At 60.3% G+C, this 57671-nt stretch carries 52 protein-coding genes and 3 pseudogenes (2 of these 55 running past the window's edge); 33 read left to right on the top strand and 22 right to left on the bottom strand.

The window, feature by feature from the left end:
* Positions 1–668 carry the start of an arginine-ornithine antiporter gene (gene arcD / locus NF676_RS20810; protein ID WP_016773517.1) on the bottom strand. Its footprint begins 760 nt before the window's first position, so 668 of the gene's 1428 nt are visible here — the first part of the coding sequence; its start codon is at positions 666–668; its stop codon lies off the left edge, out of view.
* Between the two features lie 437 nt (positions 669–1105).
* Between arcD (NF676_RS20810) and arcD (NF676_RS20805) the strand changes: the two genes are divergently transcribed.
* Positions 1106–2533: an arginine-ornithine antiporter gene (gene arcD, locus NF676_RS20805; protein WP_076563934.1), complete on the top strand. Its 1428-nt coding sequence runs from the start codon at positions 1106–1108 to the stop codon at positions 2531–2533.
* A 456-nt stretch (positions 2534–2989) separates the two neighbouring features.
* Here arcD (NF676_RS20805) and NF676_RS20800 read toward each other — a convergent pair whose 3' ends face one another.
* The 9 genes and pseudogenes from NF676_RS20800 to gap all read right to left on the bottom strand — a co-directional run bounded on the left by NF676_RS20800 (position 2990) and on the right by gap (position 13623).
* A complete protein-coding gene (locus NF676_RS20800; protein ID WP_252886699.1) occupies positions 2990–4339 on the bottom strand; it encodes a CoA transferase in 1350 nt (449 codons plus the stop codon).
* 191 nt (positions 4340–4530) lie between these two features.
* Positions 4531–5058, bottom strand: a pseudogene (locus tag NF676_RS27855) (methyl-accepting chemotaxis protein); the annotation flags it as partial.
* A gap of 378 nt (positions 5059–5436) precedes the next feature.
* Positions 5437–6396: pseudogene (locus NF676_RS27850) on the bottom strand (methyl-accepting chemotaxis protein); the annotation flags it as partial.
* A gap of 441 nt (positions 6397–6837) precedes the next feature.
* Positions 6838–7248 (bottom strand): YbaN family protein, encoded by a 411-nt coding sequence (locus NF676_RS20790; RefSeq protein ID WP_252886697.1) that lies wholly within the window; start codon positions 7246–7248, stop codon positions 6838–6840.
* A 162-nt stretch (positions 7249–7410) separates the two neighbouring features.
* Complete coding sequence (locus NF676_RS20785; protein ID WP_252886696.1) at positions 7411–8007, bottom strand: biliverdin-producing heme oxygenase; 597 nt, start codon at positions 8005–8007, stop codon at positions 7411–7413.
* 109 nt (positions 8008–8116) lie between these two features.
* Positions 8117–10705, bottom strand: coding sequence for a TonB-dependent receptor (locus NF676_RS20780; protein WP_252886695.1), 2589 nt, complete (start codon positions 10703–10705; stop codon positions 8117–8119).
* A gap of 122 nt (positions 10706–10827) precedes the next feature.
* A complete protein-coding gene (locus NF676_RS20775; protein WP_150637495.1) occupies positions 10828–11793 on the bottom strand; it encodes a FecR family protein in 966 nt (321 codons plus the stop codon).
* A gap of 101 nt (positions 11794–11894) precedes the next feature.
* Positions 11895–12422 (bottom strand): RNA polymerase sigma factor, encoded by a 528-nt coding sequence (locus NF676_RS20770; protein WP_041479774.1) that lies wholly within the window; start codon positions 12420–12422, stop codon positions 11895–11897.
* Between the two features lie 199 nt (positions 12423–12621).
* The gene (gene gap / locus NF676_RS20765) at positions 12622–13623 is read right to left on the bottom strand and encodes a type I glyceraldehyde-3-phosphate dehydrogenase (protein ID WP_016773526.1); all 1002 of its coding nucleotides are present in this window, start codon (positions 13621–13623) and stop codon (positions 12622–12624) included.
* Positions 13624–13843: 220 nt separating this feature from the next.
* Between gap and edd the strand changes: the two genes are divergently transcribed.
* The 11 genes from edd (at position 13844) to NF676_RS20710 (ending at position 27616) form a co-directional block, all read left to right on the top strand.
* Positions 13844–15670, top strand: a complete 1827-nt coding sequence (gene edd, locus NF676_RS20760) for a phosphogluconate dehydratase (RefSeq protein WP_016773527.1) — start codon at positions 13844–13846, stop codon at positions 15668–15670.
* A complete protein-coding gene (locus NF676_RS20755; protein ID WP_056787957.1) occupies positions 15667–16626 on the top strand; it encodes a glucokinase in 960 nt (319 codons plus the stop codon). The genes edd and NF676_RS20755 overlap by 4 nt, the downstream gene beginning before the upstream one ends.
* Before the next feature lie 179 nt (positions 16627–16805).
* A complete protein-coding gene (locus NF676_RS20750; protein WP_039758123.1) occupies positions 16806–17537 on the top strand; it encodes a response regulator in 732 nt (243 codons plus the stop codon).
* Positions 17527–18996: an ATP-binding protein gene (locus tag NF676_RS20745; RefSeq protein ID WP_056787959.1), complete on the top strand. Its 1470-nt coding sequence runs from the start codon at positions 17527–17529 to the stop codon at positions 18994–18996. The genes NF676_RS20750 and NF676_RS20745 overlap by 11 nt, the downstream gene beginning before the upstream one ends.
* Before the next feature lie 306 nt (positions 18997–19302).
* Complete coding sequence (locus NF676_RS20740; protein ID WP_252886694.1) at positions 19303–20562, top strand: D-mannose isomerase; 1260 nt, start codon at positions 19303–19305, stop codon at positions 20560–20562.
* A 118-nt stretch (positions 20563–20680) separates the two neighbouring features.
* Positions 20681–21982, top strand: a complete 1302-nt coding sequence (locus NF676_RS20735) for an ABC transporter substrate-binding protein (RefSeq protein ID WP_024014061.1) — start codon at positions 20681–20683, stop codon at positions 21980–21982.
* A 214-nt stretch (positions 21983–22196) separates the two neighbouring features.
* Entirely contained in the window at positions 22197–23105 is a 909-nt protein-coding gene (locus tag NF676_RS20730) for a carbohydrate ABC transporter permease (protein WP_016773533.1), read from the top strand.
* Positions 23098–23943, top strand: coding sequence for a carbohydrate ABC transporter permease (locus NF676_RS20725; protein WP_039758116.1), 846 nt, complete (start codon positions 23098–23100; stop codon positions 23941–23943). The genes NF676_RS20730 and NF676_RS20725 overlap by 8 nt, the downstream gene beginning before the upstream one ends.
* A 2-nt stretch (positions 23944–23945) precedes the next feature.
* Positions 23946–25106 carry an ABC transporter ATP-binding protein gene (locus NF676_RS20720; protein ID WP_041479770.1) on the top strand — a complete coding sequence of 387 codons (1161 nt, stop codon included), beginning with the start codon at positions 23946–23948 and terminating at the stop codon, positions 25104–25106.
* Between the two features lie 193 nt (positions 25107–25299).
* Positions 25300–26649, top strand: a complete 1350-nt coding sequence (locus tag NF676_RS20715; RefSeq protein ID WP_252886693.1) for a carbohydrate porin — start codon at positions 25300–25302, stop codon at positions 26647–26649.
* A 112-nt stretch (positions 26650–26761) separates the two neighbouring features.
* On the top strand, positions 26762–27616 hold the full coding sequence (locus NF676_RS20710) for a D-hexose-6-phosphate mutarotase (protein WP_095181488.1): 855 nt from the start codon (positions 26762–26764) through the stop codon (positions 27614–27616).
* Positions 27617–27823: 207 nt separating this feature from the next.
* On the opposite strand, the gene NF676_RS20705 is transcribed toward NF676_RS20710, so the two are convergent.
* Positions 27824–28684, bottom strand: coding sequence for a MurR/RpiR family transcriptional regulator (locus tag NF676_RS20705; RefSeq protein ID WP_169842436.1), 861 nt, complete (start codon positions 28682–28684; stop codon positions 27824–27826).
* Between the two features lie 226 nt (positions 28685–28910).
* Between NF676_RS20705 and zwf the strand changes: the two genes are divergently transcribed.
* From zwf to NF676_RS20685, 4 genes are all read left to right on the top strand, one after another.
* Entirely contained in the window at positions 28911–30377 is a 1467-nt protein-coding gene (gene zwf, locus NF676_RS20700; protein ID WP_016773537.1) for a glucose-6-phosphate dehydrogenase, read from the top strand.
* A complete protein-coding gene (pgl, locus tag NF676_RS20695) occupies positions 30364–31077 on the top strand; it encodes a 6-phosphogluconolactonase (protein WP_150637499.1) in 714 nt (237 codons plus the stop codon). Before zwf ends, pgl begins: the two co-directional genes overlap by 14 nt.
* Positions 31078–31094: 17 nt before the next feature.
* Complete coding sequence (locus NF676_RS20690; RefSeq protein WP_056787965.1) at positions 31095–31760, top strand: bifunctional 4-hydroxy-2-oxoglutarate aldolase/2-dehydro-3-deoxy-phosphogluconate aldolase; 666 nt, start codon at positions 31095–31097, stop codon at positions 31758–31760.
* 171 nt (positions 31761–31931) lie between these two features.
* Positions 31932–32504, top strand: a complete 573-nt coding sequence (locus tag NF676_RS20685; protein WP_150637501.1) for a peptidase associated/transthyretin-like domain-containing protein — start codon at positions 31932–31934, stop codon at positions 32502–32504.
* Here NF676_RS20685 and NF676_RS20680 read toward each other — a convergent pair.
* Together NF676_RS20680 and NF676_RS20675 are read right to left on the bottom strand one after the other, a co-directional pair.
* Entirely contained in the window at positions 32501–33682 is a 1182-nt protein-coding gene (locus tag NF676_RS20680; RefSeq protein WP_150637503.1) for an aminotransferase class V-fold PLP-dependent enzyme, read from the bottom strand. The genes NF676_RS20685 and NF676_RS20680 overlap by 4 nt on opposite strands.
* Before the next feature lie 30 nt (positions 33683–33712).
* Positions 33713–33949, bottom strand: a complete 237-nt coding sequence (locus NF676_RS20675; RefSeq protein WP_003227425.1) for a DUF3820 family protein — start codon at positions 33947–33949, stop codon at positions 33713–33715.
* A 206-nt stretch (positions 33950–34155) separates the two neighbouring features.
* Here NF676_RS20675 and NF676_RS20670 point away from each other — a divergent pair, with 206 nt between their 5' ends.
* The gene (locus NF676_RS20670) at positions 34156–34623 is read left to right on the top strand and encodes a PA2169 family four-helix-bundle protein (RefSeq protein ID WP_252886692.1); all 468 of its coding nucleotides are present in this window, start codon (positions 34156–34158) and stop codon (positions 34621–34623) included.
* 140 nt (positions 34624–34763) lie between these two features.
* Here the strand turns inward: NF676_RS20670 and NF676_RS20665 are convergent, their stop codons facing one another.
* Together NF676_RS20665 and NF676_RS20660 are read right to left on the bottom strand one after the other, a co-directional pair.
* The gene (locus NF676_RS20665) at positions 34764–35234 is read right to left on the bottom strand and encodes a MaoC family dehydratase (protein ID WP_003227420.1); all 471 of its coding nucleotides are present in this window, start codon (positions 35232–35234) and stop codon (positions 34764–34766) included.
* Between the two features lie 43 nt (positions 35235–35277).
* On the bottom strand, positions 35278–36222 hold the full coding sequence (locus tag NF676_RS20660) for an alpha/beta hydrolase (RefSeq protein WP_095181493.1): 945 nt from the start codon (positions 36220–36222) through the stop codon (positions 35278–35280).
* A gap of 225 nt (positions 36223–36447) precedes the next feature.
* Between NF676_RS20660 and fadD2 the strand changes: the two genes are divergently transcribed.
* Together fadD2 and fadD1 are read left to right on the top strand one after the other, a co-directional pair.
* Positions 36448–38136, top strand: coding sequence for a long-chain-fatty-acid--CoA ligase FadD2 (fadD2, locus tag NF676_RS20655; protein ID WP_024014054.1), 1689 nt, complete (start codon positions 36448–36450; stop codon positions 38134–38136).
* Positions 38137–38484: 348 nt separating this feature from the next.
* Positions 38485–40182, top strand: a complete 1698-nt coding sequence (fadD1, locus tag NF676_RS20650) for a long-chain-fatty-acid--CoA ligase FadD1 (RefSeq protein ID WP_024014053.1) — start codon at positions 38485–38487, stop codon at positions 40180–40182.
* A gap of 252 nt (positions 40183–40434) precedes the next feature.
* On the opposite strand, the gene NF676_RS20645 is transcribed toward fadD1, so the two are convergent.
* A complete protein-coding gene (locus NF676_RS20645) occupies positions 40435–40812 on the bottom strand; it encodes a hypothetical protein (RefSeq protein WP_016775519.1) in 378 nt (125 codons plus the stop codon).
* Positions 40813–41006: 194 nt separating this feature from the next.
* Here NF676_RS20645 and NF676_RS20640 point away from each other — a divergent pair, with 194 nt between their 5' ends.
* The 3 genes from NF676_RS20640 (at position 41007) to def (ending at position 42854) form a co-directional block, all read left to right on the top strand.
* A complete protein-coding gene (locus tag NF676_RS20640) occupies positions 41007–41198 on the top strand; it encodes a CsbD family protein (RefSeq protein WP_041479186.1) in 192 nt (63 codons plus the stop codon).
* A 163-nt stretch (positions 41199–41361) separates the two neighbouring features.
* Positions 41362–42318 carry a YihY/virulence factor BrkB family protein gene (locus NF676_RS20635; protein ID WP_150637508.1) on the top strand — a complete coding sequence of 319 codons (957 nt, stop codon included), beginning with the start codon at positions 41362–41364 and terminating at the stop codon, positions 42316–42318.
* Positions 42315–42854, top strand: a complete 540-nt coding sequence (def, locus tag NF676_RS20630; RefSeq protein WP_076563914.1) for a peptide deformylase — start codon at positions 42315–42317, stop codon at positions 42852–42854. The genes NF676_RS20635 and def overlap by 4 nt, the downstream gene beginning before the upstream one ends.
* Before the next feature lie 115 nt (positions 42855–42969).
* Here the strand turns inward: def and NF676_RS20625 are convergent, their stop codons facing one another.
* Positions 42970–43392: a GNAT family N-acetyltransferase gene (locus NF676_RS20625; protein WP_252886691.1), complete on the bottom strand. Its 423-nt coding sequence runs from the start codon at positions 43390–43392 to the stop codon at positions 42970–42972.
* Positions 43393–44112: 720 nt separating this feature from the next.
* On the opposite strand from NF676_RS20625, the pseudogene NF676_RS27845 reads away from it, so the two are divergent.
* Both NF676_RS27845 and NF676_RS27840 read left to right on the top strand, forming a co-directional pair.
* Positions 44113–44838: pseudogene (locus NF676_RS27845) on the top strand (PAS domain-containing protein); the annotation flags it as partial.
* Positions 44839–44892: 54 nt separating this feature from the next.
* Complete coding sequence (locus NF676_RS27840) at positions 44893–45432, top strand: methyl-accepting chemotaxis protein (protein WP_223259141.1); 540 nt, start codon at positions 44893–44895, stop codon at positions 45430–45432.
* Positions 45433–45568: 136 nt separating this feature from the next.
* Here the strand turns inward: NF676_RS27840 and NF676_RS20610 are convergent, their stop codons facing one another.
* Entirely contained in the window at positions 45569–46993 is a 1425-nt protein-coding gene (locus NF676_RS20610) for an MFS transporter (RefSeq protein WP_252886690.1), read from the bottom strand.
* A gap of 125 nt (positions 46994–47118) precedes the next feature.
* Positions 47119–47559 carry a PACE efflux transporter gene (locus NF676_RS20605; protein ID WP_252886689.1) on the bottom strand — a complete coding sequence of 147 codons (441 nt, stop codon included), beginning with the start codon at positions 47557–47559 and terminating at the stop codon, positions 47119–47121.
* Between the two features lie 122 nt (positions 47560–47681).
* Between NF676_RS20605 and NF676_RS20600 the strand changes: the two genes are divergently transcribed.
* Positions 47682–48554 (top strand): LysR family transcriptional regulator, encoded by an 873-nt coding sequence (locus NF676_RS20600; RefSeq protein WP_252886688.1) that lies wholly within the window; start codon positions 47682–47684, stop codon positions 48552–48554.
* 139 nt (positions 48555–48693) lie between these two features.
* Here the strand turns inward: NF676_RS20600 and gntR are convergent, their stop codons facing one another.
* Positions 48694–49725 (bottom strand): HTH-type transcriptional regulator GntR, encoded by a 1032-nt coding sequence (gene gntR / locus NF676_RS20595; protein WP_056787988.1) that lies wholly within the window; start codon positions 49723–49725, stop codon positions 48694–48696.
* A 216-nt stretch (positions 49726–49941) separates the two neighbouring features.
* Here gntR and NF676_RS20590 point away from each other — a divergent pair, with 216 nt between their 5' ends.
* Together NF676_RS20590 and NF676_RS20585 are read left to right on the top strand one after the other, a co-directional pair.
* Positions 49942–50475: a gluconokinase gene (locus NF676_RS20590; protein WP_252884723.1), complete on the top strand. Its 534-nt coding sequence runs from the start codon at positions 49942–49944 to the stop codon at positions 50473–50475.
* Between the two features lie 82 nt (positions 50476–50557).
* Complete coding sequence (locus NF676_RS20585; RefSeq protein WP_016773551.1) at positions 50558–51910, top strand: GntP family permease; 1353 nt, start codon at positions 50558–50560, stop codon at positions 51908–51910.
* Between the two features lie 179 nt (positions 51911–52089).
* Here NF676_RS20585 and alaC read toward each other — a convergent pair whose 3' ends face one another.
* Entirely contained in the window at positions 52090–53307 is a 1218-nt protein-coding gene (alaC, locus tag NF676_RS20580) for an alanine transaminase (RefSeq protein WP_110602462.1), read from the bottom strand.
* A gap of 138 nt (positions 53308–53445) precedes the next feature.
* Between alaC and NF676_RS20575 the strand changes: the two genes are divergently transcribed.
* The 3 genes from NF676_RS20575 (at position 53446) to NF676_RS20565 (ending at position 55240) form a co-directional block, all read left to right on the top strand.
* A complete protein-coding gene (locus NF676_RS20575; protein ID WP_041479200.1) occupies positions 53446–54108 on the top strand; it encodes a LysE family translocator in 663 nt (220 codons plus the stop codon).
* A gap of 69 nt (positions 54109–54177) precedes the next feature.
* Positions 54178–54663, top strand: a complete 486-nt coding sequence (locus NF676_RS20570; RefSeq protein ID WP_236168341.1) for a GyrI-like domain-containing protein — start codon at positions 54178–54180, stop codon at positions 54661–54663.
* 88 nt (positions 54664–54751) lie between these two features.
* Positions 54752–55240 carry a GNAT family N-acetyltransferase gene (locus NF676_RS20565; protein WP_016773555.1) on the top strand — a complete coding sequence of 163 codons (489 nt, stop codon included), beginning with the start codon at positions 54752–54754 and terminating at the stop codon, positions 55238–55240.
* 142 nt (positions 55241–55382) lie between these two features.
* Here NF676_RS20565 and NF676_RS20560 read toward each other — a convergent pair whose 3' ends face one another.
* Positions 55383–55868, bottom strand: coding sequence for a GNAT family N-acetyltransferase (locus NF676_RS20560; protein ID WP_236168343.1), 486 nt, complete (start codon positions 55866–55868; stop codon positions 55383–55385).
* Between the two features lie 142 nt (positions 55869–56010).
* Here NF676_RS20560 and NF676_RS20555 point away from each other — a divergent pair, with 142 nt between their 5' ends.
* The 3 genes in view from NF676_RS20555 to NF676_RS20545 are tightly spaced (at most 40 nt apart) and all read left to right on the top strand, a layout consistent with a single transcriptional unit that may run on beyond the window.
* Positions 56011–56436 carry a YybH family protein gene (locus NF676_RS20555; protein WP_236168344.1) on the top strand — a complete coding sequence of 142 codons (426 nt, stop codon included), beginning with the start codon at positions 56011–56013 and terminating at the stop codon, positions 56434–56436.
* Between the two features lie 40 nt (positions 56437–56476).
* Positions 56477–56821 (top strand): YciI family protein, encoded by a 345-nt coding sequence (locus NF676_RS20550; RefSeq protein WP_024014039.1) that lies wholly within the window; start codon positions 56477–56479, stop codon positions 56819–56821.
* Positions 56814–57671, top strand: partial view of an RNA polymerase sigma factor gene (locus tag NF676_RS20545; protein WP_252886687.1) — the 5' portion only. Its footprint extends 378 nt past the window's final position; the window shows 858 of its 1236 coding nt (coding positions 1–858); it begins with the start codon at positions 56814–56816; its stop codon lies beyond the right edge, outside the window. The genes NF676_RS20550 and NF676_RS20545 overlap by 8 nt, the downstream gene beginning before the upstream one ends.

Raw genomic sequence — 57671 nt, 5'->3', positions numbered from 1 at the left:
CGGGCGGAGAAGATGCTCGCGCCTTCGATGCCGATGAACACCCAGACGGTGACCAGCATCATGTTGCGCACCTGGTTCATCACACTGCCCAGGTCAGGGTTTTTCACGCCCCAGATGTCGGCGGTGAAGATGTCCAGTCTGAACGCGAAGACTGCGATCAACACGAACAGCAGCAGCGGTACGACCTTGGCGACGGTGGTCACCAGGTTGATGAACGCCGCTTCCTTGATCCCGCGCAACACCAGGAAATGCACACCCCACAGCAGCAAGGACGCGCCGATCACCGCCGCCGGGGTATTGCCTTCGCCGAAGATCGGAAAGAAATAGCCGAGGGTGCTGAACAGCAGAACGAAGTAACCGACGTTGCCCAGCCAGGCGCTGATCCAGTAGCCCCAGGCCGATGAGAAACCCATGTAGTCGCCGAATCCGGCCTTGGCGTAGGCGTAGACTCCGCCGTCCAGATCAGGCTTGCGATTGGCGAGGGTCTGAAAGACAAATGCGAGGGTGAGCATGCCGACTGCGGTGATGGCCCAGCCGATCAGCACTGCACCGACGTCGGCGCTGGCGGCCATGTTTTGTGGCAACGAAAATATCCCGCCGCCAATCATTGAACCGACTACCAGTGCAACCAGTGCACCGAGTCTTAGTTTTCCGGGCGCTTCAGACATTTGCATGACTCCATTGCAGGAAAGGAGAGCTCACAGCCTAGTACCGTTGTCTGTTCGAATAGCTGACTTGGATCAGTGCATGGCCACATTCCATTGTTAATGAATGACTTATCCACCCGTTGCGGGCATAACACTGTGCTCTGGAAGGCCCGTCCCAGAGCCGTTTCGCTTACGCAATTGGGAATAGCAATTAATGCTTTCGAACTATGACGCTAGTTGCTTTTCCGCGTTTGGCAAATGTCCGTCATCTGTTTTCAGTACAGAATTGAATAATCAAGATTGGCGCACAAAACTGACTTAACGTGCTAAGCGTTATCGTGGTCGGCTATATATAACGGTGCGAAATTGGCCATTACCTGATAAACGTCATCTACCCTTAGGCTTTTAGTCGGCAGTTGTTACAAATAAACAACAACGGCTCTTTCAAGGAGATCTGCATGTCGCAACCGACGCAAAAGCTGCGCCTTGGTGCGTTGATCGCGCTGGTGGTGGGGTCGATGATCGGCGGGGGGATTTTCTCGTTGCCGCAAAACATGGCGGCGCGCGCCGATGCCGGGGCGATCCTGATCGGCTGGGGCATCACCGCGATCGGCATGCTGACGCTGGCCTTCGTCTTTCAGACCCTGGCCAATCGCAAGCCGGAGCTGGACTCGGGCGTCTACGCCTACGCCAAGGCCGGGTTCGGCGACTACATGGGCTTTTCGTCGGCGTGGGGTTACTGGATCAGCGCCTGGCTGGGCAACGTCGGCTATTTTGTGTTGCTGTTCAGCACCCTCGGTTATTTCTTTCCGGTATTCGGCCAGGGCAACACGCCGATCGCCATCGGCTGCGCTTCGGTGCTGTTGTGGGCGGTGCATTTTCTGGTGATGCGCGGGATCAAGGAGGCAGCGCTGATCAACCAGTTGACCACTGTGGCCAAGGTCGTGCCGTTGATCATGTTCATCGTCATCGCTGCCGTGGCATTCAAGGCTGACATCTTCACCCGCGACATATGGGGCCGCAGCAACCCGAACTTCGGCGGGGTGATGGATCAGGTGCGCAACATGATGCTGGTCACCGTGTTCGTGTTCATCGGCATCGAAGGCGCCAGCGTCTATTCGGCTCGCGCAGAAAAACGCAGCGACGTCGGCCGCGCCACGGTGATCGGTTTTCTCGGCGTGCTGGCGCTGCTGGTGCTGGTCAACGTGCTGTCGCTGGGGATCATGAGTCAACCGGAACTGGCCAATCTGCAAAACCCATCACTGGCAGCGGTGCTCGAGCACATCGTCGGGCCGTGGGGTGCGTTGCTGATCAGCATCGGACTGGCGATTTCGCTGTTGGGCGCGTTGTTGTCATGGGCCTTGCTGTGCGCGGAAATCCTCTTCGCCACGGCCAAAGACAAAACCATGCCGGCGTTCCTGAAGAAGGAAAACAAGAACCACGTGCCGGTCAACGCGCTGTGGCTGACCAATGTGATGATTCAGATTTTCCTGCTGATCACATTGTTCTCGGCGGGTACTTACACCAGTCTGATTTACCTGGCCTCGTCGATGATTCTGGTGCCGTATTTGTGGTCGGCGGCCTACGCGGTGCTGCTCAGCGGGCGCGGCGAAACCTACGAACACGCCTCGGCGGAACGTACAAAGGATCTGCTGATCGGCGGCATCGCACTGGTTTACGCGGTGTGGCTGTTGTATGCCGGTGGGGTGAAGTATCTGCTGCTGTCGGCGCTGCTGTATGCGCCGGGGGTGATTCTGTTTGCCAAGGCCAAGCGTGAACAGGGGCAACCGGTTTTCACTACGGTGGAAAAGGGGATTTTTGCTTGCGTGGTGATCGGGGCGGGGCTGGCGGCGTATGGGTTGTATAGCGGGGTGTTGTCGTTGTGATCTGAAAAGCAGCCCCTCACCCTAGCCCTCTCCCAGAGGGAGAGGGGACCGACCGAGGTGTCTGGCGCTATACGTCGACCTGAGCGATCGAGTTGATTATGGATTCGACGAAAATCTTTCACGTCGGCGTAACTCTCCAATATCCCCCAATCAGTCCCCTCTCCCTCTGGGAGAGGGGACCGACCGAGGTGTCTGGCGCTATACATCGACCTGAGCGATCGAGTCGATTATGGATTCGACGAAAATCTTGCACGTCGGCGTAACTGTCCAATATCCCCCAATCAGTCCCCTCTCCCTCTGGGAGAGGGGACCGACCGAGGTGTCTGGCGCTATACATCGACCTGAGCGATCGAGTCGATTATGGATTCGACGAAAATCTTGCACGTCGGCGTAACTCTCCAATATCCCCCAATCAGTCCCCTCTCCCTCTGGGAGAGGGCTAGGGTGAGGGGCTTCTCATGGCCAACACGGAGGATGCGAGCCCAACTCCGTCGCCGGCCAATTCCACCGCATCGCCGTCCCGCTGATCTGCAGCGGCACGCGCAACCTCCGCGCCGGTCCCCACGCGGTGTGTTCAATCGCCGGATCCTGATCCAGTGCGTCTTCAGCCCGCAGCGGATCAAGCATCCCCGGCCCATGCTCGACCAACAGTTTCGCCGTACGCGCCAGCGACAACCGCGCCGAACCCCCGCGACCGCTGGCCAGTCGTTCAGTCAGCAGCCTTATTGCACTCGCCGCCATCAGATACCCGGTCGCATGATCCAGCGCCTGCACCGGCAGTGGCGTCGGTTTATCACTGTGCTTCCAGCGCTGTCCGGCCTCGGCAATGCCGCTGCTCATCTGCACCAGGCTGTCGAAGCCCCGGCGGTTCTGCCAGGGGCCGCTCCAGCCGTAGGCGTTGAGGCAGACGTCGATCAGCCCCGGTGCCAGTTGCCTTCGGCGTTCAATACCCAACCCCAGATGTTCCAGCGCATCGGCGCGATAGCCGTGGAGCAAGATGTCGGCGTCTTGCAATAAACCTTCGAACACTGCGCGATCCGCTGGCACTTGCAGATCCAGCCGCGCACAGCGCTTGCCGACAGTCATTTCCGGAACGACGCCGGGTTCGTTCCAGCTCGGTGGATCGATGCGCAGCACGTTGGCGCCCAGCCCTGCGAGAAAGCGGCTGGCGCTGGGGCCGGCGAGGACGCGGGTCAGGTCGAGCACCTTGATCCCGGCCAGCGGTCGTGCGAGCGAGCCTTGCCAGGCGGTGCGTTTCTCGTCCGTCTGCTCGATGAATTGCACCAGCGCTTCAGCATTCACCGCCAGCCCCTGCGGATGCTGCTGCCACTGCGTCCAACTGCGCATCTCGGCGGCGCAGCCCTTGGCGTCGACCACTGCTTGTTCCAGATCCGCACTGTCCCATTGCGCGACTTTCGCCGCCATTGCGGCGCGGTCGGCGCAGGCACCGAGGATGCGTTCAGCGGCGGCGCGGTGATGCGGGGCGTTGGTGTGCAGACGGATCCAGCCGTCCCGGGTCGCATAGTCGCCGGCGATTGCATCCCATAAGGGCGGCACCTGCCAGCCGATCGGGCGAAGCGAGGTGGAGAACCAGAACGAGGCAAGGCGCCGGTCGACTGCAACCGCAGGCAAGTGCCCGGTTTGCGGGTGAAGCAATTCGCTGAGCGCTTGCCCGGCAACGGCGATGCTGGCGCAGGCCAGTTCAGTGACTGCGAACGCCGAGGGCAACGCGCCTTCACCGTTGAAGGGGATGGGCGTGCGAGGCAGGCCGAGTGCGGTTTGGATGGACGTGAGCAGATCAGTCATCGAAGGCCCTCCGGAACGAGAGGGCGATGATAGTGCAAAAGAATCGCGGTTTAGATGAAACCAGGATGTGAACCCGTTTCCCCAGTGGGAGCGAGCCTGCTCGCGAAGGCGTCGTGTCAGTCAACACGGATGTTGGATATGACGACCGCTTCGCGAGCAGGCTCGCTCCCACAGGGATTTATGCTGGGCCGTTACACGCGGAACTGATCCATCAATTTCATCTGCTGGCTCGCCAGGCTGTTGAGCTGGCTGCTGATCGCTGCCGATTCGGTGGCCTGCTCGGTCAGGGTTTCGGTGACGGTGCGAATTGCCGAGACGTTGCGGTTGACCTCTTCGGCCACGGCACTCTGTTCTTCGGCGGCACTGGCGATCTGCAGGTTCATGTCGCTGATCACCGTCACCGCGTCGCTGATCTTGCCCAGCGCATCAACGGCCTGACGAATCTGCCCGGCATTGTTGTGCGCCTGGGTCTGGCTCGAATGCATGGTCGCGACCACGCCACGGGTGCCGGTCTGGATGCGCTCGATGACGATGCGGATTTCTTCCACCGAATCCTGCGTGCGCTTGGCGAGGTTGCGCACCTCGTCGGCGACCACGGCAAAACCGCGACCGCTTTCGCCGGCGCGGGCGGCTTCGATGGCGGCGTTGAGGGCCAGCAGGTTGGTTTGTTCGGCGATGCTGCGGATTACTTCCAGCACCGAGCCGATCTGCTCGCTGTTCACTGCCAGCGCTTCGACCTCGGTCACTGCTTTGCTGACCTCATCGGCGAGTTGATTGATGTCGCGGGTGCTGCGCTCGATGATCGCCATACCGTCCTTCGCGGACTGATCGGCACCCTTGGCCGCATTGGCCGCGTTCGAGGCACTGTTGGCGACGTCGTGGGCGGTGGCGCTCATTTCGTTGGACGCGGTGGCGACCTGATCGATTTCGCGGAACTGCACCTGCATGCCTTCGCTGGTCTGGCGGGCAATTTCCGACGACTGATCAGCCGTGCCACGGGCTTCGGTGATGCTCTGTTTGATCTGCGCGATGGTCGGCTGAAGCTTGTCGAGGAAGCGGTTGAACCAGTTCACCAGTTCGCCCAGCTCGTCTTTCTTGCTGTAGTTCAGGCGCTGGGTCAGATCGCCTTCGCCGCTGGCAATGTTCTTCAACATGTCGGCGACGCTGTTGATCGGACGGGTGACGCCGGAGGCGGTGAGCCAGATCAGCAGGAGGCCGACCAGACCGGCCACGCCCGCCACCAGCAGGGCAGTGATGACGCCGGTTTGTTGCGCGTCATCCAGCACCGCTTGCAGTTTCACCGAGTCGGCCAGCAGCACGTGCTCGGGCAGATCGATGACCACGCCCCAGGCGCGCGAATTGCCGATCGGGTCGACCGGGTAAACCGCGCGAATCAGCTCGCCCTGTTGGAGAATTTTTGCCGTACCGCTGCCGACCAGTTGCAATACATCCTTGCCGTCAGCGCCGAGGGTGTCGCTGATTTTTTTGCCCACTCGCGTCGCGTCGGCACTGTCGGCCGCCAGCACACCGCTGCCGGAGACGATCAGCATATGCCCGGCGTTGTTGAACAGGCTGCGCTGCGAGTCGACGGCGGCGGCTTGCAGGGCGTCGAGCGCGATGTCGACACCGACCACACCGATCGCTTTGCCATCCACCAGCAGCGGTACGGAAATGGTCGTCATGAGCATTTCCTTGCCACCGACCGTGTCGGCATACGGGTCAAGCAGGCAGGTGCGTTTGTTGTCGCGAGGGCAGGTGTACCAACTGTTGTACGGCGTGCCGCTGACGCTGAGGGTGGTCTTGGTCAGGTCGTCCTCGACCATTATCGTATTCAGCGCGGCGCCGGCGGCACGGCTCCAGTACGAGGCGAAGCGCCCGGCTTCGTTGGACTGCCGCGCGGCATCGTTGGCGAATTCGCTGTCCTTGCCGTCGAGGCCGTTGGGTTCGAAGGCCAGCCAGATGCCGAGGACTTTATCGTTGCGCTCGAAGGCGGTTTTCAGGCTCTGGTTCAACTCTTCACGAACAGCGCCGGCTTCGAGCGAACGCTTGGCCGCCATCGTCCGCAGATCCTTGATCTGGTCGGCGAGGGCGGTAACCACCAGCAGGCTTTCACCAAAGGTTTTCTGCACCCGCACCGCTTGCTCAGCGGCCTTGGCCTGCAACAGGTTCTGCACGCTGGCGGTGAGCAACTGGTTGCTGGATTGACTGACCAGCGCGTCGTTCTGGTCGGTCTGGTAGATGTTCATGCTGACAATCAGCACCACCACTCCGAGCAGGCACATGCCGGAGAGCAGGACGATTTTCAGGCGAATGGAAAGAGAGTCGAACATGGGGCGATCTCGCGAATGGAATAAACAGGTGGCTGGGCCGGGAGCCCGGTTTGCCAAATCCATTCAGCGCCATTCAATGCTCATCGGCGTCGAGTGAGACGGCATGAGGCACTTGCCGACGGACGGTCGCCGCTAAACGTTTGCGCAGGGGAAAGTGCTGAAAAGGCTTTAATTACAGGGATGTTTCACTAACGCGGCGGGCGTCTCCGGGCGCGACCAGATCCACAGGTTGCCCATGGCCATGCCGGCAATCGCCAGATAGATCGGCCAGCCGTGATCAAGCAGTACCAGCATCAAAGTGGCGCACAGCAGCATGCTGACGGTGGCGCTGATCTTGGCCTTGCGCGCGATCACCCTGCCGTTGCGCCAGTTACTGAGGATCGGCCCGAACAGGCGATGATTCTCCAGCCACGCACTCAAGCGCGGCGAACTGCGGGTCGCGGCCCACGCGGCAAGGAGGATGAACTCGGTGGTCGGCAGACCGGGCACGACGATGGCGACCAGGCCAATGCCGAGGCTGACATAGGCCAGCAGGCCGAACAGCAGACGGGCAAGTTTTGATGGGGCGGGTGCGGGCATGGGCTCAGCGGCGGCTTCTGAAGCGGAACGGGGATCTTACAGATTTGTGGTGAGCTCTGTGGGAGCGAGCCTGCTCGCGAAAGCGGTTGATCAGGCACATTGATGTTGAATGTGCTGCCGTCTTCGCGAGCAGGCTCGCTCCCACAAGTGATAAGAGTTGCGTCAGGCCACTTCGGCTTCTATGGCATAAGCCCGTTCCAGCAGCACGGTGAAGCGGTTGAATGCATCCAGCGCACCTTGCTCAACTTCCGCCTCTTCCTCTGCCGTGAACGGCAACGCATCGAGGGTGCGTACGAAGCTTTTCCAGCCCTCGGCGCGGCCACCTTGCGGTTCAGCCAAATGCCGGGCACCAAAGGTTTCGCTCAGATCGAGCGCCACCGCGCGCTTGATCAGGAACGCCGCGCCGAGCTTGGAACCCTCGGAAACAAAGATCCAGCCCAGCGCCCGCGCCTTGCTCGGGTTTTTCAGCGCGCCGGCCACCGGCGCCGGGACTTCGGTGTCGAGGTCGGCAAGGTCAGCCTTGGCCGCTTCGGCGCGGCAACGGGCCGGCAGGTCGGGGACGATTGCAGTCAGTTCGGCATCGTTGTACAGCTCGACCAGTTCCGCCTGGAACAGGTATTGCGCAACGACGAAACGGGCGAAGCTGGCGCGGGTTTCGAATGGTGCGTGGGCTTTGACCAGCGCATCGAGTTTGCTGTGCGGCTCATGGGTGATCTGGTTCAGGCGTTGCGAACGCAGGGTTTTTTCCGGGGTAGTCATGGGGTGTCCTTGATAGATGAGGCGCTTGATAACAAGACGTACGGGCGGGCGCCGGACAGTAAAAAAACCTCACTGCGCGGCGAGAACTCGCGCAGTGAGGCCGGGCGGATCAGATGTCCCAGATCAGGTTGATCGCGAAGTTGCGCCCCGGTTGGGTCAGGCGATCAAGGTTGGCCGGTTGCGTCACCGACGCTTCGCCGACGCTGTCGTAACCGCGCACGTCATCCCACAGCCAGTACTTCTTGTCGGTCAGGTTGTAGACGCCGCCGCTGACGGTGACGTCGTCGGTCACCTTGTAATAGCCGGCCAGATCGAGAATGCCGAAGCCCGGGGTCTTGAACTGACTGCTGACGCCGTCCGGCGACTTGAAGTTGCTGTCGTCGACGCGGTCCTTTTTCTTCACCACGGTCCAGCTCAGCAAACCGCCATAGTTGTCCTGGTCGTAACCGAGACCGAACACGCCGGTGAGCGGATTGACGCTGTTGATCGGCTCGCCGCTGTCGTTGTTGCGACCGTAGGCGTAGGCGATCGAGCCTTGGGTATACAGGCCTTGCGGCGCGCCGAACGCATCCAGGTTCAAGCGACCTTTGACTTCCGCACCCTTGATGGTGGCGCGCTTGATGTTGTTGCTCTGGAAGGTCAACTGATCGTCGCCCGGCTTGACCGCGTCCTCGTTGATGAAGTCGCGGTACTTGTTATAGAACACCGCGACGTCGAACGAGCCCTGCTCGAAATTCCCGCGCAGGCCGGTTTCGAAGCCTTTGCTCTTTTCCGGCTCGAGGTCGGAGTTGGGCGCTACGGTGTAGCCGGTCGTATTGTTCTCGAAACGCCCGTACAGCGATTTTGCCGTGGGCGTGCGGAAGCCTTCGGCGTACTGGCCGTACCAGGTGTAGTTGTCCGTCAGTGCATAGGTCAGGCCGAATTTCGGCGACACCTTGTGCCAGGTCTTGTTTTTGTCGCTGACCGTGCCCTGGCCGTCGGCGTTCACGGTGTTGAGAAACTCTTCAGTGATGTGCGGCTTGAGCTGGGTGTAGTCGTAGCGCAGGCCCGGCAGGAAGGTCCAGTCGTTCCAGCTGATCTGATCCTGAGCAAACAGGCTGTAGGTGTTGATGGTCGGATCGGGGAAATCAGAGGCCTTGGCCAGTACGTCCGCCGGACTCGTCGCGCCAATCGCCGTGCAGCCGCGACCGACGGCTACACAGGTGCCGTCGCCGCTGCGTGAGCCGGTGACTTTCTGCTGTTTGATCGTGGTGCCGTAAGTCAGCAGGTGATCGGTGTCACCGATGGCGAAAGCCTTGTCCAGTTGCGCGTCGAACACCCACTGTTTTTCTTCGTAGAGCGTGTCGCGGGTACGCTGCACTTTACGGGTGATCGGGTAGTACAACTCTTCGGTGCTCTGGTCGGTCTTGGCGATCTGGTGATTGAGGCTCCACTTGGCGTTATCGGCCAGCAGGCTGTCGAGGGCGAACGCGTGTTCGATGCCGAAACGCTCGCGAGTGATGGTGTCGTTGCCGGTGCGCCATTGGTACATGCCGCCGGGCAGGATGCTGCTCGGGATGGTCGGCGCACCATTGGCATAAGGGCCGCCGTAGGCGCTTTTCTGATCGGTGTCGCGATCATCCTTGTACTTTTCGTAGGTCAGGCCCAGGCGCGAATCGTCGTTGTAGTTCCAGCCGAGCTTGGCCAGAACGTTGGTTGCGCGCACGTCTTCCGGGTTGGCGGCGGTGCGTTCCAGACCGGTGCTGTTGTTGCCGCCGAAGGACTCGGTTTCGTGACCGTCGCGCTGGCTGTAATGCAGCAAGCCGTCGAACTCACCGCTGCGGCCAGCGACGGTGGCGGATTTCAGCCAGCTGTCGTCGGCGGAGCTGTAACCGCTTTTCAGACGCGCGCCGACGTCCTTGCCCGGTTTGATGATGTCGTCGGCGTCCAGCGTGTAATAGCTGACCGCGCCGCCGATTGCGTTGCTGCCGTACAGCACCGAGGCCGGGCCACGGAGGATTTCCACGCGTTTGACGATTTCCGGGTCGACGTAGTTGCGCTGGCTTTTGGCGTAGGGGCCGTTGAAGAAGCCGTTGGGGATCTCCACGCCATCGACTTGAGTCAGGATGCGGTCGCCGTCGATACCGCGAATGTTGTAGCCACTGATGCCGCCGCGCTGGCCGGCACCGCCAACGGAAACGCCCGGTTCGTAGCGCACCAGATCCTTGATGGTGTTGACGTTGTTGCGGTCAAGCTCTTGGCGGTCCTGCACGCTGACGGTCGAGGGCACGCTGTTGACCGACTGTTCCTGGCGAGTGGCGCTGATGGTCACCTGATCGAGATTGAGCGTGCCGCTGCTGTTGCGTTTTTCCAGCACGACATTGTTGTTGCTCAGTTTGCGAAAGCTCAGGTTGGTCCCCACCAACAGGCGCTCGAGGGCTTTCTCCGGGGGCAGCGAACCGCGCACGCCCGGCGACGAGACGTTCTGCCCCAGCTCTGCCGGCAAGCCGACCTGCCAACCGGTCACGGCGGTGAAGGCATTCAGTGCCGAAACCAGCGGTTGCTGGCCGATGGCGAAGGCGTAATCGCCCATGTTGCGTGTCGGTTGCTCGGCGGCGGCGGCGAGCAGCGGTGCGGTGCCAGCCATGAGGATGGCCGCAGTCAGCAGCGACAGCACGCGGGAAGGGGAGGAAGTCTGGCGGGTAAGGCGTGAGGACATCGATAGCGCTCCGTGTCGCACGAATCTTTATAGGTGCTGATCGGCATGGTTAGATGCGAATCAATTGCATTGGCTATAACGAGACGTACTGCCGTTGGCTATCGAGTAAAAATAATTCTCATTCAGTTCAGGATCACCAGTGCAGGGAATTCCTGCAGGCGTGCCGAGGTGATGTGAGCGAGGGAGCGGACCACGTCGAGCGGCTGGTCGAGACGGTAATTGCCGGTGACGGCGACGTCGGCCAGTTGCTCGTTGTTGTTGATGATCCAGCCCGGGTAGTAGCGGCGCAGCTCGGCCAGCACTTGATTCAGCGGGCAGTTCTCGAACACCAGGCGGCCTTCAACCCAGGCCAGATCGGCATTGGCGTCGAGCTTGGCCGGACGATCAAAACCGTTGGGGCCGATGCGAATGCTTTCCCCGGCACGCAGGCGCACCCGGGCATCGTTGTGGGTGGCGCGCAGATCGACATCGCCACGTTGCACATTCACTTGCGCGACCCCGTCGAGGTAGCGCACGGCGAATGCGGTGTCGTGGACGCTGGCCGTTACCGGACCTGCGTCGATCTCCAGCGGCTGATTGCGCCCGCTGGCGATCTCGAAAAACGCCTCGCCCTGAAACAGCCGGGCCACGCGTTGCTGATCGTTGATGGTGCTGGAAAACGCCGAATTGGTATTGAGCAGAACCTTCGAGCCGTCCTCCAGTTGCAGACGCTGACGCTCGCCGACCACGGTCAGGTGATCCGCTTGAATGCGCATCGGCAAGTTACTGAAACTGAACAGCCCAAGGATCAGCACCGCAGCGGTGGCCAGCGGTTTCCAGTGCGGGCGCAAGCGTTTGAGGAAGGTGATTTTTACCGGTTTTGTCGCCAGAGCCTCGGCGCACAGTGCGACTTGCGGGCCGTCCCAGATGGCCTGGGCCTTGGCGAATGCCTCGGCATTTAACGGATCAGCCGCCAGCCAGGCATGAAATTGCCGGGTCTGTTCCTCATCCGGGCTGCCGAGCACGATGAGCCAGTCCAGCGCCTGGTCCATTGCAGCTGCAGCGTCCCGCGCCGAATCGGGCGAAGGCGAGCGGTGGGTGTCCGTCACGGTGGTTCCTCAGGGCTTCTGGCGAAGCAGTTTCTAGCTTCAAGCTGCAAGCTGCAAGCCGGATGCGTTACCGCTTTTTGTTTTTACCTGTAGCTTGCAGCTCAAAGCTTGCCGCTGCCGTTATGTCGTTCGGCGACGCCAATGCAGATCGACATGATCAGTTTCAGTTCTTTCTGCACGGTGCTCAGCGACACGTTCAGTTCATTGGCGATTTCCTGATAACTGTGCCCGTGCAGGCGGCTGAGGATGAAGATCTGTTGCTGGCGCGGGCTGAGTTGGCTGAGGCTCACGTTCAAACGCTCCAGCAGTTGTTCGGCGTGGGCGGCGTCTTCGGCGCTGCTGGCCGGCGCGGCGATGCTCTGCACGACATCTTGCGGCACGTCGTCGACCATGGTCCGCGCATGAATCTTGCGCGCACGCAAATGGTCCAGCGCCAGATTGCGCGCGGTCTGGAAGACAAAGGGTTCAAGGTGATCGATGGCCCGTTCGCTCAACGCCCGGGTGACGCGCAGGTAGGTCTCCTGCAACAGGTCTTCAGCGGTGCTGTGATTGTTGACCATCCGTTCCAGCGTGCGCAGCAGGGAAGTGCGCTGGGCGAGGAAGACGTGGTTGAAGCGCGATTGACTCACGGGAGGACCTGATCCATTTCGAGCGAATGATAATGCTTATCATCTAGCCAGATGGTCAAGTGCTGATTTCGAATTGAAATCGGATCTCCTGTGGGAGCGAGCCTGCTCGCGAAGGCGTCGTGTCAGTCAATTCCATATCGACTGACAGACAGCTTTCGCGAGCAGGCTCGCTCCCACAGGGATTGGGGACCGGCCGGGATTATTCGGCGTTACACAACGCCAGGCAGTTATCCAGCATGCGGTTGGAGAAGCCCCATTCGTTGTCGTACCAGGCCAGCACTTTCAGCAACTTGCCGCTGACCTTGGTGTGGTTGGCGTCGAAGATCGACGACAGCGGGTTGTGGTTGAAGTCGCTGGAAACCAGCGGCAAGGTGTTGTAACCGAGAATCTTCGAATGCTGGCTCGCCGCTTTCAGCAGGGCGTTGACTTCGTCGGCACTGGCTTCTTTCTTCAGTTGCACGGTGAGGTCGACCAGCGACACATTGATCACCGGTACGCGCACAGCCATGCCGGTCAATTTGCCCGCCAGTTCCGGCAGCACCAGGCCTACCGCTTCGGCTGCGCCGGTCTTACTCGGGATCATGTTCTGCGTGGCGGAACGGGCGCGGTACGGGTCGCTGTGATAGACGTCGGTGAGGTTCTGGTCGTTGGTGTAGGCGTGGATGGTGGTCATCAGGCCGCTTTCGATCCCCAGCTCGCGATGCAGCACCTGCGCCACTGGCGCCAGGCAGTTGGTGGTGCACGAAGCGTTGGAAATGATCTGGTGCGACTGACGCAGAATGTCGTGGTTGACGCCATAAACGACGGTGGCGTCGGCGCCTTTGGCCGGGGCAGAAATGATCACCTTGCGGGCGCCGGCGCTGATATGCGCGGCGGCTTTGGCACGGTCGGTGAACAGACCGGTGCATTCGAACACTACGTCGATTTTTTCTGCGGCCCACGGCAGGTCGGCCGGGTTGCGAATGGCGCTGACCGCGATGCGGTCGCCATTGACCGTCAGGCTCTCGTTATCGTGCGCGACTTCGGCGTCGAAAGTGCCGTGGACGGTGTCGTATTTGAGCAGATGGGCATTGATCGAACTGTCACCCAGATCGTTGATCGCGACGATCTGCAGGTCTTGACGATAGCCTTGGGTATACAGTGCGCGCAGGACATTACGGCCGATGCGGCCAAAACCATTGATTGCAATTCGAAGAGTCATGGAACAGCGCCGCCGTCGTTTTGTTGTTGGAATTACAAGATTATTCGCATAAAAATAGAAAACAAGCCTTTTTAGTGGCAATATTTTGTTTTATCTACAACGAGTGACCTGAATCAACTGGTCCGAATGGTCAAAAAAGCCGTCTGTCATTCCAACAACAACGGCGTTTGATCAGCATAGACAATCAGGTCGCCACATCCGTTAGCCTGGAGTTCTACACATGCATCCCCGCGTTCTTGAGGTCACCGAACGGCTTATCGCCCGCAGCCGCGCCACGCGTCAGGCTTACCTTGCATTGATTCGCGGCGCCGCCACCGATGGCCCGATGCGCGGCAAGCTGCAATGCGCCAACTTCGCCCACGGCGTGGCCGGTTGCGGCACTGAAGACAAGCACAGCCTGCGGATGATGAACTCGGCGAACATCGCCATTGTGTCTTCGTATAACGACATGCTTTCGGCGCACCAGCCGTACGAAGTTTTCCCGCAACAGATCAAGAACGCCCTGCGCGAGATCGGCTCGGTCGGCCAGTTCGCCGGCGGCACTCCGGCCATGTGCGATGGCGTGACCCAGGGTGAGCCGGGCATGGAGCTCAGCCTGCCGAGCCGCGAAGTGATCGCCATGTCGACCGCCGTGGCGCTGTCGCACAACATGTTTGACGGCGCGCTGATGCTCGGCATCTGCGACAAGATCGTTCCGGGCCTGATGATGGGTTCGCTGCGTTTCGGTCATCTGCCGACCATTTTCGTACCGGGCGGGCCGATGGTGTCGGGGATTTCCAACAAGGAAAAAGCCGACGTCCGCCAGAAGTACGCCGAAGGCAAGGCGACCCGCGAAGAGCTGCTGGAATCGGAGATGAAGTCCTACCACAGCCCGGGCACCTGCACCTTCTACGGCACCGCCAACACCAATCAGTTGCTGATGGAAGTCATGGGCCTGCACTTGCCGGGCGCGTCTTTCGTCAACCCGAACACGCCGCTGCGCGACGCGCTCACCCGCGAAGCCGCGCATCAGGTCACGCGCCTGACCAAGCAGAACGGCAACTTCATGCCGATCGGCGAAATCGTCGACGAAAAGGCGCTGGTCAACTCCATCGTTGCCCTGCACGCCACCGGCGGCTCGACCAACCACACCCTGCACATGCCGGCCATCGCCATGGCCGCTGGCATTCAGCTGACCTGGCAGGACATGGCCGACCTCTCCGAAGTCGTCCCGACCCTGAGCCACGTCTACCCGAACGGCAAAGCCGACATCAACCACTTCCAGGCAGCGGGCGGCATGTCGTTCCTGATCCGCGAACTGCTCGGCGCAGGCCTGCTGCATGAAGACGTCAACACCGTGCTCGGCCATGGCCTGAGCCAGTACACCAAGGAGCCGTTCCTCGATAACGGTGAGCTGGTCTGGCGCGAAGGCCCGACCGACAGCCTCGACGAAAACATCCTGCGTCCGGTATCCCGTGCGTTCTCGCAAGAGGGCGGCTTGCGGGTGATGGAAGGCAACCTCGGTCGCGGCGTGATGAAGGTTTCCGCCGTTGCGCTGGAGAACCAGATCGTCGAAGCACCGGCGATGGTCTTCCAGGATCAACAGGATCTGGCGGACGCATTCAAGGCCGGTCTGCTGGAGAAGGATTTTGTCGCGGTGATGCGCTTTCAAGGGCCGCGCTCCAACGGCATGCCCGAGCTGCACAAGATGACGCCATTCCTCGGCGTGCTGCAGGATCGCGGCTTCAAAGTGGCGCTGGTGACTGACGGGCGCATGTCCGGCGCGTCGGGGAAAATCCCCGCAGCGATTCACGTCAGCCCGGAAGCTTATGTCGGTGGCGCTTTGGCGCGCGTGCAAGAGGGCGATATCATCCGCGTCGATGGCGTCAAAGGCACCTTGGAACTGAAGGTCGACGCCGCCGAATTTGCAGCGCGCGAACCTGCCAAGGGCCTGTTGGGCAACAACATTGGCAGCGGCCGCGAGCTGTTTGGCTTCATGCGCATGGCCTTCAGCTCGGCGGAGCAGGGCGCCAGCGCCTTCACTTCTGCCTTGGAGACGCTTAATTGAAACTGGCTTTGGTCGGCGACATCGGAGGCACCAACGCGCGGTTCGCGTTGTGGCAAAACCAGCAACTGCAATCGGTTCAGGTGCTGGCCACGGCCGACTTCGCCAGCCCGGAAGAGGCAATCGCTCTGTACCTGAGCGGGCTCGGCCTGGCGCCGGGTTCGATCGGCTCAGTGTGCCTGTCGGTGGCAGGTCCGGTGAGTGGCGATGAATTCAAGTTCACCAACAACCACTGGCGGCTCAGCCGCAGCGCGTTTTGCAAGACCTTGCAGGTCGAGCAGTTGTTGCTGACCAACGACTTCTCGGCGATGGCGCTGGGCATGACCCGCTTGCAGCCGGGCGAATTCCGCGTGGTCTGCGAAGGCACGCCGGAGCCGTTGCGCCCGGCGGTGGTGATCGGCCCCGGCACTGGCCTGGGTGTCGGCACCTTGCTCGATCTCGGCGAAGGGCGCTTTGCCGCGTTGCCGGGCGAGGGCGGCCACGTCGACCTGCCGCTGAGCAGTCCACGCGAAACGCAACTGTGGCAACACATCTACAACGAGATCGGCCATGTCAGCGCGGAAACCGCGTTGAGCGGCGGCGGCCTGCCTCGGCTGTACCGGGCGATCTGCGCGGTGGATGGTCATGAGCCTACGCTTGAAACGCCGGAAGCGATCACCGCCGCTGGCCTTGCCGGTGACCCGATCGCTTTGGAAGTGCTCGAGCAGTTCTGCTGCTGGCTCGGCCGCGTCGCCGGCAACAACGTGCTTACCACTGGCGCGCGCGGCGGGGTGTTTATCGTTGGCGGGGTGATTCCCCGCTTCGCCGATTTCTTCCTCGCCAGCGGCTTCGCCCGCTGCTTCGCCGACAAAGGCTGCATGAGCGATTACTTCAAAGGCATCCCGGTGTGGCTGGTGACGGCGCCGTACTCCGGCCTCGTTGGTGCCGGTGTGGCGCTGGATCAATCAATCCCGACCTGAAATGCAATCCAATTGTGGGAGCGAGCCTGCTCGCGAAAGCGGTGTGTCAGTCAACAGATCTGTTGAATGTTAAAACCGATTCGCGAGCAGGCTCGCTCCCACAAGGGTTTCTGTAGTGTCTGTTAGTTTGATGCTTAAGGCATAATCCGCCCAACTCCAACAACAAGGATGCCTTCGAAGTGAGCTCAGTCAACAAGTCGATATTGTTGGTCGATGACGACCAGGAAATACGCGAGTTGCTGGAAACCTACCTGACCCGCGCCGGGTTCCAGGTGCGGGCCACCGCCGATGGTGCCGGTTTTCGTCAGGCGCTCAACGAGGCGCCGAGCGATCTGGTGATCCTCGATGTCATGCTGCCCGACGAAGACGGCTTCAGCCTGTGCCGTTGGGTACGCCAGCACCCGCGTCAGGCACAGGTGCCAATCATCATGCTGACTGCCAGTTCCGACGAAGCCGACCGCGTGATCGGTCTGGAACTCGGCGCCGACGACTACCTTGGCAAACCGTTCAGCCCGCGCGAACTGCAAGCGCGGATCAAGGCCCTGCTGCGCCGCGCACAGTTCGCCCACGAACGCAGCGGCAGCGAAGTGCTGGCCTTCGACGACTGGCGCCTGGACACGGTCAGCCATCGGCTGTTCCACACTGACGGCGAGGAAGTGATCCTTTCCGGCGCCGATTTCGCTCTGCTGAAACTGTTCCTCGATCATCCGCAGCAGATCCTCGACCGCGACACCATCGGCAACGCCACCCGTGGCCGCGATCTGATGCCGCTCGATCGCATTGTCGACATGGCCGTCAGCCGTTTGCGTCAACGCTTGCGCGACACCGAAAAACCGCCACGGTTGATCCGCACCGTGCGCGGCAGCGGCTATCAGTTGGCAGCCAATGTGGTTGCCGGCAATGCTCACTGAGTCGCTGCGCAAATTCGCCAGTCGCATACCGGTGCCGCGCTCGCTGCTCGGGCGGATGCTGCTGCTGACTCTGCTCGCGGTGTTGTTCGCGCAGACGCTGTCGAGCGTGATCTGGGTCTCGCAGTTGCGCGCCACCCAGCTCGAAGGCCTGGTCACCAGTGCCCGCAGCCTGGCGCATTCGATGACCGCCAGCGTCAGCTATTTCCGTTCCTTGCCAGTGGCCTATCGACCGCTGGTGCTCGATCAATTGCGCAGCATGGGCGGCACCCGGTTTGTCGTGACGCTGAACGACAAGCCGCTGGGCATGGACGTGCTGCCGGTGACGCCGCGCAAGGCTGCGGTGATGCAAGCGGTGGACGAAGTGCTGCGGCAGTCTCTGGGCCATGACACGGATATTTCGGTGACCTTCGTCAGCCCCGAAGACCTGCGCATTTTCAACGCAGGGCTGAAACTTGATGAATTGCCGCGCTCCTGGGCGCACTACGCGTTGACGCTTGAACCGGTGAATCCGCCGGTGCTGGTCACGCAGATTCAAATGGCCCCGGGCGAATGGCTGTACATCGCCTCGTTGCTGCCCGAGCCGTATACCAGTCTCGAAGAACAAGGCCTGCCGGCGCAGCAGGTGTGGTTTATCGTCCTCACCAGCGGCTTTCTGTTGTTGTTCATCGGCCTGCTGGTGCACTGGCAGAGCCGGCCGCTCAAGCGTCTGGCGCGGGCGGCGCGGGATCTGTCGCTGGGCGCCGACGTCGAGCCGGTGGCGGAGGGCGGTGGCAGTGAAGTGGTCGAAGTTGGCCGCGCGTTCAACACCATGCGCGAACGCATCAGCCGTTACCTGACCGAACGCAGCCAGTTGTTCAGCGCGATTTCCCACGACCTGCGCACGCCGATCACCCGCCTGCGCTTGCGCGTCGAACTGCTCGAAGACGAACAGCTGCAAGCCAAATTCGGCCGCGATCTGGATGAGCTGGAGCTGCTGGTCAAAGGCGCGCTGCAATGCGTGAAAGACACCGACATCCACGAGAACATCGAGCCGGTGGATCTCAATCATGTCCTCGATTGCCTGGTCGAGCCGTATCTGGCGCCGAACGGCAATGGCCGCGTCACTCAGCATGGCCGCGCGCTGTCGGCCTATCCGGGCAAACCGCTGGCGCTCAAGCGCTGCATCGGCAACCTGATCGACAACGCCTTGAAGTACGGGCAGAACGCGCACCTGCACATCGATGACGATGACAGCGCGTTCGTTTTGCACGTCGACGATGAAGGGCCGGGTGTGCCGCAGCAGCGGCTGGAGCAAGTGTTCGAACCGCACTTCCGTTTGGCGGGACAGCAGCAGGGCTACGGATTGGGACTGGGCATTGCGCGCAACATCGCCCATAGCCATGGCGGCGAGGTGACGTTGCAGAACCTGCGTGAGGGTGGGTTGCGGGTGACGTTGCAGTTGCCTCGGTCTGTGGATTAGCCCCGAAAAGCCCCTCACCCTAGCCCTCTCCCAGAGGGAGAGGGGACCGATTGGGGGATGCTGCTGAGGTGCGCTGACCTGTAAATGCGGTGGTGAATCCATAATCGCCAATATTTTTCAGGTCGACGGAGGACGCAAGACACCTCGGTCGGCCCCCTCTCCCTCCGGGAGAGGGTTGGGGTGAGGGTGCTTTTGCTCTTCTCTTTTGTCACGAGCCAGTGACAAACCCCGTCCCCTTCGTTACAAGCCCGCCCCGGCCCGTTGTTTAGACTGCCCGCAGTCCTAACAACAAAAAAGGGTCACGCCATGGACACCTTTCATCCAGACTTCAGCAGTTGGCTGAACGCCCCTGCCCACCAGCAATGGCTAGCCGCCGAAGGCCTGCGTCTGCTGGATTTCGCCAAGGCATCACGACTGCCCGAAGGCTTCGGCAACCTCGACGAACGCGGCCGTTTGCCGGCGCACGCACGAGCCGAAACCATGAACACCGCGCGCATGACCCACAGTTTCGCCATGGCGCACATTCAGGGCCTGCCGGGGTTTGCCGAGCTGGTCGACCACGGTATCGCCGCGTTGCGCGGGCCGCTACGTGATGCGTTGCACGGCGGCTGGTTTGCGGTTGCCCAGCATCGTGACGACAACACCGGCAAGAACGCCTATCTGCACGCCTTTGTCGCACTCGCCGCCAGCTCTGCCGTGGTCGCGCAACGGCCCGGCGCCCAGGCTTTGCTCGATGACGCAATCGACATCATCGACACTTATTTCTGGAGCGAAGAAGAGGGCGCCATGCGCGAATTCTTCAACCGCGACTGGAGCGAAGAAGAAGCCTATCGCGGCGCCAACAGCAACATGCACGCGACCGAAGCATTCCTCGCGCTGGCCGATGTCACTGAAGATCCGCGCTGGCTGGTGCGCGCCCAGCGCATCGTCGAGCGGGTGATCCATGGCCACGCTGCGGCCAACGGTTACATGGTCATCGAACACTTCGATCGCGACTGGCAACCGCTGCGCGAATACAACCACGACAACCCCGCCGACGGTTTCCGTCCTTACGGCACCACGCCGGGCCACGGTTTCGAATGGGCGCGCTTGCTCCTGCATCTTGAAGCCGCGCGAGTGCAGGCCGGCATGCTCACGCCGGGCTGGCTGGCCGTCGATGCGCAAAAACTCTTCGAAAACAATTGCCGCCACGGCTGGAATGTCGATGGCGCGCCGGGCATCGTCTACACCCTCGACTGGGATAACCAGGCCGTGGTTCGCCATCGCCTGCACTGGACGCACGCCGAAGCCAGCGCCGCCGCCAGCGCCTTGCTCAAACGCACCGGCGATGCGCAATACGAAACCTGGTACCGACTGTTCTGGGAATTCTGTGAGACGAATTTCATCGATCGTTGCAACGGCAGTTGGCACCACGAACTCAATCCGCAGAATGTGCCGAGTGCCGATATCTGGCCGGGCAAGCCCGATCTGTATCACGCCTGGCAGGCTGTGCTTATTCCGCGATTGCCGCTGGCGCCAAGCATGGCCACGGCTTTGGCGCAGTTGTCCCGGCCTGTTGCTGTGTAACCATGTCGTGACATTTACGCGTCCCTTCGTTACCTGCGAAGCGAAACGCTCTGTTTAAACTCCGTGCAGCGCAAGCACCAGACTTGCAATGCATAACAACAAGAAAGGTACATCTCGAATGAATGCGATTTCTCGCCTCGCTACTGTCATTTCTGTCGCCTCCCTGTTCCCGCTCGCAATCCTGCCGCTCAGTGTCTCCGCCGCCGATTCCAAAGGTTCGGTCGAAGTCGTGCACTGGTGGACTTCCGGTGGCGAAAAAGCCGCTGTCGATGTGCTCAAGGCCCAAGTCGAAAAAGACGGTTTCACCTGGAAGGACGGCGCCGTTGCCGGTGGTGGCGGTGCGACTGCCATGACCGTGCTGAAAAGCCGTGCCGTTGCCGGCAACCCGCCAGGCGTAGCGCAGATCAAAGGCCCGGACATCCAGGAATGGGCGTCGACCGGCCTGCTCGACACCGACGTTTTGAAAGACGTCGCCAAGTCGGAAAAGTGGGACAGCCTGCTCGACAAGAAAGTCTCCGATACCGTGAAGTACGACGGTGATTACGTGGCCGTGCCGGTGAACATTCACCGCGTGAACTGGCTGTGGATCAACCCGGAAGTCTTCAAGAAAGCCGGCATCACCAAGAATCCAACCACCCTCGAAGAGTTCTATGCAGCCGGCGACAAGCTGAAAGCGGCGGGCTTCATTCCGCTCGCCCACGGCGGTCAGCCTTGGCAGGACAGCACCGTGTTCGAAGCCGTGGTGCTCTCGGTCATGGGTGTGGATGGCTACAAGAAAGCCCTGGTTGATCTCGACAACAAAGCGCTGACCGGCCCGGAAATGGTCAAGGCGCTCACTGAGCTGAAGAAAGTCGCGACCTACATGGACGCGGACGGCAAAGGCCAGGACTGGAACCTCGAAGCGGCCAAGGTCATCAACGGCAAGGCCGGCATGCAGATCATGGGTGACTGGGCCAAGTCCGAATGGACCGCCGCCAAGAAAGTCGCCGGCAAGGACTACGAGTGCGTAGCGTTCCCGGGCACCGACAAGGCGTTCACCTACAACATCGACTCGCTGGCCGTGTTCAAGCAGAAGGACGCAGGCACTGCGGCCGGTCAGCAGGACATCGCCAAAGTCGTGCTGGGTGAGAACTTCCAGAAAGTCTTCAGCATCAACAAAGGCTCGATCCCGGTGCGCAACGACATGTTGAACAACATGGACAAGCTCGGCTTCGACTCCTGCGCACAGACCGCTGCCAAAGACTTCCTGGCGGACGCCAAGTCCGGCGGCCTGCAACCAAGCATGGCGCACAACATGGCGACCACGCTGGCGGTGCAGGGCGCGTTCTTTGACGTAGTCACCAACTACATCAACGACCCGAAAGCCGACCCGGCCGATGCGGCGAAGAAACTCGGCGCGGCAGTTCAGTCGGCCAAGTAATGCTTGGCCCCTGTAGCAGTGGGCGTTTGTGGTGAGGGGATTCATCCCCGATGGGTTGCGAAGCGACCCCGGAAAGTTGCAGCGGTGCAGTGTCTGAAATACCGCATGTAATGATTTCGCGACTGCTGCGCAGTCGATCGGGGATAAATCCCCTCGCCACAGGGCTCACTCCTGCAAGGGAATGCTTTCGTAAACCCTTATTGTGGATTTCCCCATGAGTTCTGTTGCTGTGTTCAGCAAGGCCTCGCCGTTCGATGCATTGCAGCGCTGGCTACCGAAACTGGTGCTGGCGCCGAGCATGTTCATCGTGCTGGTGGGCTTCTATGGCTACATCCTGTGGACGTTCATTCTGTCGTTCACCACCTCGACCTTCCTGCCCAACTACAAGTGGGCCGGTCTGGCGCAATACGCGCGGTTGTTCGACAACGATCGCTGGTGGGTGGCGAGCAAGAACCTCGCCGTGTTCGGCGGCATGTTCATTGGTATCACCCTGGTGATCGGCGTTTTGCTGGCGGTGTTCCTCGATCAGCGCATCCGTCGCGAAGGCTTCATCCGCACCATTTACCTGTACCCGATGGCGCTCTCGATGATCGTCACCGGTACCGCATGGAAATGGCTGCTCAACCCGGGCATGGGCCTGGACAAATTGTTGCGTGACTGGGGCTGGGAAGGCTTCCGTCTGGACTGGCTGATCGACCCTGATCGCGTGGTCTACTGCCTGGTGATCGCCGCTGTGTGGCAAGCCTCGGGCTTCATCATGGCGATGTTCCTCGCCGGCCTGCGTGGCGTTGATCAATCGATTATCCGTGCCGCGCAGATCGACGGCGCGAGCATGCCGCGCATCTACTGGAAAGTCGTGCTGCCAAGCCTGCGTCCGGTGTTCTTCAGTGCCGTGATGATCCTCGCGCACATCGCGATCAAGAGCTTCGACCTGGTTGCGGCAATGACCGCCGGCGGCCCGGGTTATTCCTCCGACCTGCCAGCGATGTTCATGTATTCCTTCACCTTCAGTCGCGGCCAGATGGGCATGGGCTCGGCCAGTGCGATTCTGATGCTCGGTGCGATCCTCGCGATCATCGTGCCTTACCTGTATTCCGAGCTGAGGACCAAGCGTCATGACTAGTCTTGCTGCCAAACCCGCTATCAGCTTGAGCCGCATCGCAATCTACGCGGTGCTGATCCTTGCGGTGTTTCTGTATCTGGTGCCGCTGGTGGTGATGTTGCTGACCAGCTTCAAGACCCCGGAAGACATCAGCACCGGCAACCTGCTGAGCTGGCCGACCGTGGTCAGCGGCATCGGCTGGGTCAAGGCCTGGGCCACGGTTGACGGCTACTTCTGGAACTCGATCAAGATCACCGTACCGGCCGTCATCATCTCCACCGCGATCGGTGCGTTGAACGGTTACGTGCTGTCGATGTGGCGCTTCCGTGGTTCGCAGTTGTTCTTCGGTCTGCTGCTGTTCGGCTGCTTCCTGCCGTTCCAGACCGTGCTGCTGCCGGCCTCGTTCACCCTCGGCAAGATGGGCCTGGCGAGCACCACCACCGGCCTGGTCTTCGTTCACGTGGTTTACGGTCTGGCGTTCACCACACTGTTCTTCCGCAACTACTACGTGAGCATTCCCGATGCGCTGGTCAAGGCTGCGCGTCTGGATGGCGCGGGTTTCTTCACGATTTTCCGCCGGATCATTCTGCCGATGTCGACGCCGATCATCATGGTCTGCCTGATCTGGCAGTTCACCCAGATCTGGAACGACTTCCTGTTCGGTGTGGTGTTCTCCAGCGGTGATTCGCAACCGATCACCGTGGCGCTGAACAACCTGGTCAACACCAGCACCGGCGCCAAGGAATACAACGTGGATATGGCAGCGGCGATGATCGCCGGCCTGCCGACCCTGCTGGTCTATGTGGTCGCAGGCAAGTATTTCGTGCGCGGGCTGACGGCCGGCGCGGTCAAGGGGTAATCATGGCTACGCTTGAACTTCGCAACGTAAACAAGACCTACGGGGCCGGCCTGCCGGACACCCTGAAGAACATCGAACTGTCGATCAAGGACGGTGAATTCCTGATCCTCGTCGGCCCGTCGGGCTGCGGCAAATCGACCTTGATGAACTGCATCGCCGGTCTGGAAACCATCACCGGCGGCGCGATCATGATCGGTGATCAGGACGTCAGCGGCATGAGCCCCAAGGATCGCGACATCGCCATGGTGTTTCAGTCCTACGCGCTGTACCCGACCATGAGCGTGCGCGAGAACATCGAGTTCGGCCTGAAGATCCGCAAGATGCCGCAGGCGGCGATCGACGAAGAAGTCGCCCGCGTGGCCAAGCTGTTGCAGATCGAACACCTGCTCAATCGCAAACCGGGCCAGCTCTCCGGTGGTCAGCAACAGCGCGTGGCGATGGGCCGTGCACTGGCGCGGCGGCCGAAGATCTACCTGTTCGACGAACCGCTGTCGAACCTCGACGCCAAGCTGCGCGTCGAGATGCGTACCGAAATGAAACTGATGCACCAGCGTCTGAAAACCACCACGGTCTACGTGACCCACGACCAGATCGAAGCGATGACCCTGGGCGACAAGGTGGCGGTGATGAAGGACGGCATCATTCAGCAGTTCGGCACGCCGAAAGACATCTACAACGACCCGGCCAACCTGTTCGTCGCAAGCTTCATCGGTTCGCCACCGATGAACTTCATCCCCCTGCGCTTGCAGCGCAAGGACGGTCGCCTGCTGGCGCTGCTCGACAGCGGTCAGGCGCGTTGTGAATTGCCGATGAGCATGCAGGACGCCGGCCTCGAAGATCGCGAAGTAATCCTCGGCCTGCGCCCGGAGCAGATTGTTTTGGCGAATGGCGAGGGCAATGGTCTGCCGAGCATCCGCGCCGAAGTGCAGGTCACCGAACCGACCGGTCCGGACACGTTGGTGTTCGTCAATCTGAATGACACCAAGGTCTGCTGCCGACTGGCGCCGGACGTGGCACCGCAGGTGGGCGAAAGCCTGACGCTGCAGTTCGATCCATCGAAAGTGTTGTTGTTCGACGCCAATACCGGCGAGCGTCTGGGCGTTGCGGGCCAGGTGCAGACAGAGACCCGGTCGGCGAATGTGGCGCAGTTCAAAGGCCGCTGAAGTACAAAATGTGGGAGCGAGCCTGCTCGCGAAAGCGGTCTGACATCCAGCATTGATGTCGCCTGATACACCGCATTCGCGAGCAGGCTCGCTCCCACAGGGGGCAAGCAGTGCCCGGCCTGTCGAGCACTGCACTTTATGTAAACCGCGTTAGATAAAAACAGTTAATAACAATAAAGACGAGGATGTAGGGATGAAAAAGAAACACGTCAATGCCCGGTTGATCTGCCAGGTTTCTGCGGCAGCTGCACTGGTGCTGGCCGGTAATGCGATGGCGGCGGATGCGTTCAGCTCCGACTCCAAGTGGATGACCGGCGACTGGGGCGGCGAGCGCACCAAGCTGATCGAGCAGGGTATCGACATCAAGGCCGACTACGTTGGCGAGATGGGCGCCAACCTGAACGGCGGTTACAACGACGACAAGACTGCGCGTTACGCCGACCAGTTCGGTCTGGGCGTGGCCCTCGACCTGCAGAAGCTGTGGGGCTGGGACAACACCCAGGCGAAGATCCAGCTGACCAATCGTAACGGCTACAACATCTCCAACGACCGCGTTGGCGATCCGCGTGCCGGCACCCTCAGCTCCTCGCAGGAAGTCTACGGCCGTGGCCACATGGTGCGTCTGACCCAGTTGTGGATCCAGCACCAGTTCTTCGACAACAAGCTCGACGTCAAGGCCGGTTACTTCGGCGAAGGCGAAGACTTCAACACCTTCCCGTGCGACTTCCAGAACCTGGCGTTCTGCGGTTCGCAAGTGGGTAACTGGGCGACCAACATCTGGTACAACTGGCCCGTCAGCCAGGCCGCGATCCGTGTGAAGTACAACATCAACGACGAGCTCTACGCGCAAATCGGTGCGTACAACCAGAACCCGTCGCAACTGGAACACGGCAACGGCTTCAAGCTCAGCGGCAGCGGTACCAAGGGTACGGTGCTGCCGGTTGAATTGGTCTGGTCGCCGAAGGTCAACAGCCTGCCGGGCGAATACCGCGTCGGTTACTACAAGAGCACGGCCGATGCCGACGACGTTCGCGAAGACGTCAACGGTCTCGATGCGGCAACCACCGGTGATGACTACAAGTCGCACAACAGCAAAAGCGGTTACTGGTTCGTTGCGCAACAGCAGCTCACCAGCCACAACGGTGATGCGACTCGCGGTCTGAACATCGCCGCCAACGCGACCTTCCACGACAAGGACACCAACTTCATCGACAACTACCAGTCGGTGATGTTTGTCTACAAAGGCCCGTTCGATGCGCGTCCGAAGGATGACATCGGTATCGGCGCGGCGCGTATCCACGTCAACAAGGACGTCAAGCGCAACGCTGAACTGCTGAACGCTTCCAACGGTGTGTCCGACTACGACAACGCCGCGTTCTCGCCGATTCGTGAAACCGAATACAACTACGAGCTCAACTACGGCATCCATGTCACCAACTGGCTGACCGTGCGTCCCAACCTGCAATACATCACCCATCCGGGCGGTGTGGATGAAGTCGATAACGCTTTGGTCGCTGGCCTGAAAATTCAGTCAACGTTCTGACGCGTCTGCGATAAGCTCCTCTCTATGTGCGCATTTTGCGGACAGCCCAGGCTGTCCGCTTTTTTTTGGAGGGTTCGCGCCGCCCATGAAAGTTGATTCGGAACCGTAGCCAATGCCTGAGCATCCGCTGCAACGCTTCTTCAAATCCCTGCGCGAGCGACCGGTGTTCGCCTGGGAGCGCTATCAGATGCGCGACGTGTTGGTGATCGATCATCCGCTGTGTCAGGCGGTGTTCAGTCGGCAGGGTGCGCAGTTGCTGCACTTTCAGCCGCGTGGGCAGAAGCCGTGGTTGTGGTGCGCGGCGAAGTGGCCGCATGTCGGCGCGATTCGCGGTGGCGTGCCGGTGTGCTGGCCTTGGTATGGCCGTCATCCGAGCGAAAACGCCTGGCCGTCCCATGGTTGGGCGCGACTGCTCGACTGGAAACTGCTCGACAGCAGCAGCGCCGAAGACGGCGTGCGCCTGCACTGGCAATTGCAGCTGTGCGATTGGCAGGTCGACCTGCACGCGCACCTGGGCGAACGCATGGAATTACGCCTGAGCACCGAGCATCAGGACGACATGCCGTGCCAGTTGAGCCAGGCTTTGCACGCTTACTGGCGTATAGGCGATGTTGGTGAGATAGCGCTGTCTGGGCTCGAAGGCGCTCAGGGTTATGACCAGTTGAATCGTCAGGTTTGCCAGCAGGAAGGCGAGTTGCGGGTCGATGGCGGCTGTCAGCGGGTGTTCCAGCATGACGGCGAATTGCAGCTCAAGGATCACGCCTGGCAGCGCGAGTTGTGCATCGATACCGGTGACAGCGGCGACACCGTCGTCTGGCATCCCGGCGCGCGTCCGTTACTGGGGGTAAGTTGGGACGAGATTTCCGAATTCGTCTGCGTGGAAGCAGCGGCGGGTGGCACGGACAGCCTGCACCTGGCGCCGGGGGAGAAGGCGCATTTGAGTTTGCAGGCGTGGGCGGCGGCTTAGTGCGTCAAGTACACCGATACCCTCACCCTAGCCCTCTCCCAGAGGGAGAGGGGACCGAATGGGGGATGCTCAAGAATTACGCCGACGTGAAAGTGCAGTTCTGAATCCATAATCGACTGGATATTTCAGGTCAATGTACCGCGCAAGACACCTCGGTCGGCTCCCTCTCCCTCCGGGAGAGGGCTGGGGTGAGGGGGCTTTTGATCTTTAGTTGAATTCATCCCCAACCGGATACCGGCTGGCATTCAAACTCTCTTTGATCTTGCGCAGATGCGGCTGGAAATCCACGCCACGGCGCAGGGTCATTCCCGTTGCCAGCACATCCAGCACGGTCAACTGAATGATCCGCGAGGTCATCGGCATATAAATGTCGGTGTCTTCCGGCAGTGGAATGTTCAGGCTCAGGGTACTGGCTTTGGCCAGCGGTGAATTCTCCGCTGTCAGGCCCAAAACCGAAGCACCGTTCTCCCGGGCGATTCGCGCCACTTCCACCAGTTCGCGGGTACGCCCGGTGTAGGAAATGATCACGAACAGCTCGCCGGTGTGCGCCACCGAGGCAATCATCCGCTGCATCAGCACATCGGCGTGGGCAGTGACAGCGAGGTTGAAGCGGAAGAACTTGTGCTGCGCATCCAGCGCCACCGGGGCCGAAGCGCCGAGGCCGAAGAAGTGGATCTGCCGGGCCTGGATCAACAGGTCGACGGCGCGGCTGATCAGGTTTGGGTCGAGCGCCTGGCAAGCACTGTCCAGGGAAGCGATGGCGCTGCCGAAAATCTTCTGCGTGTACGCTTCGGGATTGTCGTCAGCCTCGACCGCACGGCTGACATACGCCGCGCCACTGGCCAGGCTCTGGGCCAATTGCAGCTTGAGTTCGGGATAGCCGCTGACACCGAACGAGCGGCAGAAACGGTTGACCGTCGGTTCGCTCACCGAGGCGGCCTGGGCGAGGGCGGCGATGCTGAAGCGGGTGGCCTGCTGCGGATTGAGCAGGATCACCTCGGCGACCTTACGTTCGGCCTTGTTCAGCTCTTCAAGGCGACTCTGGATCTGTTCCAGTAAATTTCGCACGCGGTCCATATGGAATTCCTGATTCACCGACGCAGAGTTGCGTCGGGCTATGCAAATTGGGCCTTTGATATGGCCCGTGACGGTGGCCTATCCTACTGATGCGTCCGGGCGACCACCACTCGGATTGAGTATTCTGCGAAAATGTTGTGGTTATTACTACATTTTCCCTTGAGTGATGCCTTGAAAAAAGGTATTTGTAGCTTAACTTGATAAAAGAACAAACATCATGCCTTCCATTACGGTTGAACCGTGCACCTTTGCCTTGTTCGGCGCGCTTGGCGATCTGGCCCTGCGCAAGCTGTTTCCTGCCCTGTATCACCTTGACGGTGCCGACCTGCTGCACGAGGATACGCGCATCATCGCGCTGGCCCGTGAGCCCGGCAGCGAGCAGCAGCACATGGCGTTCATCGCCGCCGAATTGCGCCGTTATGTCGGCAAAGAGCTGAACGAAACCGTGGCCGAGCGTTTCCTCGCGCGCCTGACCTATCTGCACGTCGACTTCCTCAAGGCTGAGGATTACGTGGCGCTGGCGGAACTGGCCGGCAGCAGCCAGCGCATGATTGCCTACTTCGCCACCCCGGCGGCGGTGTACGGCGCTATCTGCGAGAACCTCGAGAAAGTCGGTCTGGCCGAAAATACCCGTGTAGTGCTGGAAAAACCGATCGGCTCTGACCTGGAGTCCTCGCGCAAGGTCAACGACGCAGTAGCGCAGTTCTTCCCGGAAGACCGCACCTACCGCATCGACCACTATCTGGGCAAAGAGACCGTTCAGAACCTGATCGCCCTGCGTTTCGCCAACAGCCTGTTCGAAACCCAGTGGAACCAGAATTACATCTCCCACGTGGAAATCACCGTGGCCGAGAAGGTCGGCATCGAAGGCCGCTGGGGCTATTTCGACAAGGCCGGCCAGCTGCGCGACATGATCCAGAATCACCTGTTGCAGCTGCTCTGCCTGATTGCCATGGACCCGCCGGCCGACCTGTCCGCCGACAGCATCCGTGACGAAAAGGTAAAAGTGCTCAAGGCGCTGGCGCCGATCAGTCCGGAAGGCCTGACCACACAAGTGGTGCGCGGCCAGTACATCGCCGGCCACAGCGAAGGCAAATCCGTTCCGGGTTACCTCGAAGAACCGAATTCCAATACCCAGAGCGACACCGAAACCTTCGTCGCCCTGCGTGCCGACATCCGCAACTGGCGCTGGGCCGGCGTGCCGTTCTACCTGCGTACCGGCAAGCGCATGCCGCAGAAGCTGTCGCAGATCGTCATCCACTTCAAGGAACCGTCGCACTACATCTTCGCCCCGGAGCAACGCCTGCAGATCAGCAACAAACTGATCATCCGCCTGCAACCGGACGAAGGCATTTCCTTGCGCGTGATGACCAAAGAGCAGGGCCTGGACAAGGGCATGCAACTGCGCAGCGGGCCGCTGCAACTGAATTTCTCCGACACCTGGCGTAGCGCGCGGATCCCCGATGCCTACGAGCGGTTGTTGCTGGAAGTGATGAACGGCAATCAGAACCTGTTTGTCCGTAAAGATGAAATCGAAGCCGCGTGGAAGTGGTGTGACCAGCTGATTGCCGGGTGGAAGAAATCCGGCGACGCGCCCAAGCCTTATGCGGCCGGGTCGTGGGGGCCGATGAGCTCCATTGCTTTGATCACGCGGGACGGGAGGTCGTGGTATGGCGATATCTGATGTGCAACTGCCGACGGGTGTGACTGCCCGCGAATTCAACAGCCCGGTGCTGCTGGCTGAAGGCCTGGCGCTGAACGTTGCCAATCAACTGAGCGACGCCATTGCCGCGCGCGGCAACGCGGTGCTGGTGGTGTCCGGCGGGCGCAGCCCGGTAGCGTTTTTCCAGCACCTGGCCAAGCAGGAGCTGGACTGGTCGAAGGTCGTTGTGACCCTGGCCGACGAACGCTGGGTACCGGTGGAACATGCCGACAGCAATGCCGGTCTGCTCAAGCAGTATCTGCTTAAAGGCCCGGCAGCCAAGGCACAGTTCCTCAGCCTCTACAGCGCGGCGGCCAACGTCGAGCAGGCTGCTGAACAGGCCGATCGTCTGCTCGGCGAACTGCCGCCGATCGACGTGCTGGTGCTGGGCATGGGCGATGACGGCCACACCGCATCGCTGTTCCCCGACAGCCCGAACCTCGCCGAAGCCCTGCAAGCCGATGGCACGCGCCGTTGCTGGCCGATGCTGGCGCCAAGCGTGCCGCGTCAGCGCCTGACCATGAGCCGCGCGCTGCTGGCCTCGGCCCGGCACAAGATTCTGTCGATTTCCGGTCAATCGAAACTGACCACCCTGAATGCCGCGCTGGCATCCGATGACGTTGCGGCCATGCCGGTGCGCGCGTTTCTGCAACCTACGTTAGAGATTTACTGGTGCCCATGAGCCAAGGAACAGCCGCTATGACAACCCCATCCCCGACCGTTTCCATGGCGGACAAAGTTGCCCTGATCGACAGTCTCTGCGCCAAGGCGCGGATCCTGCCGGTGATCACCATCGCTCGCGAACAGGACGTGCTGCCGCTGGCCGACGCCCTCGCCGCCGGTGGCCTGACTGCGCTGGAAGTGACCCTGCGTTCGCAGTTCGGCCTCAAGGCCATTCAGATCCTGCGCGAACAGCGCCCGGAACTGATGACCGGTGCCGGCACCGTGCTCGACCGCAACATGCTCGCAGCGGCGGAAGCGGCAGGCTCGCAGTTCATCGTCACCCCGGGCATCACCCGCGACCTGCTCGAAGCCAGCGTCGACAGCCCGATTCCGCTGTTGCCGGGCATCAGCAACGCCTCGGGGATCATGGAAGGCTACGGTCTGGGCTATCGCCGCTTCAAGCTGTTCCCGGCGGAAGTCAGCGGTGGCGTGGCGGCAATCAAGGCCCTCGGCGGCCCGTTCGGCGAAGTGAAATTCTGCCCGACTGGCGGCGTCGGCCCGGCCAATATCAAGAGCTACATGGCGCTGAAAAACGTCATGTGCGTGGGCGGTAGCTGGATGCTTGATCCGGAGTGGATCAAGAACGGCGACTGGTCCCGCATTCAGGAATGCACTGCCGAAGCCTTGGCGCTGCTGGACTGATCGTTACCCGACACTTCGTTGTGTGCTTTACGGCTTTATGGTGCGCTTGGTCGGCGCACCTTTTTTTTGCGCTGAAAAAAATTGCCGGTACATGCGGCGATACATAGTTACTGCACGCTGACTTTTTCACGGGGTTAATCTGCGTCCATCTTATGGAAGAGAGAACGCCTCATGGACGACCTTCAGTCTCTGACCCTTACGCCACAATCCCGTTATCAACCGAAGCAACTTCCCCTCGGCCGGCCCGCAGCTGAATCTCAAGTGCGCAATATCAGCCAAGGTGTCCAAGGCTTGCCGCTGGTCCTGCGTCTGTCGCTGGTCGATGCGATGACCAGCGAGCCGGTCATCGGCGCGCTGGTGCGCATTCAACAGCGTGTCGATGGCGACACCAGCCTGGGCGGCAGTCAATCGACCGACAGCCATGGCATCGTCCGTTTCACCAGTGTCTATCCGGACCGACTGGCGCACGGCGCTGCTTGCCTGAAGCTGAACGTATTCATTCCCGGCGACGAAGCAGGAGCGCAAGCTCACCACGAGGCCTGGGCCGGCACCTTGCACGTCCCAGGCCGCTGCGGCTGTGAAGGTGCCGCCGAGGACGCCTTGCGGTTGGTGTTGCAGCCGATCGCCGGCGCGGATCTTGAAGACGGTGCTTTCGCCTGCCAGACCCTCGGCATCGACACCTTCGCCGTGTCGTCGCAGCTTGGCCTTGAAGGCTACGAAAAAAACTCCGGAGCGCCGTTCTAGCGCAGTTGGTCCAGCGCCCGAACCAGCTGCTCCATCTCGCCAGCCGTGGTGGTCAGCCCCGGGGTAATGCGAATACACGGCCCGCACGCGGCGCCGGTGCGCACCACGGTGAACAGGTTGAACTCTCTGAGCAGACGCTCGGCCATGGCCTGCTGATCGGCATGCCGGGTGAAGCGCAGCGCGGTGATCCCGCAATACAGTTGCGGGTCGTCCGGCGTCAGCACCTCGATGCCCGGCAGGTGCCGGACCCGGCTGACCCACAGGTTGCGCAGGTAACTCAGGCGTGGGCTTTTGGCTGCGGCGCCGCCGAGCGCGTCGTGCTCTTCGAACACCAGCGGCAAGGTCATCAGTGCCGGGATGTTCGGCGTGCTGTACGAGGTCCGCGCGCGAATATCGCTGACCGGGTAATGCATCTCGCCCATGTCCGGATCGATGTCGGCGAGACGCTGCGGGGCGATATAGATAAAGCCGAGGGTCAGCGGTGCGCCGATCCATTTGTGCAGGTTGTAACCGGCGAAAGCGATGCCCAGCGCTTGCAGGTCGAATTCAATCTGGCCGAGGGCGTGGGCACCGTCGAGGATGATGTCGACGCCATGCTCTTTGGCCAGCGCGGCGATGGCTTGCACGGGCATAACCAGACCGGTGCGATGGGTGACGTGGGTCAGGGCCATCAGTTTGAGTTTTGGATGGCGGACGAAAGCCTCGCGGTAGCTTTCCAGCAGGCTGTCGAAACTGGCGGGATGGTGGTGGGCAATTTCGATGACCTCAACGCCACGCTGCTTCGCCAGCCAGCGCATGGCGCCCTTGACCGTGTCGTACTCGAGGTCGCAGATCAGTACCTGATCACCCGGTTGCAGACGATTGTAATTGCGGATCAGCGATTGCAGGCCTTCGGTGGCATTGCGCGTCAGCGCCACGCTTTGCGCGCGCACGCCAATCAGTTCGGCCAGTTGCGCGCGGATCTCAAGGTTGTCGTGCTGTTCAAAGCGCTGGCGTGCATAAATCGAGTTGCTGGCGTTGATCAGCTCGATATTGCGCTGGTACTCCTCGATCACTGTGCGCGACATGCGCCCGAAGTAACCGTTTTCCAGATTGACCGGACCGGGCTGCACATCGTATCGATCGGCAAAGGTTTGCCAGAAGGCTTCGTCACGGGCGCGGCGGGTGTTGTCAGGCATGGTCGGCAAGGCTCAAGAGGGAAGGGCGCGTCAGTGGCGCGGGGCGGGTTTGCCGTGTTTTGCGCGCAGCGGCTCGAGCAGGTCGGACAGGCCGTTATGGTCGATCTCCTGCATCAGCGCCAGCAGGCCACCGAGTTCACCGTGGGGAAAGCCTTCACGGGCAAACCAGTTCAGATAGGGGCCGGGCAGGTCGGCAATGATTCGGCCTTTGTACTTGCCGAAGGGCATTTCGCGGGTAATCAGCAGTTCGAGTTTTTCCGGATTCATCAGCACGCTTCATCGATTCACATCACAGCCTGGAAAATACAGGCATTCTGCATGCAGGCCAAATGACAGATCATGCAAAAAACCAGCATGCAGATGGTTCAATCTTTTGTAAGTCACTGAAAAATAAGGTTCTATTATCAATAAGCAAACTGGCACGCACACTGCAATATCCCTTGCATCTTCAACCAACCGCAAGGAATTGGAAAATGACTGACGTAAACAAAGAATCCATCTCGGTACTCAATGACCTGATCGAAACCTCCAAGGACGGTCAGGAAGGTTTCAAGACTTGCGCCGAAGACATCAAGCACCCAGAGCTGAAAAGCCTGTTTGTGACTCGCGCAGCTGATTGCGCCGCTGCCGCAACTGAGCTGCAAGCGGCCGTTCGTTCGCTAGGCGGCGATCCGGAAACTTCCACCAGCGTGAGCGGTGACCTGCACCGTCGCTGGGTCGACGTGAAAGCCATGTTCACCGGCAAAGACGAAGAGGCTGTGCTGAACGAAGCCGAGCGCGGTGAAGACCATGCCCTGAAGGCTTACAAAGAAGCGCTGGAAAAAATCACCAAGCACAATCTGGTGGGTATTCGTGACCTGGTTGAGCGTCAGTACCACGGCGTACAACGCAACCACGACCAGGTGAAAGCCCTGCGTAATCAGGCTCGTGCGAACTCGTAAGAGTTAGTCGGCTGAAAAAAAACGCCAGCTTGTCTGGCGTTTTTTGTGCGCGTCTGGAAAGCAAAGATCGCAGCCTGCGGCAGCTCCTACAGGGGAATGAATTCCAAAGTAGGAGCTGCCGCAGGCTGCGATCTTTTCGATCAACCGATACTGATCGCCGGCAATGTCGGCAACGTCACCGTCTGCTGTTTACGTGGCGCGAGAATCTCCGCTTCACCATCCACTACCAATTCATCACGCTGATTGAACACGCGAGTGGCAATGCGCACACGAAACTTCGGCAGCTTCTCGAGAATTTCCAGACGCACTGTCAGCGTGTCGCCGATCTTCACCGGCTTCTGAAAGCTCATCTGCTGACCGATATAAATGGTGCCCGGCCCAGGCAATTCACAGGCCACCGCTGCACTGATCAGCGCACCGCTGAACATGCCGTGGGCGATGCGTTCCTTAAACATGCTGGCGGCGGCAAACTCGGCGTCCAGATGCACCGGGTTGTGGTCGCCTGACATCGCGGCGAACAGCTGAATGTCGCGCTCTTCGACAGTCTTGCTGTAGCTGGCGGTCTGGCCGACTTCGAGGGCTTCGTAAGGGATGTTGGTAACCTGGGTCATCGGTTTCGATTCCTGTGACGGATTTCAGTCAATCCACAAAAAATTATTCGCTGCGCTGCGGGCGCCGGTGGCTCAGGGCCTGGTCGATCCAGGCGAGCACATCGGTGGTCACTTCGTCGCGATTACTTTCATTGAACAATTCGTGCCGGGCCTGCGGGTAGATCTTCAGTTGCAGGTGCTGGCTGCCGGCCCTGCGCAAGGCATTGGCCAGATCTGTCAGACGCTTGCCCTCGCTCACCGGATCACATTCGCCACCAATCACCAGCAGCGGCAGGCCCGGATCGATCTGCGCGAGATTGGACGCTTTGCTGATTTGCTGCAACCCGCCGAGCAGGTCGACCCACAGCTGATTGGTGCAGCGAAAGCCGCACAACGGGTCGGCGGCGTACTTGTCGACTTCGGCCGGATCACGGCTCAGCCAGTCGAAACGGGTGCGCACCGGTTTGAATTTATTGTTGAACGAGCCGAACGACAGCCACTCGATCAACGCACTGCGGCCCTTGCCGCCCTGGCGCAGTTTTTCCAGCCGGGCTATTTGCCGCGCGATGCGATAGAGGGCCACCGGCTGGAAATTCGAGCCGCTGAGAATCGCCCCGTGCAGACTGGCGCTGTGGTGCAACAAATAGCCTTGGGCGATGTAGCTGCCCATGCTGTGGCCGAGCAGGATGATCGGCACGCCGGGATGTTGCTGGCCGATGTGCTGGTTGAGGCTGGCCAGATCGCCAACGACCTTGCACCAGCCGTCGTCATCGGCGAAATGGCCAAGGGTGCCGTTGTCGGCGGTGCGACCATGGCCGCGCAGATCCGGGGCGTACACGCCATAGTCTTTGTCGCAAAACGTGTCGGCGAGCCGCGCGTAGCGAGCGCTGTGTTCGGCCATGCCATGGGCCAGCAGAATCACCGCTTTCAATGGCGTGGCCGGTAGCCAGCGGTTGACGTACAGGCGGCTGCGGTCACTCGCGTCCAGCCAGAAGGTGTCGTGGGTCATGGCGATTCCTTTGCTCAGCATCGCCACAGTGTATAGCGCGTCTGATCAGCTCACGCCACGGCTGGAAGATTCACGGGATCAATGAGGGCCTGCGTCATATTTGCCTCAATGGCCATAGCTGCTAGTGTCCGTGAAGCTCCGCTTTGTGCTTTTCGCCTTCCATGGACGAAGCAGAAACGACAGAAAGCGGCTCCCGGATCGGCTCAGGTAAAGAGGACAAGAACAATGCAACCTGATTTCTGGAATGACAAACGCCCGGCCGGCGTACCGCTGGACATCGACATGGGCGAGTTCAAGTCGGTCATCGAAGTGTTTGAGCGTTCCTGCAAGAAATTCGCTGACCGCCCGGCGTTCAGCAGCATGGGCATCACCCTGACCTACGCCGAACTCGAACGCCAGAGTGCGGCGTTCGCCGGTTACCTGCAGGCCCATACCGATCTGGTGCCGGGGGATCGCATTGCGGTGCAGATGCCCAACGTTCTGCATTATCCGATTGCCGTGTTCGGTGCGCTGCGCGCCGGGCTGATCGTGGTCAACACCAACCCGCTCTATACGCCGCGCGAGATGCGCCACCAGTTCAAGGATTCCGGCGCACGCGCGCTGGTCTACCTGAATTTGTTCGGGCAGAAAGTCCAGGAAGTGCTGCCCGACACCGACATCCAATATTTGATCGAAGCGAAGATGGGCGACCTGATGCCCACCGCCAAAGGCTGGCTGGTCAACACCGTGGTCAGCAAAGTGAAGAAACTGGTTCCCGAGTATTCGCTGCCGCAAGCGACCTCGTTCAAAAGCGCGCTGCGCATGGGGCGTGGTCTGGGCATCAAGCCGCTGAACGTCGGCCTCGATGACATCGCCGTGCTGCAATACACCGGCGGCACTACCGGCCTGGCCAAGGGCGCGATGCTCACCCACGGCAATCTGGTGGCGAACATGCAGCAGGTGCGCGCCTGTCTGGCTCAGCTCGGCCCGGATGGTCAGCCGCTGTTGCGCGAAGGCCAGGAGGTGATGATCGCGCCGCTGCCGCTGTACCACATCTATGCCTTCACCGCGAATTGCATGTGCATGATGGTCTCGGGCAACCACAACGTGTTGATCTCCAATCCGCGTGACATCGCCGGCTTCATCAAGGAACTGAAGAACTGGCGCTTCTCGGCGCTACTGGGTTTGAACACCTTGTTCGTCGCGCTGATGGATCACCCTGACTTCAAGACCCTGGATTTCTCCAGCCTGAAGCTGACCAACTCCGGCGGCACCGCGCTGGTCAAGGCCACCGCCGAGCGCTGGGAGCAGATGACCGGTTGCCGTATCACCGAAGGCTACGGCCTGACCGAGACCTCGCCAGTGGCGTGCACCAATCCTTACGGCGATCAGTCGCGCCTGGGCACTGTCGGCCTGCCGGTGCCGGGCACGCTGGTGAAAATCATCAACGATGACGGCGTCGAACAGCCGCTGGGCGAGCGCGGCGAACTGTGCATCAAAGGTCCGCAGATCATGAAGGGCTACTGGAACAAACCCGAAGCCACCGCCGAAGTGCTGGACGCCGAGGGCTGGTTCAAGTCCGGCGATATCGCCGTGATCGACCCGGACGGTTTCGTGCGCATCGTCGATCGCAAGAAGGACATGATCATCGTCTCCGGCTTCAACGTTTATCCCAACGAAATCGAAGACGTGGTCATGGCCCACCCGAAAGTCGCTAACTGCGCGGTCATCGGCGTACCGGACGAGCGTTCGGGAGAGGCGGTGAAGCTGTTTGTGGTGGCGCGGGAGAGCGGGGTCAGCCTGGAAGAGCTGAAGGCTTACTGCAAAGAGAATTTCACGGCCTACAAGGTGCCGAAACACATCGTGTTGCGTGAGTCGTTGCCGATGACGCCTGTAGGGAAAATTCTGCGGCGCGAGTTGCGGGACATCGCATAAAGGTTACAAGCGAAAAGATCGCAGCCTTCGGCAGCTCCTACAGGAAACGCATTCCAAATGCAGGAGCTGCCGAAGGCTGCGATCTTTTGCTTTTACACCCCATGACTACGGGGCTTTCACAGGGTAATAGGATTTTTGCTCTAAAATGACCGCTGGCAAGTCTTGAGTCATCAATATGACTGTAGGGGCCTCTTTTGGCTCTGGTCGACCCTTGGCAAAGCTGCTACTCTCGGCGCGCTTTGTGACTTCTCGGCCTGTAAAACGCCGGATTCACCAATACAAAACACACACCAATAATAATCGCATCAAATGCGGTGAAGAATTCGCGTTGCTGAGGAGTGGGCTTCCATGATCGAAGACTTTTGGAAGGATAAGTACCCGGCTGGAATCGCAGCCGAGATCAATCCAGACGAGTATCCGAACATTCAGGCAGTGTTGAAGCAATCCTGCCAACGCTTCGCCAACAAACCGGCTTTCAGCAACCTCGGCAAGACAATCACCTACGGTGAGCTGTACGAGCTGTCCGGTGCCTTTGCCGCGTATCTGCAACAGCATACCGACTTGCAGCCCGGTGATCGAATCGCCGTGCAACTGCCCAACGTCCTGCAGTACCCGGTCGCGGTCTTCGGTGCCATTCGCGCCGGGCTGATCGTGGTCAACACCAACCCGCTGTACACCGCGCGGGAAATGGAACACCAATTCAACGACTCCGGCGCCAAGGCCCTGGTGTGCCTGGCGAACATGGCGCACCTGGCCGAAGCCGTGGTGCCGAAAACCGGGGTCAAGCACGTCATCGTCACCGAAGTTGCCGACCTGCTGCCGCCGATCAAGCGCCTGCTGATCAACAGCGTCATCAAGTACGTGAAGAAAATGGTCCCGGCCTATCACTTGCCCAAAGCCATCAAGTTCAACGACGTCCTGAGCAAAGGCCACGGCCAGCCAGTGGCCGAAGCCAATCCGGACAGCGGCGATGTCGCAGTGCTGCAATACACCGGCGGCACCACCGGCGTGGCCAAGGGCGCGATGCTCACGCACCGCAACCTGGTCGCCAACATGCTGCAATGCAAGGCGCTGATGGGCTCCAACCTCAACGAAGGCTGCGAGATCCTGATCACGCCGCTGCCGCTGTATCACATCTATGCGTTCACCTTTCATTGCATGGCGATGATGCTGATCGGCAACCACAACATCCTGATCAGCAACCCGCGCGACCTGCCGGCGATGGTCAAGGAACTGTCGAAGTGGAAGTTCAGCGGTTTCGTCGGTCTGAACACGCTGTTCGTGGCGCTGTGCAACAACGAAGGTTTCCGCAAGCTGGATTTCTCCGCGCTGAAAGTTACCCTGTCCGGCGGCATGGCCCTGCAACTGGCGGCGGCCGAGCGCTGGAAAGCCGTGACCGGTTGCGCCATCTGCGAAGGCTACGGCATGACCGAAACCAGCCCGGTGGCCACGGTCAACCCGATTCAGCACATCCAGATCGGCACCATCGGCATTCCGGTGCCGTCGACCCTGTGCAAAGTCATCGACGATGCCGGTGTCGAGCAGCCGCTGGGCGAAATCGGCGAGCTGTGCGTCAAAGGCCCGCAAGTGATGAAGGGCTACTGGCAGCGTCAGGAAGCCACCGATGAAATGCTCGACAGCGACGGCTGGCTGAAAACCGGTGACATCGCGCTGATCCAGCCGGACGGCTACATGCGCATCGTCGATCGCAAGAAAGACATGATTCTGGTGTCTGGCTTCAACGTCTATCCGAACGAACTGGAAGACGTGCTGGCGACTTTGCCGGGCGTGTTGCAGTGCGCGGCGATCGGTGTGCCGGACGAGAAATCGGGTGAGGCGATCAAGATTTTCATCGTCGCCAAACCGGGCGTGACCCTGACCAAAGAGCAGGTCATGGACCACATGCGCGCCAACGTTACCGGCTACAAAGTGCCGCGCTCGGTGGAATTCCGCGATGCGCTGCCGACCACCAACGTCGGCAAGATCCTGCGCCGCGAATTGCGGGATGAAGAACTGAAGAAGATCAAGGCCAAGTCTGCCGCGTAAATAAAAAGCCCCGCAGATGCGGGGCTTTTTGTTGGGAAAGATTGGTGATTTGCAGCGTCTGGTAAATCCTACCCCCTCACCCCAACCCTCTCCCCCAAGGGGGCGAGGGGGAAGGGAGCCGATCTTCAAGCTTTTCAGAACCTGAGTTCGGCTCGATATTTCAGGTCGGCGTATTCCGTAAGAACAACCCGGTCGGTCCCCTCTCCCTCTGGGAGAGGGCTAGGGTGAGGGGAAGGGCTGACGCCACAAATCCTACTGACGAAACGGCGCAAAATTCACGTTGGTCCCCGCCGGTCGCATGTCCTGCAGATAAGAATCCTTGTCCGCACTCAATTCCAGGCTCAGCGCCGCCTTGCGTTTGCCTTCATTGCGAATCACCAGGCCTTCGAGCTTTTCGCGCAGGAACACCGTGGGCACTTTCAGGTGCAGCAACTCATCGGTGGCCGGGGTGTGCAGCAGCAAGTGAATCCACTCGTACTGACCGATGGCCAGACGCGACACCGGCAGGTCGAACCACCAGATATTGCGGTTGCGGTTCAGTTCGGCGAAGTGGCAGTTGTTGGTGCCGAGCACGGCGCCGCCCAGTTCCTGGTTGCGACGGGCGATGGCCTGGGTTTTATTGAGCTTCATGACATTCCTGCGAATCGGTGTGCCGGGCGCGACGCCCGTAGGCTGAGCATTCTCGGGGCAACGCCGGCAAACATAAAGCGCAACCTGCGCGCCACGACGAAATGCCGGCAAAATAAATGAAACTCGGCGCAAAGCGCACCGGTCAATCGTTACGTAATGACTTTTCTTCCCTATATGCATCACGGAGAAACACCATGAGTAGCACAGGCGATAAAGTAAAAGGCATGGCCAACGAAGCCGTCGGTAACGTCAAGCAAGGCGTCGGCAAGGTCACTGACAACGACAAGCTGCGCGCCGAAGGCAAGGTTCAAGAGAAAAAAGGCGAAGCCCAGCAAGCGGTTGGCAACGCCAAGGACGCTGTGAAAAAAGGCGTCGACAAGGCGTAAGCGAGCCTTGAACGAATCACACGAGCGGCCATCCAAGGATGGCCGTTTTTGTATCAGAACCCTGCGGTCATCCGCCGAAGGATCGCCAAGTAGGCTACCTTGAGGTAAAAAACGGCCCCTGAGTCGCCACGACTTCAACCTTTTGCGGCGCAAGGAGACGCGAATGATATTTCCGGACATGAAAGGTCTGCCCCTGCACCGGGTGATGGTGCGCACGGTCACTGAGTTCGTCGATGACGAAATGTCGACCTACGCCTCGGCGCTGGCCTACCAGATGCTGTTCTCGCTGTTTCCGTTCATTCTTTTCCTGATTGCCCTGATCGGTTTCCTGCACCTGCCAGACTTCTTTTCCTGGCTGCGTCTGCAATCTGAACTGGTGCTGCCACCGCAGGCACTGGAGCAGGTCAACCCGGTGATCGACCAGTTGCAGCAATCCAAGGGTGGCCTGCTGTCCATCGGTATCGTTATTGCGCTGTACACCGCGTCCGCCGGCGTGCGCCTGATGATGAGCGCAATGAATGCCGCCTACGACGTGGTCGAAGGCCGGCCGATCTGGAAGCGCTTCCCGTTGTCGATCGTCTACACCGTCGGCATCGCCGGCATGCTCCTGATCGCCGCTGCGCTGATGGTGCTCGGGCCGCAGGTGATGGGCTGGATTGCCGCACAAGTGGGACTGGAATACTTCATCGTCACGGTGTGGACGATCGCCCGCTGGCCGGTGATCGTGATTCTGATGATGGTCGCGGTGGCGCTGATCTATTACGTGATGCCCGACGTCAAACAGGAATTCCGTTTCATCACCCCGGGTTCGGTGCTGGCCGTGGTGGTGTGGATCCTCGCCTCGTTGGGGTTTGCCTTCTACGTGAAAACCTTCGCCAACTACAACGCAATGTATGGCAGCATCGGGGCGATCATCGTGCTCTTGCTGTATTTCTACATCTCCTCCGCAGTCCTGTTGCTTGGCGCGGAAATGAATGCAGTGATCGAGCACATGTCCGCTGAAGGCAAGGAAAAGGGCGAAAAAGCCCCTGGCGAGCCTGACGAATCCCCCAAACAACACGTCTCGGGCCTGGGCCGCGATCATTCGCTCAAGCCGGACACTGATGAAGCCCGAACATGATTCGTGAAATTCTGAAAATGGGTGACGAGCGCCTGCTGCGCATCGCCGCGCCGGTACCACCGGAAATGTTCAACAGCGCCGAGCTCTGGCAACTGATCGATGACATGTTCCAGACCATGGAAAGCGTCGGCGGCGTTGGCCTCGCGGCGCCGCAGATCGGAGTCGACCTGCAACTGGTGATCTTCGGCTTCGAACACAGCGAGCGTTACCCGGACGCCGAAGCAGTGCCGCAGACGATCCTGATCAATCCGCTGATCACGCCGTTGAATCCGTTGATGGAAGAGGGCTTCGAAGGTTGTCTGTCGGTGCCGGGCCTGCGCGGCGCGGTGGAGCGTTATCAGCAGATTCGCTACGAAGGCTTTGATCCGAAGGGCGAGCCGATTGTGCGAGTGGCCTCGGGGTTTCATGCACGGGTGGTGCAGCATGAATGCGATCACCTGATCGGCCGGCTGTATCCGTCGCGGATTACCGATTTCAGCAAGTTCGGCTTTACCGAAGTGCTGTTTCCGGATCTTGATCCCAACGCTGACGACTGATTGTCAGAACACCATCAACCCCTGTGGGAGCGAGCCTGCTCGCGAACGCGGAGTATCAGAACCAAATTCGGCGCTGACACACCGCATTCGCGAGCAGGCTCGCTCCCACAGGGTTTCAGCGTAAATCTGCGGGATTGAGCCTCATCGCAATCATCGGCTTGCTCCGCGCATACCGGCTCAACCGCTCGGCCATCGCCTGCGGCAGTGGCGGATCGAAGCTGAACCCACGCCGCTCATAAAATCCGCGCAAATCTGGATGACAAAACAGCCACACCGGCTCGTCCACCTGGGCAACCGCCGTTGCGATCAACTGCGCAGCGACACCTTGTTCCCGACACTGCGGATCGACAAACAACCCCGTCAGCCAGTGTCCGCCCGAGGCTGGCCGCAGACACAGCGCCGCAACGATCTCGCCGCGCCTTGCCACCCACAACTGCGCCTCGCGCACGGCTTTCATCGACGACTGGTGGCTGCGGTAGAACTTGTTCATCAGCGGCCACAACGATTCGTCGAGCTGGCTGTAGTGGATGTCAGACATGGTTCGGGCTGTCGCTGCGAAAAGCGCCGATTATAAAAGAACGCGCGCTTCGGGATAGGTGTATACCTGAACTCACACCCCTGTGAGTGGAGTACCGATCATGTCCAAAGGTATGGATTCAAAGAAAGCCGCGAAGAAGAAGCCGGCCAAGACCGCGATTGAAAAACGCGCGGAGAAGAAAGCCAAGAAGGTCGATATTTTCGGCCATTGATCAAACCATGCGGAAGCCCGGTTCACGGGCTCCCGCCTCGCTGGCGAAAACGTCCGTTTTCACCACACTGTTTCCCTGCGCTGAACCGTTTCTTGTGCAAAAAGTGCCAGATACTGGCCGACTAGTGGCCTTGCGCCCGGCGTTCGGCTGGCTATGCTTGCAGGTAACTAACCATGTCGACCGTCATGCCAACAGGCCGACGGCACAGGTTGGTCCGTGATTCATGCTGCCAGAGTGCGCAATTCAAGGCACCAACACTGAACCAACAAGGAGCGTCACTTAAATGGAAGTTCTTCTACGCGTTAGGGCTGGCCCGCATGCGGGCTATCAAGAAAAGGATGTCTTGATCAGAGCGTCGCTGCACGACGCATCCGATTGATCATCATTTATCACCTGACAACTTCCTCCCGTGGGGGAAGGCGTGTGCCTGTTCTGTGGAACGTAGTGATGGATCTTGCAAGACCTGAACTTTCATCAAATCAAAAGAACGCGCGGAAGGTGATACAACCATGTTCAACCTACATCACAAGGCTGACCTGCGGGAAATCGAGCGCTTCAGCTGTGCGCTGACTGAGGCCAACGCGAAAATCGAAGCGATCAGCCGCTCGATGGCGATGATCGAGTTCACTCCGGACGGCATCGTTCTCGACGCCAACGAGAACTTCTGCAAGACCATGGGCTACAGCGCCGATGAAGTGCGCGGCAAACACCATCGGATCTTTTGCGAAGAAAGCTTTTATCGCAGCGAGGACTACGCGAAGTTGTGGCGCGACCTGGCCCGTGGTGAACCGCTCAGCGGTACTTTCCTGCGTCTGAACAAGAGTGGCCGGGAAATCTGGCTTGAAGCCAGTTACATGCCGGTATTCGGTCCCGACAAACAGGTCAGAAGTGTCATCAAGGTTGCGGCGGACATCACCGCACGCATCAACAAAGAACATGAAGAAGAAGCCATGCTCGCGGCGATCGGCCGTTCCATGGCGGTGATCGAGTTCACCCCCGAAGGCAATGTCATCCGCGCCAACGACAACTTTTTGCAGACCATGCAGTACGCGCACCCAGAAATTGTCGGCCAGCACCACAGCCTGTTCTGTCACCGCGCAGAAGCAGAGTCCGCGCAGTACAAGGCGTTCTGGGCTTCGCTCAATCGCGGCGAATATCACTCGCACCGTTTCGAGCGCAAGAACAAGTCCGGGCAGATGGTTTATCTGGAGGCTTCGTATAACCCGCTGTTCGACGCCAAGGGCCGCTTGTACAAAGTGGTCAAGTTCGCCAGCGACATCACTCGGCAAATGACCACTCTGCAGAACGCTGCGGAATCGGCCCACAGTACCTCGGTGCAAAACGACGCCTGCGCGCAGAAAGGCTCACAGGTGGTGCAGCAGACCGTGCAGATCATTCAGGACATTTCCCGCGATCTGAACGAAGCGGCGGTGAGCATTGATGCGGTCAGCAAACAGTCGGACATCATCGGCACCATCGTTCAGACCATTCGCGGCATTGCCGATCAGACCAACCTGCTGGCGCTCAACGCCGCGATCGAAGCGGCGCGCGCCGGTGAACATGGACGCGGTTTCGCGGTTGTCGCCGATGAGGTGCGCAGCCTCGCCGCGCGGACCAGTCAGGCCACTCTGGAAATTGTCGACGTGGTGCGCAAGAACCACGACCTGTCGCTGAGCGCAGTGTCGAGCATGCAGTCGAGTCTGAGCCGAACCGGGTTGGGCGTGGAGCTGGCGAACGAGGCGGGCGAGGTGATCCTCGAGATTCAGCAAGGCTCGCGGCATGTGGTGGATGCGATCAGTCAGTTCAATGAAACCCTGCAATTGAACTGAGCTGTTTCAACGTCACCAAATAGCCGATGTGGGAGCGAGCCTGCTCGCGAAAGCGTTATGTCAGCCAGCACATGCCTTTCTGACACGACGCCTTCGCGAGCAGACTCGCTCCCACAGGTGAGTCCTGTGTTGGCCGTCAGCGATGCGCAATGTTCTCCAGCGCCAGATTACGCGTACGCGGGCCGAACCAGCCGATGGTCAGCATCACGATCAGCATGCTGCTGACGATGAACGCCAGTACCCCCGGCGTGCCGAAGTTATCCAGGAACATGCCGATCAGCAGACTGCTGAACACCGTCGACAAGCGACTGAACGAATAGCAGAACCCGACCGCGCGGGCGCGGATGTTGGTCGGGAACAGCTCGCTTTGATAGGAGTGATAACTGAAGCTCAGCCAGGCGTTGCAGAAGGTGATCATCACCCCGCAGAAAATCAGCCCGAAGGCGCTGGTCTGCAGGGCGAACAGGGTGCCGAAGGTCATCGCGCCGAGCGCCGAGCCGACGATTTGCCATTTGTTCTCGAAACGGTTGGCGAACTTCACAAACAGCAACGGCCCGAGCGGGTAGGCGAGGGTGATGATGAACGCATACATCAGACTGTGGGTGATGCTCACGCCTTGGCCCGAAAGCAGCGCCGGCAACCAGTTGCCGAAACCGAAGAAACCGATCGCCTGAAAGATATGAAAAACGATCAGCATCAACGCGCGGCGGCGGTAGGGCGGCTGCCAGATATCGGCGAAACGGCCCTTGCCTTCGACATCGACCGGCACCGGTTCCGGCGCATCCAGCGCTTTGCCGTAATCCTTGGCGCAGCGCGCTTCGAGATGGTCGAGGATCCGATTGGCCTCATCGAAGCGACCGTGTTGCGCCAGCCAGCGCGGCGATTCCGGCAGACGCTTGCGCAGCCACCAGATAAACAGCGCAAACACCGCGCTGGCCAGCACCACCCAACGCCAGCCGGACACCCCGAACGGCGCTTGCGGCACCAGCCACCACGACATCAAGGCCACCGCCGGCACCGAGAGGAACTGCACGAAAAACGCAAAGGCGAACGCCGAGCTGCGCATGCGTTTAGGGACCAGTTCCGAGAGGTAGGCATCGATCGTCACCAATTCGATACCCAAGCCGATGCCGACCAGAAAACGCATGCCGATGATGCCCAGCGCTGAGGTCTGAATCCCCATCAGGACTGTCGCCACCGTGTACCAGATCAGCGCGAAGGTGAAGATTGCCCGGCGACCGAAGCGATCCGCCAACGGACTGAGCAGGCTGGCGCCGAGGAACAGGCCGAGGAACGTCGCCGAGGCGAACGCCGCCTGATCGGAGAAGCCGAACACCCCCTGACTGCCAGTGGCGAACAGGCCGTCGCGAATCAGCCCGGGACTGATGTAGGCGGTCTGGAACAGATCGTAGAGTTCGAAAAATCCGCCGATCGACAGCAGCGCCACCAGACGCCAGATGGTAGCAACGGCGGGCAGCCGATCAATGCGGGCGGAAATTTCGGCGGCGCGTACCGGGTCGATGCCATCACTGGGCGCGGCGGCGGGAGCGTGAGCAGTCATAAGCTGATCCATTTTTTATTGATGGAAAAGCTTAGCCTGCTATCGGAATTGATGGATTGTGAATATCAGCGGTTTACCCGGTCAAACCGCTGATTTCTCGCAATATCTGCTTACGAATTAGCGATTTATGCCGCAGCGGCAGAATCCGGTAGCGCCGACGCCGGCAAACCGAAGATCCGGTCGAACAGCCAGTTGAACACGAACGTGTAGCACGGGATGAAAATGATCAGTGCCAGATCCAGCAGGAACGCCTGCACCAGACTGATGTTCATCCACCACGCGATCAACGGAATCAGAAACACGATCAGCGTCAGTTGAAAGCCGATGGCGTGGGCGATGCGCCGTTTGACCGTACGGGTGCGCGAGATCTGGCGACTTTCCCAGCGCTCGAACAACGAGGTGTAAATGAAATTCCAGGTCACGGCGATACTGGTGATGATCACCGCCAGCGGCCCGGTGCTGCCCGGCGACGTGCCCGACAGCAACGCCAGACCGAGGGCCGAGAAGGTCATCCCAATCACTTCGTAGAGCGACACGTAGACCAGTTTGCGTTTCACGCCTTGCATGCAGATTTGCCTCTTTCTTGCCAAATGTTGGCCAGCAGGGCTGGCGAAGGCGAGCAAAGATAGCTTCAATGCACCTGACAGAAAAAGTCGGTAGCTTTCAGTTTTATTGATAGGTGAGGCATTTGAATTTCAGCAGCGACAGCATCGAATTGTTTCTCGCGGTGATCGAGCGCGGCTCGTTTTCCGCTGCCGCGCGGCAGTTGGGCAAGGTGCCCTCCGCGGTGAGCATGGGCATTGCCAATCTTGAAGCGGAACTCGGTTACCCGCTGTTCGACCGCAGTCATCGCGAGCCGCAACCGACGGCGATGGCGCAGTCGTTGTTGCCCCACGCGCGACTGATCGCCGAGCAGCTCAAGCAGCTGCAGGTGCACGCGGTGGAGCTGTCGCTGGGGCTGGAAAGCAGGTTGTCGATTGGCGTGGTTGCGGACATGGATCGGCGCCGCTTGCTGGCAGCGATCAAGGTGATTGCCGAGCGGCATCCGTTGCTCGATATCGAAGTGCTGACTGCGCCACAGGATGATGTGCTGGCGATGTTGCACACTGGCCGGGTCAGCGTGTGTCTGGCGTTTGCCGGGTTAAGCGTCAATGCGCTGGAGCGGTTTCAGTTCGTCGGCAGCGAACGCATGATCGCGACGCTGGCGGCGGACAGCCCGTTGTTGCAGGGGCGGGATGTGTTTCTCGAAGATCTGGTGCAGGTGCGGCAGATCCTCGTCGCCAGCCGCGACTTGCCGATCAGCGAGACGCGGCCATTGGTGGCTGAATCCTACTGGCGTACGGACAATCTCGAGACGGCGATGGAAATGGTTGAAGCGGGATTGGGTTGGGGGAATTTTCCGCTGTCGGTGGTGCAGCCGTGGCTGGACGCGGGACGCTTGAAGCGGCTGAATTTTCGCAACATCGAAAATGGCTTGGTGCTGCCGGTGCATGCGGTGTGGCTCAAGAGCCAGCCCTTGCAGAAGGGCGCGCAGGCGTTGGTCGACCTGCTCAGCCATTGAATTTGGTAGATATCCCCTGTGGGAGCGAGCCTGCTCGCGAAGGCGTCGTGTCAGCTGTATCAATACTGACTGACCCACCGCTTTCGCGAGCAGGCTCGCTCCCACAAGGGTTGTGTTTCAACTCAGCATTTGTGAAGGGTCAGGTACTCTCGCGCACCTTCAGCTCAAACCCCATATCCTCCATCGGGCGCGCCACTTTGTTGCCTGCCATTAACGTGAGCATCTGCTCCGCCGCGCGCCGGCCGATTGCCTCGCGCGGGGTGTTGATGCTGCTCAGGCGCGGGACCATGTGCTCGGACATCGGCAAGTCGTTGAAACCCAGAATCGCCACTTGCTCGGGAATCTTGATGCCGTTACGCAACGCTTCCAGGAGCGCACCCTGGGCCAAGTCGTCGTTGCCGAAGAAAATCGCATCAACATCGGGATGCGCCGCCAGCAATTGCAAAAACAACTCGCCACCCAGACCCACCGACGAAGCACGTGGCGTCAGCACTTCCAGGTCCGGGTCGTAACGGCCTGCCTTCTGCAACGCCTTGCGGAAACCCTCACCGCGCAGCAGGGTGCGCTGGTCCAACTGCGCGCCGATGTACGCCAGACGCTTGCGTCCACGAGACAGGAGATGTTCGGCGGCAGTTTCGCCCGCGCTCAATTGTGAAAAACCCACGCAATTGACTCCGGCAGCACTGTCCAGCTCCATCATGTACACGCAAGGAATGTTGCTGGCCTCGATCATCCGCCGCGAACTTTCCGTGCGATCAAAACCGGTCAGCAGAAACCCGCGCGGCTGATAAGCCATGTAATTGCGCAGCAGGTTTTCTTCTTCATCGCGCGAATAGTGGAAGTTGCCGATCAGCACTTCGAAGCCTTTGGGCGTCAGCACCCGATGAATGGCTTCCAGCGTGTCGATGAACAGCAGGTTGGACAGTGACGGCACCAGCACCACCACCGAATGGCTCTGCGCCGAGGCCAGTGCGCGGGCGGCGGGGTTGACTACATAATTGAGTTCAAGCGCAGCTTTCTGCACTTTTTCCACCAGTTCGGTGGCCACCGTGCTTACCCCGCGCAAGGCGCGCGAGGCAGTGATCGGGCTGACGCCGGCCAGGCGGGCTACTTCGTTGAGGGTCGGACGGCCGGTGGTGCGGGTATTTTTATCGTTCTTGGGGGAGGTCATCGGGCGGCTTGCCAAACAAAAATCAAGGCACTAAGGTAGCGCTGTCCTGATGCAGCTGCAAATGCGTGAGCGCGGTCCTGCCTGATCTGTGCTCTTTGGCGTCGGGAACAAACCTGCTGCAACCCAAAAAAACGACAAGAAGGCGTCGGCAACTTCTGCCTGTGCACTAGAGTCATAGCTAGCAAAGGTAGCGCTGTCTGCGCGCTGAGGTGTTATATGAGTCATCCCATCACCGCCCTGGTCATCATGGGCGTTGCCGGTTGCGGCAAGACGTGCGTCAGCCAGGCCCTGTGCCATTTGAGCGGCGCCACTGCCATTGAAGGCGATACTTTCCATCCGGCCGCGAACATCGAAAAGATGAGCGCGGGGATCCCCCTGAACGACGAAGACCGCGCCGGCTGGCTCGACAGCCTGTGCGATGAACTGCGTCGCGTCGATGCCCAAGGCCAGCGCCCGGTGTTGACCTGCTCGGCCCTTAAACACAGTTACCGCGAACGTCTGCGCAGTGCCCTGCCGGGCCTGGGTTTCGTGTTTCTTGAATTGACTCCGGAAGTCGCCGCCGAGCGTGTATCGCACCGCCCGGGCCACTTCATGCCGGCGACGTTGATCGAAAGCCAGTTCGCCACCCTCGAATCGCCCAAGGGCGAGCCGCTGACTCTGCCGCTCAATGCCTCGATTCACAGCGTCGAAGAGCTGGCCCAGCAGGCTCACGTCTGGTGGCAGGCCAACGGCCTGAAACAGGCGATATGAGCATGTTGAAAAAGACAGCGCTGTCCTCCCGACTTCTGTTCAACCCGCTTTAATAACAACAACAATCCAGGAGACACCCCCCATGTTTGGCATGTCCCACGAGACGTTCCTGCTGCTCGATGCAGTGGTCACGGTAATCGGCCTGATTATCCTGATCACCAAATTCAAGATTCACCCGTTCATTGCCCTGACCATCGCCGCCGCCTTCCTCGGCCTGACTTCCGGCATGCCGATCAATACCATCATCAAGGCGTTCCAGGACGGCTTCGGTGGCGTGCTCGGTTTCGTCGGCATCATCCTCGCCCTGGGCACCATGCTCGGCAAAATGATGGCCGAATCCGGCGGCGCCGATCAGATCGCCCAGACCCTGATCCGCGCCTTCGGCAAGGACAAGGTGCAGTGGGCGATGATGTTCGCTGCGTTCCTGGTGGGTATCCCGCTGTTCTTCGAAATCGGCTTCGTGCTGCTGATTCCGCTGGTGTTCATCGTTGCGCGTCGCACTGGCGTATCGATCATCAAGATCGGTATCCCGCTGCTCGCCGGCCTCTCTGCGGTGCACGGTCTGGTACCGCCGCACCCAGGCCCGCTGCTGGCCATCGGCGTGTTCGGCGCTGACATCGGCAAGACCATTCTCTACGGTCTGATCGTCGCGCTGCCGACCGCCATCATTGCCGGTCCGATCTTCGGTACCTTTATCGCCAAGCACATTCCTGGCCACCCGAATCAGGAGCTGGTCGATCAACTGGCCCGCGAAAACGATTCGGCCAACCTGCCGAGCTTCAGCATTACTCTGGTCACCGTGTTGCTGCCGGTGTTCCTGATGCTGCTGAAAACCTTCGCTGACGTAGCGCTGCCGGACGGCAACTTCTTCCGTATCTGGATGGACATGATCGGCCACCCGATCTCCGCACTGCTGCTGGCGTTGCTGCTGTCGCTGTACACCTTTGGCTACAAGCAGGGCATCGGTTCCAACCAGATGCTCAAGTGGCTCGACGCGAGCCTGGCGCCAACCGCCGCGATCATTCTGATCATTGGTGCGGGCGGTGGCTTCAAGCAGATGCTGGTGACCAGTGGCGTGGGTGATGTGATCGGCCACATGGCGGTCAGCGCACAGATCTCGCCGATCCTGCTGGCCTGGCTGGTGGCGGCGGTGATCCGTATCGCAACCGGTTCGGCGACCGTGGCGACCATCACTGGCGCCGGCATTGTGGTGCCGGTTGTCGGCATGATTCCGGGCGTCAACCGTGAGCTGCTGGTGCTGGCCACCGGCGCCGGTTCGCTGATCCTGTCCCACGTCAACGACGCTGGTTTCTGGCTGGTCAAGCAGTACTTCAACATGACCGTGGCCGAAACCTTCAAGACCTGGACCGCGATGGAGACCATTCTGTCGGTAGTGGGCCTGGGGTTTATACTGCTGTTGTCGCTGTTCGTTTAAACGGCAGTTTGCAGGCACAAAAAAACCGCAGTGATGCGGTTTTTTTGTGGGTGGATTTCGTGGTTCACCCAAAACCAATGTGGGAGCGAGCCTGCTCGCGAAGGGGCCAGGTCAGCCAGCCAATATGCTGACTGACCCACCGCTTTCGCGAGCAGGCTCGCTCCCACAGGGGGCAGGTGTCAGGCAGGAGATTTCGGATTGAAGCCATCCGCGCGGAACATCCCGCGAATCCCGCGCACGGCCTGACGAATGCGGTCCTGATTTTCGATCAGGGCGAAGCGCACGTGATCATCGCCGTACTCGCCAAAACCCACGCCCGGCGAAACGCAGACCTTGGCCTCGGCCAGCAGTTTCTTGGCGAACTCCAGCGAACCCAGATGCGCATACGCCTGGGGAATCTTCGCCCAGACATACATCGACGCTTTCGGATTCTCGACCATCCAGCCCAGCTCATGCAGGCCTTTGACCAGCACGTTGCGCCGCTGACGATACTGCTCGGCGATGTCGCGCACGCACTGTTGATCGCCTTCCAGCGCGGCAATCGCCGCCACTTGCAGCGGGGTGAAGGTGCCGTAGTCGTGGTAGCTCTTGATCCGCGCCAGGGCGCTGACCAGTTCCGGGTTGCCGACCATGAACCCGATGCGCCAGCCGGCCATGTTGTAGCTCTTGGACAGGGTGAAAAACTCCACCGCAATGTCCTTGGCCCCTGGCACCTGCATGATCGACGGGGCTTTCCAGCCGTCGTAGACGATGTCGGCGTAAGCCAGATCGTGGATGACCAAAACGTCGTACTGCTTGGCGAGCGCGATCACCCGTTCGAAGAAATCCAGCTCCACGCACTGCGCGGTCGGATTGGACGGGAAACCGAGGATCATCATTTTCGGCTTGGGGATCGAGCCGCGAATGGCCCGCTCCAGCTCATCGAAGAAGTCCACCCCCGGCACCAGCGGCACCGAACGCACCTGAGCGCCGGCAATCACTGCGCCGTAAATGTGGATCGGATAGCTCGGGTTCGGCACCAGTACGGTGTCGCCCTGGTCCAGGGTCGCCAGCATCAAATGCGCCAGGCCTTCCTTGGAACCGATGGTGACAATGGCTTCGCTTTCCGGGTCAATATCGACTTCGTAGCGCTGCTTGTACCAGTTGGAAATCGCCCGGCGCAGGCGCGGAATGCCCTTGGACGTCGAGTAACCGTGGGTGTCTTCACGTTGGGCGACCTGCACCAGTTTTTCGACAATGTGCGGCGGCGTGGCGCCGTCGGGATTGCCCATGCTCAGGTCGATGATGTCTTCACCACGGCGGCGAGCGGCCATCTTCAGCTCGGCGGTGATGTTGAACACGTAAGGGGGGAGTCGATCTATGCGCGCAAAGCGGCGCGGCGAACCTTGTTCGGCCATTGTTGCCTCGGATAACGTAAGCGCCCGGAACCGTCCGAGCGACGCTGGTCACTGCGGTGACCTGTGGCGGAAGATAAGGGCAGTGATGGCATACTGTCCAGCGCGGTTGTAAACATTTTTTTCAAGGAAAATCGGTCAATGGAATTCACCAGCGGCTTCTTGCTGAGCCTTTCGCTGTGCCTGGATATCGGCGTAGCCAACATCGCGATGATCACCCTGGCCATGCAGCGCGGCTACTTTCAGGGCTTCGCGCTGGGCCTGGGCACCTGTGTCGGCGACCTGATTTACGCGGTGCTGGCCTTGGCCGGCATGACCGTTTTGCTGCAATACGAAACCGTGCGCTGGGTGCTGTGGATTGGCGGTTCGGCGCTGCTGATCTACTTTGCGGCGAAGATGATTTATTCGGCGATCCACCACGAAGCGCTGCTGGCGGAAACCGCGGAAGTGGGGCAGAACTCCCATCGCAAGGAATTCTTTCGCGGCATCTTTCTCGCGATGTCGTCGCCGAGTGCGATTCTCTGGTTTGCTGCGGTCGGCGGCACGTTGATTGCGCGATCCGGTGGCGGTGGTCCGTTGAGTTCGGCGCTGTTTCTCGGTGGTTTTCTCTGCGCCGGGCTGCTGTGGTCGGCCGGTCTGTGCTTCGCGGCAAGCCACGGCGGCAAACTGCTGGGCGACAAGCTGCTTCGTTACTCCTACTTGGCATCGGCGGCGATCTTCTGCTATTTCGCGGTCTACGTGATCGTTTCCGGGTACAACGAGTTTGTCGGCTCGGGCGCCGTCGAGCAGTTGCATGCGCTGTAAACGTGCGAAACGGATCGGGCTTTCTATACTCCCAGCCGAACCCACTTTTGCGTTCTGAGGAGTCGCGTCATGGATGAACAACCACGCGTCGAATTGGCTGGGCCGCGCTTCGAACACGGGCAATTTCTGCTGATTGCCGGTTTCGGCGGGCGATTCACTCAGGGGACCACCGACAACATTCCCGCGTTGTGGAAAAAACTGATCCCGCACTTGGGAAAAATCCCCGCGCAAGTCAATGAAGTGACCTACGGCGTTTGCTGCAACGCGGACGGCGAGGGCGGTTTCGAATACATCGCCGGGGTGCAGATCGACAAGCTCGACGACCTGCCGGAGAAGTATCGCTGGGTTGAAATCCAACCGCAGCAGTACGCAGTGTTCGAGCACAAAGGGCCACTGGCGCAACTCCCCGACACCTTCCAGTACATCTGGAACACCTGGCTGCCGCAGTCCGGCCACGAAGCGGCGGATGCCCCGGAATTCGAGCGCTATAGCGAGGATTTCAATCCGAAGCTCAATACCGGCACCCTGGAAATCTGGCTGCCGATCAAGGCTTGAGCGGTGTCACAATCGAGGCGGAGCATGTCCGCCCCGGTGGTTCTGCTTTATGCTGGCGGGCCTTGTTTCCACAGATTCCCGAGTTGCCATGAACACCGTGATCCGCAACGTCAGCGCCGCCGACCTCGACCGCTGCTACGCCATCGAAACCGTCGCCTACGAAGGCGACGAAGCTGCTACCCGCGAAAAGATCGCCACGCGCATCGCCACCTGGCCGGACGGCTTCATCGTCGCCGAGGTGGACGGTGTGGTCGCCGGTTTCATCAATTCCGGCGCGGCGTTCGACGTGCAGATGTCCGACGAGGCCTTCAAGGAGCTGATCGGCCACGACCCGAAAGGGCCGAACGTGGTGATCATGTCGGTGGTGGTGCACCCGGATTACCAAGGGCAGGGCCTGGCCAAGCGCTTGCTCGGCGAATTCATCGAGCGCATGCGTGCGATGGACAAAGCGACGATTCATCTGATGTGCAAAGAGCAACACATTGCGTTGTACGCCGGGTTTGGCTTTGCTTACATCAAACCGTCGGAGTCCGACCACGGCGGCATGGCGTGGCACGAGATGATCCTGACCCTCTGAAGCCAACACCTATCGAAACTGCCTGATCGTTCCCACGCTCCGCGTGGTAATGCAGCCGGGGACGCTCCGCGTCCCAACACCGTGACGCAGAACGTCACAAAGAGGCGTTCCCACGCGGAGCGTGGGAACGATCAGGGGATACTCAGAAGAACAGCCCCATCCGCCGCTCGTAACCGATCCGGCCCTTGTACGCCTCGCCGCTGTCGACGTAGCCATGCTTGGCGTACAGCGCAATCGCCGCCTCGTTATCAGCGTCCACCGACAATTCCAGTCCTTTGATTTCCGGCCATGCTTCACGGGCGACAGCGGGCAGCGCTTGCAGGCAAGCCTTGCCGTAACCCTTGCCCTGCGCTCGGCGATCGACCTGCAGCGCATGCAACGTGGCGCTGTGTTCGTCGGCCCAGTCGGGCAACACCGGTGGGCGCTTGAGCAGCAGAAACGCTACCGGTACGTCGTCCGCCAGCAGGGCAAAACCCTTTACGCCGGGGCCGGGTTTCGACAGCAGGGTGTGCAAGGCACCGTGGATGTCGCCGGAGAATCTGATCTGCTCGGGGTGGATTTCAATGGCCTCGACTTGCTGACGCTGCAAAGGGCTGAGGCTGTCGTAAGGCACGAGTTGGGCTGACACGGGAATTTCCTTTTTCCTACAAAGAGTGAGCCTCGGATTCTAGCGAGATTGTCGTCGGCGAAATTTTTTTGTTTGCCCTGTCGATCCGCGCATTGGGCAAACGACTAAGGGTGTCTTCACAACAAAAACCACGGAGAACACCATGAGCGCACAAAGCGAGATCCAGACTCTGATCAACACCTATCGCGAAGCGGTAATGGCCAAGGACGTCGAGAAAGTCATGGCCCTGTACGCCGACGACATCGTCTCGTTCGATGCGATCAAGGCCCTGCAATTCAAAGGCAAAGCGGCGTACCGCGCGCACTGGGTCGAGTGCATGGAAATGTGCCCCGGCCCGCACATCTTCGAGTTCCACGAAATCGCCATCGAAAGTGCCGACAACATCGCTTTCGCCCATTGGGTGGCCAACTGCGGCGGCACCAATGACAAAGGCGAAACCCAGAGTTGCTGGATGCGTGTCACCGCCTGTTACCGGCAAATCGGCGGGGCGTGGAAGATTGCCCACGAGCACTGGTCGGCACCGTTCGATCCGATGAGCGGCGCGACGCTGTTCGATGTAACCCCCTGATCTTCAGCCATAGTTGATCCGTTCGAATCAGGAGATCGCCATGAAATACCTATGCCTGGTCTACAGCGATGAACGCCTGCTGCACACCTCGCCCGACAGCCCGGAGGACGCCGAATGCTGGGCCTACGCCGAGTCGATTCAGGGCAGCGGGCGGATGATCGCCGCCGAAGCGCTGGAGTCGGTAGAAACCGCCACTACGGTACGGATGCGCAACGGCAAGTTGTCGATCACCGACGGGCCTTTCGCTGAAACCAAGGAGCAACTGGCCGGTTTCTACCTGATCGATGCCAAGGATCTCAACGAAGCGATCCAGGTCGCCGGCAATATTCCGGCAGCGCGGGTCGGCAGCGTTGAAGTGCGCCCGGTGCGGCAGTTGAATGTCTGACGTCAGGGCGCGGGTCGAGCAGGCCTACCGTGAGGATTCGCGGCGGATTCTGGCCACGCTGATCCGCCTGCTCGGTGATTTCGACCTCGCTGAAGAAGCCTTGCACGAGGCGTTCTTCGTCGCGGTCGAGCGCTGGCAGCGCGACGGCGTGCCGGACAACCCGCGCACCTGGCTGGTCTCGACCGGACGCTTCAAAGCCATCGATGTGCTGCGCCGGCGCGCCCGGTTCAAGGCGTCGCAACCGTTGCTGCTGGCACAACTCGATGAGCTGGAACAGGCTGACTGGAGTGGCGAAGACGTGGAAGACGATCGCTTGCGGCTGATCTTCACCTGCTGTCACCCGGCCCTGGCGGCGGATGCGCAAGTGCCGCTGACCTTGCGCGAAGTCTGCGACCTCACCACCGAGGAAATCGCCCGCGCTTTTCTCTCGGCGCCGGCGGCGATTGCCCAGCGCATCGTGCGCGCCAAAGCGAAGATCCGCGACGCGAAAATCCCTTATCAAGTACCCACGCTGAACGAATTGCCCGAGCGCCTGGACAGCGTGTTGCGGGTGATTTATCTGGTGTTCAACGAAGGCTATTCGGCCTCGGTCGGCGCCGAGCTGACCCGCGAGGACCTGACTCGCGAAGCGATTCGGCTGGGGCGCTTGTTGATGGAGTTGCTGCCTGAGCCGGAAGTCATGGGTCTGCTGGCGCTGATGCTGCTGCATGAATCACGGCGGCCGGCGCGCACTTCGCCGAGCGGTGAACTGGTATTGCTCGACGATCAGGATCGCTCGCTGTGGGATGCCGGGTTGATGGCTGAAGGCTGCGCGCTGGTCGAGCGCGCGCTGAGTACGCGACGCTTCGGG

The sequence above is a fragment of the Pseudomonas siliginis genome, assembly GCF_024072275.1.
Taxonomy (GTDB): domain Bacteria; phylum Pseudomonadota; class Gammaproteobacteria; order Pseudomonadales; family Pseudomonadaceae; genus Aquipseudomonas; species Aquipseudomonas siliginis.
Note: the sequence above shows the minus strand (reverse complement) of the source record. Positions and strands in the feature narration are given on the sequence as shown.

Excerpts from the sequence above, each read along its gene's own strand:
- arcD (WP_076563934.1), top strand. The coding sequence starts at position 1,106 with ATGTCGCAACCGACGCAAAAGCTGCGCCTTGGTGCGTTGATCGCGCTG.
- NF676_RS20800 (WP_252886699.1), bottom strand. The coding sequence starts at position 4,339 with ATGACTGATCTGCTCACGTCCATCCAAACCGCACTCGGCCTGCCTCGC.
- NF676_RS20790 (WP_252886697.1), bottom strand. The coding sequence starts at position 7,248 with ATGCCCGCACCCGCCCCATCAAAACTTGCCCGTCTGCTGTTCGGCCTG.
- NF676_RS20785 (WP_252886696.1), bottom strand. The coding sequence starts at position 8,007 with ATGACTACCCCGGAAAAAACCCTGCGTTCGCAACGCCTGAACCAGATC.
- NF676_RS20780 (WP_252886695.1), bottom strand. The coding sequence starts at position 10,705 with ATGTCCTCACGCCTTACCCGCCAGACTTCCTCCCCTTCCCGCGTGCTG.
- gap (WP_016773526.1), bottom strand. The coding sequence starts at position 13,623 with ATGACTCTTCGAATTGCAATCAATGGTTTTGGCCGCATCGGCCGTAAT.
- edd (WP_016773527.1), top strand. The coding sequence starts at position 13,844 with ATGCATCCCCGCGTTCTTGAGGTCACCGAACGGCTTATCGCCCGCAGC.
- NF676_RS20745 (WP_056787959.1), top strand. The coding sequence starts at position 17,527 with ATGCTCACTGAGTCGCTGCGCAAATTCGCCAGTCGCATACCGGTGCCG.
- NF676_RS20740 (WP_252886694.1), top strand. The coding sequence starts at position 19,303 with ATGGACACCTTTCATCCAGACTTCAGCAGTTGGCTGAACGCCCCTGCC.
- NF676_RS20735 (WP_024014061.1), top strand. The coding sequence starts at position 20,681 with ATGAATGCGATTTCTCGCCTCGCTACTGTCATTTCTGTCGCCTCCCTG.
- NF676_RS20730 (WP_016773533.1), top strand. The coding sequence starts at position 22,197 with ATGAGTTCTGTTGCTGTGTTCAGCAAGGCCTCGCCGTTCGATGCATTG.
- NF676_RS20725 (WP_039758116.1), top strand. The coding sequence starts at position 23,098 with ATGACTAGTCTTGCTGCCAAACCCGCTATCAGCTTGAGCCGCATCGCA.
- NF676_RS20720 (WP_041479770.1), top strand. The coding sequence starts at position 23,946 with ATGGCTACGCTTGAACTTCGCAACGTAAACAAGACCTACGGGGCCGGC.
- NF676_RS20715 (WP_252886693.1), top strand. The coding sequence starts at position 25,300 with ATGAAAAAGAAACACGTCAATGCCCGGTTGATCTGCCAGGTTTCTGCG.
- NF676_RS20710 (WP_095181488.1), top strand. The coding sequence starts at position 26,762 with ATGCCTGAGCATCCGCTGCAACGCTTCTTCAAATCCCTGCGCGAGCGA.
- zwf (WP_016773537.1), top strand. The coding sequence starts at position 28,911 with ATGCCTTCCATTACGGTTGAACCGTGCACCTTTGCCTTGTTCGGCGCG.
- pgl (WP_150637499.1), top strand. The coding sequence starts at position 30,364 with ATGGCGATATCTGATGTGCAACTGCCGACGGGTGTGACTGCCCGCGAA.
- NF676_RS20690 (WP_056787965.1), top strand. The coding sequence starts at position 31,095 with ATGACAACCCCATCCCCGACCGTTTCCATGGCGGACAAAGTTGCCCTG.
- NF676_RS20685 (WP_150637501.1), top strand. The coding sequence starts at position 31,932 with ATGGACGACCTTCAGTCTCTGACCCTTACGCCACAATCCCGTTATCAA.
- NF676_RS20680 (WP_150637503.1), bottom strand. The coding sequence starts at position 33,682 with ATGCCTGACAACACCCGCCGCGCCCGTGACGAAGCCTTCTGGCAAACC.
- NF676_RS20675 (WP_003227425.1), bottom strand. The coding sequence starts at position 33,949 with ATGAATCCGGAAAAACTCGAACTGCTGATTACCCGCGAAATGCCCTTC.
- NF676_RS20670 (WP_252886692.1), top strand. The coding sequence starts at position 34,156 with ATGACTGACGTAAACAAAGAATCCATCTCGGTACTCAATGACCTGATC.
- NF676_RS20665 (WP_003227420.1), bottom strand. The coding sequence starts at position 35,234 with ATGACCCAGGTTACCAACATCCCTTACGAAGCCCTCGAAGTCGGCCAG.
- NF676_RS20660 (WP_095181493.1), bottom strand. The coding sequence starts at position 36,222 with ATGACCCACGACACCTTCTGGCTGGACGCGAGTGACCGCAGCCGCCTG.
- fadD2 (WP_024014054.1), top strand. The coding sequence starts at position 36,448 with ATGCAACCTGATTTCTGGAATGACAAACGCCCGGCCGGCGTACCGCTG.
- fadD1 (WP_024014053.1), top strand. The coding sequence starts at position 38,485 with ATGATCGAAGACTTTTGGAAGGATAAGTACCCGGCTGGAATCGCAGCC.
- NF676_RS20645 (WP_016775519.1), bottom strand. The coding sequence starts at position 40,812 with ATGAAGCTCAATAAAACCCAGGCCATCGCCCGTCGCAACCAGGAACTG.
- NF676_RS20640 (WP_041479186.1), top strand. The coding sequence starts at position 41,007 with ATGAGTAGCACAGGCGATAAAGTAAAAGGCATGGCCAACGAAGCCGTC.
- NF676_RS20635 (WP_150637508.1), top strand. The coding sequence starts at position 41,362 with ATGATATTTCCGGACATGAAAGGTCTGCCCCTGCACCGGGTGATGGTG.
- def (WP_076563914.1), top strand. The coding sequence starts at position 42,315 with ATGATTCGTGAAATTCTGAAAATGGGTGACGAGCGCCTGCTGCGCATC.
- NF676_RS20625 (WP_252886691.1), bottom strand. The coding sequence starts at position 43,392 with ATGTCTGACATCCACTACAGCCAGCTCGACGAATCGTTGTGGCCGCTG.
- NF676_RS27840 (WP_223259141.1), top strand. The coding sequence starts at position 44,893 with ATGACCACTCTGCAGAACGCTGCGGAATCGGCCCACAGTACCTCGGTG.
- NF676_RS20610 (WP_252886690.1), bottom strand. The coding sequence starts at position 46,993 with ATGACTGCTCACGCTCCCGCCGCCGCGCCCAGTGATGGCATCGACCCG.
- NF676_RS20605 (WP_252886689.1), bottom strand. The coding sequence starts at position 47,559 with ATGCAAGGCGTGAAACGCAAACTGGTCTACGTGTCGCTCTACGAAGTG.
- gntR (WP_056787988.1), bottom strand. The coding sequence starts at position 49,725 with ATGACCTCCCCCAAGAACGATAAAAATACCCGCACCACCGGCCGTCCG.
- NF676_RS20590 (WP_252884723.1), top strand. The coding sequence starts at position 49,942 with ATGAGTCATCCCATCACCGCCCTGGTCATCATGGGCGTTGCCGGTTGC.
- NF676_RS20585 (WP_016773551.1), top strand. The coding sequence starts at position 50,558 with ATGTTTGGCATGTCCCACGAGACGTTCCTGCTGCTCGATGCAGTGGTC.
- alaC (WP_110602462.1), bottom strand. The coding sequence starts at position 53,307 with ATGGCCGAACAAGGTTCGCCGCGCCGCTTTGCGCGCATAGATCGACTC.
- NF676_RS20575 (WP_041479200.1), top strand. The coding sequence starts at position 53,446 with ATGGAATTCACCAGCGGCTTCTTGCTGAGCCTTTCGCTGTGCCTGGAT.
- NF676_RS20570 (WP_236168341.1), top strand. The coding sequence starts at position 54,178 with ATGGATGAACAACCACGCGTCGAATTGGCTGGGCCGCGCTTCGAACAC.
- NF676_RS20565 (WP_016773555.1), top strand. The coding sequence starts at position 54,752 with ATGAACACCGTGATCCGCAACGTCAGCGCCGCCGACCTCGACCGCTGC.
- NF676_RS20555 (WP_236168344.1), top strand. The coding sequence starts at position 56,011 with ATGAGCGCACAAAGCGAGATCCAGACTCTGATCAACACCTATCGCGAA.
- NF676_RS20550 (WP_024014039.1), top strand. The coding sequence starts at position 56,477 with ATGAAATACCTATGCCTGGTCTACAGCGATGAACGCCTGCTGCACACC.